The 57671-nt window shown below is 68.4% G+C and carries 48 protein-coding genes and 2 pseudogenes; 20 read left to right on the forward strand and 30 right to left on the reverse strand.

Annotation, left to right across the window (positions count from 1 at the left end; all coding sequences use genetic code 11):
• Positions 1-112: 112 nt before the first annotated feature.
• Complete coding sequence (locus tag BIV24_RS27285) at positions 113-499, reverse strand: helix-turn-helix transcriptional regulator (RefSeq protein ID WP_425442597.1); 387 nt, start codon at positions 497-499, stop codon at positions 113-115.
• A gap of 560 nt (positions 500-1059) precedes the next feature.
• Between BIV24_RS27285 and BIV24_RS27290 the strand changes: the two genes are divergently transcribed.
• Positions 1060-6159: an ATP-binding protein gene (locus BIV24_RS27290; RefSeq protein ID WP_218149341.1), complete on the forward strand. Its 5100-nt coding sequence runs from the start codon at positions 1060-1062 to the stop codon at positions 6157-6159.
• Positions 6160-6391: 232 nt separating this feature from the next.
• Here BIV24_RS27290 and BIV24_RS27295 read toward each other — a convergent pair whose 3' ends face one another.
• The 3 genes and pseudogenes from BIV24_RS27295 to BIV24_RS32590 form a co-directional block, all read right to left on the reverse strand.
• Positions 6392-6892, reverse strand: coding sequence for an NUDIX domain-containing protein (locus BIV24_RS27295; protein ID WP_071369132.1), 501 nt, complete (start codon positions 6890-6892; stop codon positions 6392-6394).
• Between the two features lie 210 nt (positions 6893-7102).
• Positions 7103-7240 (reverse strand): hypothetical protein, encoded by a 138-nt coding sequence (locus tag BIV24_RS33645; RefSeq protein WP_107459746.1) that lies wholly within the window; start codon positions 7238-7240, stop codon positions 7103-7105.
• 1 nt (position 7241) lies between these two features.
• Positions 7242-7631 (reverse strand): annotated as a pseudogene (locus BIV24_RS32590) (transposase); the annotation flags it as partial.
• A gap of 288 nt (positions 7632-7919) precedes the next feature.
• Between BIV24_RS32590 and BIV24_RS27300 the strand changes: the two are divergent.
• The gene (locus tag BIV24_RS27300) at positions 7920-9107 is read left to right on the forward strand and encodes a hypothetical protein (protein ID WP_071369133.1); all 1188 of its coding nucleotides are present in this window, start codon (positions 7920-7922) and stop codon (positions 9105-9107) included.
• Here BIV24_RS27300 and BIV24_RS27305 read toward each other — a convergent pair whose 3' ends face one another.
• On the reverse strand, positions 9108-10463 hold the full coding sequence (locus BIV24_RS27305; protein ID WP_071369134.1) for an NsdA family TPR-like regulatory protein: 1356 nt from the start codon (positions 10461-10463) through the stop codon (positions 9108-9110).
• Positions 10464-10688: 225 nt separating this feature from the next.
• Between BIV24_RS27305 and BIV24_RS27310 the strand changes: the two genes are divergently transcribed.
• The 4 genes from BIV24_RS27310 (at position 10689) to BIV24_RS27325 (ending at position 13701) form a co-directional block, all read left to right on the forward strand.
• Complete coding sequence (locus tag BIV24_RS27310) at positions 10689-11441, forward strand: hypothetical protein (protein ID WP_071369135.1); 753 nt, start codon at positions 10689-10691, stop codon at positions 11439-11441.
• 77 nt (positions 11442-11518) lie between these two features.
• Positions 11519-12430, forward strand: coding sequence for a phosphotransferase family protein (locus BIV24_RS27315; RefSeq protein WP_071369136.1), 912 nt, complete (start codon positions 11519-11521; stop codon positions 12428-12430).
• A gap of 1 nt (position 12431) precedes the next feature.
• Complete coding sequence (locus BIV24_RS27320) at positions 12432-13124, forward strand: class I SAM-dependent methyltransferase (RefSeq protein WP_071369137.1); 693 nt, start codon at positions 12432-12434, stop codon at positions 13122-13124.
• A 31-nt stretch (positions 13125-13155) separates the two neighbouring features.
• Positions 13156-13701 (forward strand): HAD domain-containing protein, encoded by a 546-nt coding sequence (locus BIV24_RS27325; protein ID WP_071369138.1) that lies wholly within the window; start codon positions 13156-13158, stop codon positions 13699-13701.
• Between the two features lie 362 nt (positions 13702-14063).
• Here the strand turns inward: BIV24_RS27325 and BIV24_RS27330 are convergent, their stop codons facing one another.
• The 5 genes from BIV24_RS27330 to BIV24_RS27350 form a co-directional block, all read right to left on the reverse strand.
• The gene (locus BIV24_RS27330; RefSeq protein ID WP_071369139.1) at positions 14064-15650 is read right to left on the reverse strand and encodes an endonuclease NucS domain-containing protein; all 1587 of its coding nucleotides are present in this window, start codon (positions 15648-15650) and stop codon (positions 14064-14066) included.
• A gap of 342 nt (positions 15651-15992) precedes the next feature.
• Positions 15993-17687 (reverse strand): relaxase/mobilization nuclease domain-containing protein, encoded by a 1695-nt coding sequence (locus BIV24_RS27335; protein ID WP_071369140.1) that lies wholly within the window; start codon positions 17685-17687, stop codon positions 15993-15995.
• Positions 17677-18282 carry a hypothetical protein gene (locus tag BIV24_RS27340; protein WP_071369141.1) on the reverse strand — a complete coding sequence of 202 codons (606 nt, stop codon included), beginning with the start codon at positions 18280-18282 and terminating at the stop codon, positions 17677-17679. Before BIV24_RS27340 ends, BIV24_RS27335 begins: the two co-directional genes overlap by 11 nt.
• 318 nt (positions 18283-18600) lie before the next feature.
• Entirely contained in the window at positions 18601-19773 is a 1173-nt protein-coding gene (locus tag BIV24_RS27345; RefSeq protein ID WP_107459750.1) for a DUF3631 domain-containing protein, read from the reverse strand.
• Between the two features lie 586 nt (positions 19774-20359).
• On the reverse strand, positions 20360-20554 hold the full coding sequence (locus BIV24_RS27350; RefSeq protein WP_019889361.1) for a helix-turn-helix transcriptional regulator: 195 nt from the start codon (positions 20552-20554) through the stop codon (positions 20360-20362).
• A 120-nt stretch (positions 20555-20674) separates the two neighbouring features.
• Between BIV24_RS27350 and BIV24_RS27355 the strand changes: the two genes are divergently transcribed.
• On the forward strand, positions 20675-21178 hold the full coding sequence (locus BIV24_RS27355) for a helix-turn-helix domain-containing protein (protein WP_071369142.1): 504 nt from the start codon (positions 20675-20677) through the stop codon (positions 21176-21178).
• A 21-nt stretch (positions 21179-21199) separates the two neighbouring features.
• Positions 21200-22354 carry a tyrosine-type recombinase/integrase gene (locus BIV24_RS27360; RefSeq protein ID WP_071369143.1) on the forward strand — a complete coding sequence of 385 codons (1155 nt, stop codon included), beginning with the start codon at positions 21200-21202 and terminating at the stop codon, positions 22352-22354.
• Between the two features lie 7 nt (positions 22355-22361).
• Here BIV24_RS27360 and sodN read toward each other — a convergent pair whose 3' ends face one another.
• The gene (gene sodN / locus BIV24_RS27365) at positions 22362-22757 is read right to left on the reverse strand and encodes a superoxide dismutase, Ni (protein WP_071369172.1); all 396 of its coding nucleotides are present in this window, start codon (positions 22755-22757) and stop codon (positions 22362-22364) included.
• Positions 22758-22903: 146 nt separating this feature from the next.
• On the opposite strand from sodN, the gene sodX reads away from it, so the two are divergent.
• Positions 22904-23338: a nickel-type superoxide dismutase maturation protease gene (gene sodX / locus BIV24_RS27370; protein WP_071369144.1), complete on the forward strand. Its 435-nt coding sequence runs from the start codon at positions 22904-22906 to the stop codon at positions 23336-23338.
• On the opposite strand, the gene BIV24_RS27375 is transcribed toward sodX, so the two are convergent.
• A complete protein-coding gene (locus BIV24_RS27375) occupies positions 23242-23871 on the reverse strand; it encodes a CGNR zinc finger domain-containing protein (RefSeq protein ID WP_071369145.1) in 630 nt (209 codons plus the stop codon). The two genes, sodX and BIV24_RS27375, sit on opposite strands and share 97 nt — an antisense overlap.
• A gap of 101 nt (positions 23872-23972) precedes the next feature.
• Between BIV24_RS27375 and BIV24_RS27380 the strand changes: the two genes are divergently transcribed.
• Positions 23973-24740, forward strand: a complete 768-nt coding sequence (locus BIV24_RS27380; RefSeq protein ID WP_071369146.1) for a class I SAM-dependent methyltransferase — start codon at positions 23973-23975, stop codon at positions 24738-24740.
• A gap of 149 nt (positions 24741-24889) precedes the next feature.
• Here BIV24_RS27380 and BIV24_RS27385 read toward each other — a convergent pair whose 3' ends face one another.
• From BIV24_RS27385 to BIV24_RS27395, 3 genes are read right to left on the reverse strand one after another with little or no spacing between them, the layout of a single operon-like run.
• Positions 24890-25642 carry an amino acid ABC transporter ATP-binding protein gene (locus BIV24_RS27385; protein WP_071369173.1) on the reverse strand — a complete coding sequence of 251 codons (753 nt, stop codon included), beginning with the start codon at positions 25640-25642 and terminating at the stop codon, positions 24890-24892.
• Between the two features lie 38 nt (positions 25643-25680).
• Positions 25681-26613 carry an amino acid ABC transporter permease gene (locus tag BIV24_RS27390; RefSeq protein WP_071369147.1) on the reverse strand — a complete coding sequence of 311 codons (933 nt, stop codon included), beginning with the start codon at positions 26611-26613 and terminating at the stop codon, positions 25681-25683.
• Between the two features lie 33 nt (positions 26614-26646).
• Entirely contained in the window at positions 26647-27591 is a 945-nt protein-coding gene (locus BIV24_RS27395) for an ABC transporter substrate-binding protein (protein ID WP_071369148.1), read from the reverse strand.
• Between the two features lie 534 nt (positions 27592-28125).
• Here BIV24_RS27395 and BIV24_RS27400 point away from each other — a divergent pair.
• The 5 genes from BIV24_RS27400 (at position 28126) to BIV24_RS27420 (ending at position 32089) form a co-directional block, all read left to right on the forward strand.
• A complete protein-coding gene (locus BIV24_RS27400) occupies positions 28126-29349 on the forward strand; it encodes an NAD(P)-dependent malic enzyme (RefSeq protein ID WP_071369149.1) in 1224 nt (407 codons plus the stop codon).
• Positions 29350-29557: 208 nt separating this feature from the next.
• On the forward strand, positions 29558-30523 hold the full coding sequence (locus tag BIV24_RS27405; protein WP_071369174.1) for a zinc-binding dehydrogenase: 966 nt from the start codon (positions 29558-29560) through the stop codon (positions 30521-30523).
• A gap of 119 nt (positions 30524-30642) precedes the next feature.
• On the forward strand, positions 30643-30852 hold the full coding sequence (locus tag BIV24_RS27410; RefSeq protein ID WP_040248424.1) for a helix-turn-helix domain-containing protein: 210 nt from the start codon (positions 30643-30645) through the stop codon (positions 30850-30852).
• A complete protein-coding gene (locus BIV24_RS27415) occupies positions 30852-31418 on the forward strand; it encodes a Clp protease N-terminal domain-containing protein (protein WP_071369150.1) in 567 nt (188 codons plus the stop codon). The genes BIV24_RS27410 and BIV24_RS27415 overlap by 1 nt, the downstream gene beginning before the upstream one ends.
• A gap of 80 nt (positions 31419-31498) precedes the next feature.
• Positions 31499-32089 (forward strand): YwqG family protein, encoded by a 591-nt coding sequence (locus BIV24_RS27420; protein WP_071369151.1) that lies wholly within the window; start codon positions 31499-31501, stop codon positions 32087-32089.
• An 85-nt stretch (positions 32090-32174) separates the two neighbouring features.
• Here BIV24_RS27420 and BIV24_RS27425 read toward each other — a convergent pair whose 3' ends face one another.
• From BIV24_RS27425 to BIV24_RS32595, 9 genes are all read right to left on the reverse strand, one after another.
• Entirely contained in the window at positions 32175-33227 is a 1053-nt protein-coding gene (locus BIV24_RS27425; protein WP_071369152.1) for a PadR family transcriptional regulator, read from the reverse strand.
• A gap of 1 nt (position 33228) precedes the next feature.
• The gene (locus tag BIV24_RS27430) at positions 33229-34227 is read right to left on the reverse strand and encodes a DUF4097 family beta strand repeat-containing protein (RefSeq protein ID WP_071369153.1); all 999 of its coding nucleotides are present in this window, start codon (positions 34225-34227) and stop codon (positions 33229-33231) included.
• Between the two features lie 599 nt (positions 34228-34826).
• Entirely contained in the window at positions 34827-35006 is a 180-nt protein-coding gene (locus tag BIV24_RS27435) for a DUF6104 family protein (RefSeq protein ID WP_003992906.1), read from the reverse strand.
• Between the two features lie 45 nt (positions 35007-35051).
• Positions 35052-35762 carry a hypothetical protein gene (locus tag BIV24_RS27440; protein ID WP_143064674.1) on the reverse strand — a complete coding sequence of 237 codons (711 nt, stop codon included), beginning with the start codon at positions 35760-35762 and terminating at the stop codon, positions 35052-35054.
• Positions 35728-36621: a hypothetical protein gene (locus BIV24_RS27445; protein ID WP_071369155.1), complete on the reverse strand. Its 894-nt coding sequence runs from the start codon at positions 36619-36621 to the stop codon at positions 35728-35730. Before BIV24_RS27445 ends, BIV24_RS27440 begins: the two co-directional genes overlap by 35 nt.
• A gap of 67 nt (positions 36622-36688) precedes the next feature.
• Positions 36689-38224, reverse strand: coding sequence for a hypothetical protein (locus tag BIV24_RS35740; protein WP_071369156.1), 1536 nt, complete (start codon positions 38222-38224; stop codon positions 36689-36691).
• Complete coding sequence (locus BIV24_RS27455; protein WP_071369157.1) at positions 38221-38556, reverse strand: helix-turn-helix domain-containing protein; 336 nt, start codon at positions 38554-38556, stop codon at positions 38221-38223. Before BIV24_RS27455 ends, BIV24_RS35740 begins: the two co-directional genes overlap by 4 nt.
• Positions 38553-38768, reverse strand: a complete 216-nt coding sequence (locus tag BIV24_RS35745; RefSeq protein WP_071369158.1) for a tyrosine-type recombinase/integrase — start codon at positions 38766-38768, stop codon at positions 38553-38555. Before BIV24_RS35745 ends, BIV24_RS27455 begins: the two co-directional genes overlap by 4 nt.
• Complete coding sequence (locus BIV24_RS32595; protein WP_245766955.1) at positions 38765-39187, reverse strand: hypothetical protein; 423 nt, start codon at positions 39185-39187, stop codon at positions 38765-38767. The genes BIV24_RS35745 and BIV24_RS32595 overlap by 4 nt, the downstream gene beginning before the upstream one ends.
• 367 nt (positions 39188-39554) lie before the next feature.
• On the opposite strand from BIV24_RS32595, the pseudogene BIV24_RS27470 reads away from it, so the two are divergent.
• A pseudogene (locus tag BIV24_RS27470) lies at positions 39555-42682 on the forward strand (Tn3 family transposase).
• Between the two features lie 153 nt (positions 42683-42835).
• Here the strand turns inward: BIV24_RS27470 and BIV24_RS27475 are convergent.
• Positions 42836-43714, reverse strand: a complete 879-nt coding sequence (locus BIV24_RS27475) for an alpha/beta fold hydrolase (RefSeq protein ID WP_071369160.1) — start codon at positions 43712-43714, stop codon at positions 42836-42838.
• 112 nt (positions 43715-43826) lie between these two features.
• On the opposite strand from BIV24_RS27475, the gene BIV24_RS27480 reads away from it, so the two are divergent.
• Together BIV24_RS27480 and BIV24_RS32600 are read left to right on the forward strand one after the other, a co-directional pair.
• Complete coding sequence (locus BIV24_RS27480; RefSeq protein WP_071369161.1) at positions 43827-45764, forward strand: AfsR/SARP family transcriptional regulator; 1938 nt, start codon at positions 43827-43829, stop codon at positions 45762-45764.
• Between the two features lie 404 nt (positions 45765-46168).
• Positions 46169-47320, forward strand: a complete 1152-nt coding sequence (locus BIV24_RS32600) for a recombinase family protein (protein WP_079168568.1) — start codon at positions 46169-46171, stop codon at positions 47318-47320.
• Here the strand turns inward: BIV24_RS32600 and BIV24_RS35750 are convergent.
• Positions 47304-48749, reverse strand: a complete 1446-nt coding sequence (locus BIV24_RS35750; RefSeq protein WP_342745288.1) for an NACHT domain-containing protein — start codon at positions 48747-48749, stop codon at positions 47304-47306. The genes BIV24_RS32600 and BIV24_RS35750 overlap by 17 nt on opposite strands.
• Positions 48750-49476: 727 nt before the next feature.
• On the opposite strand from BIV24_RS35750, the gene BIV24_RS27495 reads away from it, so the two are divergent.
• Positions 49477-49731 (forward strand): hypothetical protein, encoded by a 255-nt coding sequence (locus BIV24_RS27495; protein ID WP_071369163.1) that lies wholly within the window; start codon positions 49477-49479, stop codon positions 49729-49731.
• Positions 49732-49830: 99 nt separating this feature from the next.
• On the opposite strand, the gene BIV24_RS27500 is transcribed toward BIV24_RS27495, so the two are convergent.
• The 4 genes from BIV24_RS27500 to BIV24_RS27515 all read right to left on the reverse strand — a co-directional run bounded on the left by BIV24_RS27500 (position 49831) and on the right by BIV24_RS27515 (position 56539).
• Entirely contained in the window at positions 49831-53616 is a 3786-nt protein-coding gene (locus tag BIV24_RS27500; protein ID WP_071369164.1) for a multifunctional oxoglutarate decarboxylase/oxoglutarate dehydrogenase thiamine pyrophosphate-binding subunit/dihydrolipoyllysine-residue succinyltransferase subunit, read from the reverse strand.
• 283 nt (positions 53617-53899) lie between these two features.
• A complete protein-coding gene (locus BIV24_RS27505) occupies positions 53900-55006 on the reverse strand; it encodes a sensor histidine kinase (RefSeq protein WP_071369165.1) in 1107 nt (368 codons plus the stop codon).
• Complete coding sequence (locus BIV24_RS27510) at positions 55003-55740, reverse strand: response regulator transcription factor (protein WP_071369166.1); 738 nt, start codon at positions 55738-55740, stop codon at positions 55003-55005. Before BIV24_RS27510 ends, BIV24_RS27505 begins: the two co-directional genes overlap by 4 nt.
• A 112-nt stretch (positions 55741-55852) precedes the next feature.
• On the reverse strand, positions 55853-56539 hold the full coding sequence (locus BIV24_RS27515; RefSeq protein WP_071369167.1) for a spermidine synthase family protein: 687 nt from the start codon (positions 56537-56539) through the stop codon (positions 55853-55855).
• A gap of 284 nt (positions 56540-56823) precedes the next feature.
• On the opposite strand from BIV24_RS27515, the gene BIV24_RS27520 reads away from it, so the two are divergent.
• Complete coding sequence (locus BIV24_RS27520; protein ID WP_071369168.1) at positions 56824-57585, forward strand: rhomboid-like protein; 762 nt, start codon at positions 56824-56826, stop codon at positions 57583-57585.
• Positions 57586-57671 lie beyond the last annotated feature (86 nt).

The raw sequence follows: 57671 nt of genomic DNA on the forward strand, positions 1-57671 counted from the left end.
AGGGCTTCCGGCCGGCACGCCGAGAGCACGCTCCCCCACTCTCGGCTTCGCTCGAGCGGGAGGTGCCCCCACGACGCCGCTCCTCAACGGGCAAACGTTGCCTGCCGCGGCACTAGAGCTGCGTCCGAGGGTCCGTCTGTGTGGCGCCCGGCCGGTCCCGGCGGGGGCGCGTCAGTCCCTTCGCCACGCACGGCGGTATCGCCGCCCCCTGCTCGTGCGACCGGGCCCGGTACGCGCTCGGCGTCTCGCCCACCAGCTCCGTGAAGCGCGAGCTGAACGACCCCAGCGAGGTGCACCCCACGGCCAGGCAGACTTCGGTCACGGTCAGGTCACCGCGCCGCAGCAGAGCCTTGGCCCGCTCGATGCGGCGGGTCATGAGATAGCCGTACGGCGTCTCCCCGTACGCCGCACGGAAGCTGCGCTGGAAGTGCCCCGGTGACATCAGCGCCGTCCGCGCGAGCGCCGGCACGTCCAGCGGCTGCGCGTACTCACGGTCCATCCGGTCGCGGGCTCGCCGCAGCCGGACCAGGTCTTCCAGATCCACGCCGACAGCATCGCACGGCGCACTGACAACCGGGCCTCGTCCTGAGGCGTTTACGCCCCGGGCAAAGCCACGGCCTCGGCATGGGATCACCAGGAACGACCGGCCTTCGCGGACGAGGGGTTGGCGAGCGCAGCGGCCTGCCGGCGGAGGGCCGGGGAGGTGACGGGAACGCCGAAGGGGCCCGGCCGGTGACACGGCCGGGCCCCTTCGTGGGAGCCGCCGACCTGCGAGGGTGCACCGCTCGCTGGTCATGGCGGACAAGAGGAAGCCGGTGGATCAGGCCTTCTTGGTCTCCTAGTAACGGGCCGGGTCGGTGACCTGCGGGGATCTTTCCTGTGGGGCGCTGACCTGGCCTTTTGGTGATGGGTGGCGATGGGGGGCGGCGGTCCTGATCGGGTGTTCTGCGGACTGTGTGCGGACTGGGCCGGGACGGATGCGATATCACTGCACGGTTCTGGACGCTCCGCTACGGTGAGCCGTACGGCCGCTGATAGCACGATGCCACCGAGGAACATATGGACGAGTCTGTTGCACCGGATGCTGCTCGGCCCCGGGGTGAGACGGCATCTGGACCCGCTGCTGCTCCCAAGGTTGCGACCGCCGGAGGCGACATCGCTGCAGCCGGTGAAACTGAGCGAGGATCGAGCACCTATGCGACCGGCGGTGGTGGTGTTTCGTTCGCGCACCGCGTCGCGGCTGTCTATCTCGCTGGCATGTTGACTGGCGCACGACGGGCGGAGGTATCTGAGCTGCCGGTCCGGAGGGTGTCGTTCCAAACCGGTCCGGCGCACCCGGTGGACGATCTTCTGATCGAATGCGGCGATGCGGCAGCCGAGGTCATCCTTGCCGTGGCATGTCGAGCAACGCCGAACTTCGTCCAGAGCCATGGCGACACGGTGAAGCTCGTCGGGTCCATGCTCGCCGAGGTCGAGAGGTTCGACGCCGACACTCACCAGGTCGCCGTAGCGACCGCCGGTCGGTCCGATCAGTGGGACCAGCTCGCAACGCTCTGCGGCATCGCGCGTGCTCATGCCGACCCGGAGTCGTTCCAAGCGTCCATGGACGTCGATCGCCGCTGGTCCAAGCCGGTGCGTAAGCGGCATGAGTATTTTCTGGAGATGGTCGAGAAGGTCGTCGAAGACGACACAACGCAGGAAGAGATCCTGCGGCTGGAGTGGCGGCTGCTTGGCCGGCTGCACATCCTCGGTTTTGCGGTTCAGAGCCCTGACGAAGGCGACCGCACAGCGGTCGCGACGTCGCTGGACAGCGTGGCCTCGGCTGCCGCCGACGGGGTGGTGGTCCGGGACCGTCTCGAGGTCGAGGCAACCCGCTACGACGCGACTGGCGCTGTGGTGGACCTCAAGGTGCTCCGCCGTGACATTCACGTGGTCTTGGACTCGGCTGCGACTCGAAGTCGGCATGCGTGGTCGGTGCTTGCTGAGCAACGCAAGTTGGCCGTTGCCGGTGTGCGGGCCACTATCGGTGACGAGTCGTCCGGAGGGCCGGTCGAGATCTCGTTCGCCGACCGCCGCGAACGACTCGCTGATGCCCTGCGCGAGGCCGGTACCCGTGCTTCGGCTTTGTTGGTATCTGGCGAGTCGGGCATCGGTAAGAGCGCGCTGACTCTGTCGGCCGTTGCAGAGTTGGAAGCCGCAGACCCCGCCGGGTTCCAGGCGGTGGTGGTGAACTTCCGTGGCATGCCGCAGTCGAGTTTGGAGCTGCGAGCTGCGCTCGGGGTTTCGCTGGAGGACGTGCTCGCGGAGATATCGGCACCTTCTCGAGTACTGGTCATCGACGCGGCTGATGCTGCTCTGGAGCGGTCTGCTGGCCTGTTGAGTGACCTGGTGCTGGCAGCGGCTGCGGCGGGTGTTGGGCTCGTTGCGGTGACATCTGACGTGGCACTGGGTTTCGTGCGGGAGCAGGTGGAGCTGGGGTTCCCGAAGTCCATTTCGTCTTTTGAGATGCGGCCGTTGGGCGATGAGGACATATCCGTCGTCTCAGACCACTTTCCGCTTTTGCGTACGGTCCTGCGAGACCTGCCCGTGAACTCGCTGCTGAGAAGGCCCATTGTACTGGATCTTCTGGCTCGAACCGGGGCGGAGCCAGATAGCTCACTGGGTGAGTGGGAATGCCTTGATCTGGTGTGGAGCAGGATTGTACGGGGCGATGGGCGGCCCGGTGTCGGCTCGGCGGAGGCACGCGAACAGACACTGCTCGCGGTAGCCGCAGAGACCATGAAGCTGCCCCAGGACCGTCGACCTGGCGCAGGCGTTGATGCCGCAGCGGTCGACGCGCTGCGTCGGGATCATCTGCTCGCGCCACCGAGCCGGTATCGGAACCAGCCGGACTTTGCACATGACGAAGTCCGACGGTACGCGACCGCCATCCTTCTCGTCCGTGGTCAGAGCCCCGCCGAGTTGCTGCAGGCAGCGGGAGCGCCCCGGTGGGCGCTGTCGGCCACCACTCTTGCGTGCGAGGGACTACTGAAAGCACCGGACGCTCGGCCCGTCCGGAAGTTCGTCGAACTGCGCTCGCAGTTTGAGGTGTTCGCGGCAGCACGCGGACCCCGGTGGAGTGATGTTCCGGTGGAGGCGGTTCTGGCGACTCCATACGCGTACGAATGCCTGAAGTCAGCGTGCACGGATCAGGCGGTCGGCCTGGTGCTCGGCGACGTGGTTCGAGTTGTTCAGCAGCGGCATAAGGTGAACGGGCTGGTCGACCGTCTGGTCACGAACCCGGTTGTGCAACTTCTCCTCGATGACAAAAAGCCGTGGGACGTGTCGAAGGAGTCGTTCGAACTGCTCGCGGACTGGCTGCAAGCCCTGTCCCTAGCGGACGTTACGGCTGGAAACGAACTACGAGTCCGGCTTCGGGACCGTCTCCTTGCCTACTGGAACTCGTTCCCTCTACGCAAAATCAGCGGGGACATACCGTCTGGGTGGAGGTCGCAGCGTCGGCGACGCCGACGCGAGCTGGATTACCACCTGACGAAGGAAGAGTTCGTCGAAACGTTGGCCCTGCTCGGCCCGGACATCGATGATGCCGCCGAAGCATGCCTTCGGGCCATCGCGGACGATGCGCCAGCGTTCCTGGCTCCGGCTGTGGACTCGCCGTTGAGCGCCCGAGCCTTGGCGCAGAAAGACCCAGAGCTATTGGCGACGTTGATGGCGGCCTACTACATCGACGATCAGCCCAGCTGGCACCGAGATGAGGGTGTCCGAGGGCATCAGGGCCGATGGACCGGTTTCGGAGCACCCTTCTTCCAGTACTACTTCGGTGGGTTCTGGCAGCTGTTCCAGACAGCGCCGTTGCCGACATCGGTGCGGGTGTTGAACGACGTCCTGAACAGCGGTGCTCGGGCGCGCGTAGCGACGCTGTCGCGGCTTAGTTCACCTGACGCGTTTGCTGGGCCCGTCCGGGCCCGGGACGAAAGCGCCGATGGCGAGACAGATAGCGCAGAGGGTGAAGACCGCGGTGCGGTTCTGAACCTTGACGGCACCGCCCGCCTGTACGTCGGCGACAGCCACGTGTGGAGCTGGTACCGGGGCACGTCAGTTGGCCCATACTCGGCTATGAGCGCGCTCCAGGCGATGGAACGTCTTGCTGACACATGGTTGAGTCAGGGGGCATCACCGAGGGTGGTTGTCGAGGCCCTCTTGAACGGCTGCGAAAACCTGGCGATTCCGGGGATGCTATTCGGTCTGCTAGTGCGCCACATTGAGAAAGTCGGCACCGAGCTCGACCTTTTCCTCGCCGAACCTGTGGTATGGGAGCTGGAGTTTGGCCGCAGGACGAGTGAGTACGTAGGGCTGCGTGCAGCAACTGAAGGACTCGCAAACCTTGAACGTCGCCAGTGGACGCCGCGTGAGGTAGCCATGTGGCTGATGGTGCACGGCGGGAAGGAGCGTGCCCAGGCTTTGAAGAAGGTCGCCGACAAGCTTGTCGAGAACGGCGACCGGCTGAGCATTAGCCAGGAGCGTACGAAGAACTGGGCCGCTACCCTGGACCCGGAGCAATATCGGGTTAAGCAGCATGGTGATGAGGTCTACATCGAGGTCGAACCACCGCTTGAGCTGCAAGCAGCGCAAGAAGCGCACGCGGCTCACCAGGAGGTCGTGCAGACCAGCCTGCGCCTGCAGAATCGGTACTGGGGCTCGACCAAGCACGACGCCGAGTACGTGCCGCCCTCGTCGGAGGAGATCGCTGCGGACCTGGCGGCAGGACGTGCCTTGGTCGAAGCCGATGAAGACCTGATGCCGAGTCGGCCTGTGGACGCCGTTGCCCATGTCGTTCGAGCTGCGGTCGAACGAGCCGCCGCTGGTGATATGGAGGCGCTGGGCAACGAAGAGCAGTTCGTAACTGAGTTCGTCATCGGAATCGCATTGTTGTTCCGGGAGGCCGAGGACCAACGTCACGAAGGCCAGTTCTTCGATCTTGGTGCCGACCGAGCTGTGGCTCAAGCCTTGCCGGCGTTTCTCACACCCGCACTGGCAGGGCCGCTGGAAGCGGCCAGCGGCTCGATCGAAGATGTTGCCGAGGCTGGCCATCTGATGGCAGGCAAGGCGTCCTTGGAGACTCGGCTGTACCTGGCGCGTGGATGCGATGTCGTCTGGAGGTCCCCATGCCACTACGACTCTTGCATCCACCGGACCGCGTTGAACTGGCTGCTTGAGACCGCCCGTGGCGCAGAAATCGGTCCGTGGGACCAGGACGGTCAGCGACGGCCGAATGTCCAGATTTCTGGCGACGTTACCGAACGGCTCCAGGAACTATCGGGTGACTGCGTTGATATCGCGGTTCTGGACGCGGCCATTCGCGGGCTCGGGGCAGCTGCGTCGGCGGACCACTGTTGCACCGACGACGCAGCTATGCTCCTCGCCGCGTTTCTCGACGTTGAGCGACGTGCCATGGTTGTGCACGAGAAGGAGGGCTGGACCGCGGACGACCGCGGGACGCACACCCTTGTCGCCGCACGGGCCCTGCTTGAATGCTTCGCGAAGGACGGTGACGTCGGACCGGTGCTCGAACACCTCGACGTCCTTCGCGCAGATGCAGGGCTGATGTCGAATTTTCTCCACGGTCTTGCCGCGGCAGGTGCAGAGAACGAACGCTTGGCTGAAGCTGCGCGAGGTGTCTGGCCGTCGTTGCTGCGCCATGCTATTGGCTACCTAAATGATGACTCGAGCCCCTACCGTGACCATCATTGGGGCGATTGGGCTGCCGCTGCCCTGCTGCCGGACCCTCTTCCGTGGACCCAGGGCCTGTACAACGAGGTCGTCGGCGAACCCGTCGACTGGGTCCGCGCTGAGGACCTAGTTGAATCGATCGACGATTGGCTGCCGACTGCTCGCGGGGAGGCCCAGTCCGTCGACGCGCTCATCGGCATCCTGCGGAAGCTCCCGGAGGAAGTGCAGGCTACCCGTGGCGTGTATTGGGTTTCTGACCTCTGCATTCAAGATGGACGTGTCACGGTCAAGCGTTCGTGGCTCTCGAACAACTGGCTCAAGGAAATTCGCAGGACGGCCGAAGAAATCGGTGAATTGGACGAGTGGCAAATGCTCGTCGATTCCTTGGTCGTCGCCGGAAATGAGGGATTGGCGCCGTATAGCAGGTGATGGTTCAGGGTCTGCCCGATCTCTTGTGAGACTTCCGGGCTGCGGGAATGGCCGATCATGCGGGTACGTCGCGCCGGCAAGGGGCGGCAAATTGCGAGGGTTTGCATTCGGCGACTGGAACGCGCGATGGCATTGAGCAGGGAGGAAACGCCCTTGGTGCCTTGATTACGCGCGAACGACCTTGGCTGGCGTACGCCTATTGCGCACGGATGCCCTTAAAATAGTCGGGCTGCTATTGCCAGCCGTCAAGGGAGACCGCTGAGCCTCCCCCTAGGTAATGGTGGAGGGCACTTGACGTGGTGTCCACGAAGTTTTCGGGGATGGCGTCGGCGTCGACCCAGCGGACCTGGGCGTGCTTGCGAGGTTCGCGGTTTTCGGGTTCGCCGACCCATTCGTGGGCGGCGAAGACGACCGTGAGGAATCCGTTTGGGGCTTCGACGCCCCAGGCGCCGTGGATGATGTGGGCGACCTTCAGGGCCTCCGGCTTCACGGTCAGGCCGGTCTCTTCGTACAGCTCGCGTACGGCGGTTTCGGTGATGGGCTCGCCTGGTTCGCTCTTACCGACGGGGAGGTCCCACATGCCCTGGGCGAACTTGGCGTTCTGGCTGCGCTGGAGGAGGACGACGCGGTTGGTTGCCTTGTCGTGGACGATGACGGCGGCGACTAGCAGGGTCATGGATTCGAGGGCGGGCGGCAGAGCTTTGGGCTGCTCGTCGGTGGTCCGCTTAGCCACGGCTTGTGTCCCTTCGTCGGCCGGATGGGGGCAGCTTAGCCTCGACCGTTCATGAGTCTCCGTCAGCTTACTGACGGGGCTTTGTGCCTGTGTGGTGGGGCCTTTTCGAGGCTGAGGAAGGCTGGAGGCTCGGCTTTCGTGTCGGGTGGGAGCCGGGTTCCACTTCGTCGGTGGGGTGGTGAGGGTTGTCGGGACGTTCGAAATTACTGGTCAGCCGGGGTTTGGCAGGGTGTGGTGCCTGTCGGTCGCGTGGGTGATGAGGTCGTTCCAGGGCCATCGGGTGGGGAAGCGGAGCCAGCGGCGGCAGCCGGTGGTGACGAGCTGGGCGGCGGCGGAGAACAGCCGCAAGCGGAGCTTCTTGACCTCTCAACGGCGAGCCTCGCGCGGCGCGGATCGCGGTGAGCGCCTTCGGCCCGGACGCGTCGAGCGGGTCGACGAGACGGGAGACCGTCGGGTCGGAGTCCACCGGACCGAACACCGCCGGCTCGGCCCGCAGCATGCCGACGTCGGACAGATAATCGCCGCCGAGCGCGACGGCCAGGGCCACATCCAGCGGGATCTTTCCCGGATCGTGTACAGCCCGTCGCTTGCGCCATGGCGCAAGCGACGCCGATATCGCGCTGTCCAGGCCGGACTTGCGGACCGTCTCGACGCGCAGCACCGAACCGGCCCGGGCAACCACCCCGCGACCGCCACTTCCGACACGGACACGCGGGTAGGACCCGCTAGCTTTCTTCACCTGGGAAGTGCCTCTTTCGCTACCACGTACAGGACCTTCAGCAAGTCCTATCGTTGCAGCTCAGGGACACTTTCTTCTTTCCCGACCACCTGCCGGACGGCACCTCTCATGAAAGCCCGAGGTTGGCCACAGAAAGCGAAACGGTCCACCGACTCCGTCGGCGGACCGTGATGCAAGATCGAGGCTAAAGAGCGGCTGCCTGCCTTCGTAAAACGCCTGGCTGGACGTTCACCACGAGTCCTATGATTTGGGGGCGGTATGCGGCAATGGGCATGGAGTGAGGGACATATGAGGGTCTGCTTCCTTGTGGATGAGAGCTGGAGTGACGGTGGCGCGTGGGGGTGGCCGGTCATTCGCGAATCCGTACTACGCGCATACGTGGCCTCCACGCCTAGGCATAGGCGACACGCCCGTATCAGCCTCGGAACGCTTCTCCTGTGGGACCTCGGGGGAGAGAAGAGGACCAAAATTTCCGACGCGGTGGAGAGTATTCTTGGCGAGCGCTGGGCGGTGTGGAGCACGTTTTCCGTCCCAGAATTGACCGAGAAGGCAGGGAGTACCAGGATTGCAGGTATCGCGATTGACTCCCTGACTCCGGCTGATGCGCGCGCGATGCACGTACGGCTGAGAGGGGCTGACTGGTACCTGGGGGCGGTTGAAGTCATTCCGTCTGTGCCCTCGCACATGGTCGTTTTCCTGAATTCGATGCCTACCCGATTCCGAATCTTTGAAGACTCCCTCTATGTGTTCCATCGCAAATGGGAGACGGAAGCCGAGGACAACCGGGATCACGGTGAATTTAAGGAATGGAAGGCTTCCGGAATCTTCGCAGATGTCCAATGGGAGGACTCTGGGGTGCGGGAGACAATCTTTGACCCTTTTCAGGAGATGGAGGATTTTCGCAGGCTGGGGGAGCTAGACGAACTGATCTTGGGTCAGTTCTCATCTGCGCTCGGTGAGACGCTGATCAGGTGCGCAGATGCTGACCCAAACCTGATGGAGCGGCTTCACGGGGCCTTGAAGGCTTTCGAGAATCACGAGTCTTCCGAGGGGTTGGCGCACGTCTCCCTTTCTTGTAGGAGGTTCACAGAAAAGCTGGCTGACTGCCTCTATCCGCCGCGCGATGGAAAGGTCAATGGCCGGAAGGTCGGAAGGCCGGAGTACCGAAATCGACTGTGGGCGTACATTGCTGAAAATGTAACCTCCGAAACGACGCGGCAGCTCCTCATGGCGAATATTGAGGATCTTGGAAACAGGATTGATCGGCTGGATAACCTGAGCAACAAGGGGCTCCACTCTGAGGTGTCCACGTCCGACGTAAACCGCCTTCTGTTGTCACTGCTCGTCGTGGCCCACGATCTACTCACGCTGAGCCCTCCCGGCGGCACCTTCCGGTATGACCCGTACGAGAAGCGCATTCGCCAGATCGTAGAGGGTGACCTACTACGGTCTAACCGAGAAGAGGAACAGGACTAATTAGGCCAGCGCTTCGCGTGCGCGGCGGGCGAGCTCAGCGGCTCCGGGCACTTTTCGGCGCTGGTAGATGGAGAGGGTGGAGCGGAGAGAGGTGATCGCCTTGCGGGTGCGGTCGGACGTCATGCCCTCCATCAACATCAGGGCCCGTGACCAGGCAGCTACGGCTTCGTCGGCGCGGGCCTGGGCGGCCAGGCTGTCACCGAGGTCGGCGTAGGTGAGGGCGTGGACGCGCTTGTACTTCTCCGGGTCCCAGCGCACCAGGGCATCGCGATGTTGTTGCTCGGTGCCGACGTGGTCGGCGAGGTCGGTCAGGGTGCGGGCGGTGTGGCTGGCGACGGTGCCGGCGGCCGGGCCACTGACGCGGGAGTAGCTGGGCTGGGGGCCGTCGTCGCGTAGGAGGGCGTCTTCGGCGGCGAGCAGAGAGCGGGCCGCCGCGGGCTTCGCGCCGACCGCGGCGTAGGCGCGGGCGTGGGTGATGTGTAGTAGCGCCTCGGTCTGGCCGTCGACGTGGCCCAGGCCGCGGGTGAGGGCGCCTTCGACGAGGTCGACGCAGTGGTGGGGCTGCTTGAGACTGAGGGCTTGATGGGCGAGGGCGCGCATCATCCAGGCGGCGTGACCGCGGGGGTCGGCTTCGCAGGCGAGTTGGTAGCCGACCTGGTAGTAGCGCTGGGCGGCGCCTTCTTGGCCGAGGTCGTGGTGCTTCCACCCGGCGAGGTAGGCGAGTTCGGCAACGGCTCCGAAGGCGGCCTGCCGTAGGGCTTCGTTCGGGAAGCGTCCGCGGAGCATGGGCGCGGCGGTGTCGGCCAGGTAGGCGGTGACGGTGGTCAGGCCGTGGCCGCCGCCGAGGCGTTCGTCGGCCGCGCTGAAGGCCGCGGTGATCTGCCGTACGACATCTACGTCCTCAATTCCGACCAGCGAGCTGCCGGTTCGGGCCCGCAGCATGCGGGCGGTGGCCTCGTGGTCGTAGAGGAGCGGCATGGCCACGCCAGCCGTGGTGAAGGCGGCGACGGCGAGGAAGCGGCGGCGTTCGACGTCGGCTCGGCCCAGATCGGTGGCGGCCAGAACCGGATCGGGCTCCTCCGACACCGCAATTTCGGGTGCGCGAAGACCGATCTCGACGAGGGTGATGGTGCGGCCTGCTCGGCGGGACAGCGCCTCAGCGAGGTATTGGCCGGTCCGTCCGGTCGGCTGGCGTGCGCCGCTCACCCAGTGCGAGACGGCCGACTTGTTGGTTTGAAGGGTCTCGCCGTTCTCGGCCGCGATGCGCCGGATGTCCTTCGCCAGAGCCTCGTAGGTGCAGCCGATCGCCTCGATGACGTCACGCAAGCGGGAGTTGGACCCTTTCGGCGCTGCCACGATCGCCTCCGCTCCGGAGCTGTAAACCGCGTATACCGCTTCAACTGCCTCTCACCGTACCCACTGTGCGTGACGGAGGGTTCACTAATCATCAGCCGCCCGGCCCCAGTCCAACACCGTGACCAGGCTTCCCCCTTCGGCCGGGCGGCCCTCGAAGTTCCGTACGCCTACACCGGGCTCGGGCATTCCTGTGCCCGAGCCCGGCCGATCAGAGACGGAGACACGGTGACCACCATCGACACCAAGGCCGCCATCACGGTCGTACTGCCTGAGGCGTTCGACGAGCGCTGGAGCCGGTTGCCCGGCATCCAGGTCGACGGCCGGCGCATCACCATCGACCCGGCCGAGTACTTCTTCCGCTTCGAGTCCGACACCTGGCTCGTCGCCGATTGGGAGCTGGTCAAGTCCCAGCTCCTGGACGTGGAGGAGACGACCGAGAGTGCGGTCGAGCAGCTCGCGTTGGACTTCATCAAGGCCCACGCCGCCTCTACCTCAGACGCCGCCCGAGTCCTGTCCACCGCCTACGAGGTGTACGCCTACCTGTTCCGCGACGAGCACCTCGCCAACCTCGGCCTGCCGCAGATCACCGCCGAGCACCTGCGAATGCTGCGCGAGGCGGCCACACTGATGGCGCTGAACAAGGTGGAGCTGGACGGGCACATCTCCAACGTCGGCCCGTGCTGGTTCTTCCCCGCCGCCACCTCCGTCGTCTTCGACCTGGACGACGAGATGGGCGGGACGCTCGACGAGGTCTACCACGGCGGCTGGTTCAACGAGCACCGCCGCATCGAGTCTATCAAGGCCCACGCCGCCCTCGGCGGCCGCCTCGTGCACGGCTGCCAGTCCGTGCCGGACCAGTCCGGCGGCGTCGTCGCGCCCTACGGTGCGTCGATGACCGCCTTCCGCGACGACCTCGCGGCCTTCAAGTCCGGCTGGATCGAGCAGGTCTACGCCCATCGCGTGAGCCCTGCCGCGTAACACCGCACACCAGGCTCCGGGGCGGGCTGGCATCTCTCGCCCGCCCCGGATGCCCCCAACCTCCATGGAGCCCCCACGTGACCGCGAACCCCAGCGTCGAACTCCTCGACAACCTGCTCACCATGGCCGGACGGACCACCGCCGCGCGCGAGGAGGTGCGCGTGTGGTCCATGTCCGGTGTCGAGCGCCTGACCTTCCCCGACACCAGCACCGCGATCTTCAAGTACGCGAAGCGGCCCTTCGACAGCGAGGATCAGTCCCTCCGTCTGGCAAATACGCTCGGCGTCCCCGTCCCGCAGGTCCACGCCTCCGCCGTCCTGGACGGCTGGCTCGGCATGCTCATGGAAGACCTCGGCCCCGCCGTCCGCGACGCCGACGACCTCGACGGCACCGCCGCCGCCGTGGTCCTGCACGGCACCCGTACGGCTGCCGCTTTGCCCGTCCTCGACCAGGTCCGCCTCCGCTCACTGCCGAACCGGGCCCTGGAACACCTCGCCCACCTCCGCAAGGCCGAGCGCTGGCAAGACACGGACGACATCGAGGACGCGCTCGACCGGATCGCTCAGGCCGCCAAGGCCCGGTCGGCCGGTACGACGGTGGCGCCGTTCGGCTGGGTGCACTCCGAGTTCCACCCCACCAGCCTCCACATTGGCCAACACGGCTGGCGGCTGCTGGACTTTGCCCGCGCCTTCACCGGCCCGGGCCTGCTCGACCTGGCCAGTTGGCACGGCACCCTCGACGCCCCTGACCCCGTACGCCTGCGGGTCTTCCTGGAGCAGTACGTCACCGCTGGCGGCACCCCGGACGCTCTCACCCAGCGCGGCGGACTCACCGCCGAGAACTGGGCGCTGGGCTGGCACCGCATGTGGGCCGTCGAGTGGTTCATGGAACAGTCCATCCGCTGGATCAACGACCCAGCCACCGACCCCGGCTACATCAAGGCGGTACGCCGCCACCTCACCGACGTCCTCCACCTCCTGGAGGTCTGACGTGCTCGCCCAGACTTCCCCGTGGTACGTCCACGCCCTCCAGCGCACTACGGCCAGCCCCGCCGAGCCGCTGTCGGTACCCGCCCGGATGGAATGGACAACGCGGCCGGGCAGCGGGCCCGGAGCTGAGATTCTCGGCTCAGACCTGCGCCGCAAGCGGCTGCTGGAACTTGGCTGCGGCCCCGGCCACAACGCCGCCCACCTTGCCACGCGCTACGGCGCCCACGTCACAGGCGTCGACCTGGTTGGCCTGCAAGTCCGCCGAGCCCGTTCCCACTACGGTCGGCTCAACAACCTGACCTTCGTCGCCGGTCACGCCCTGCACTACCTGCAAGCCTCCGACGAACACTTCGACGCCATCTACTCCGTCTTCGGAGCCATCGGTCTGGTAGCCCCCGAGCTTCTGCTCCCGGACATTGCCCAGCGCCTCAAACCCGGGCGCACCCTCGCCTTCTCCGTCCCCCACCCTCGGCGCGCCGGCTTGCGACCCACCGTCGACGACCGGCCCCGCCGGGACTACGTCACCCTCCCCGACCGCACCCGACTGCCCATCGCCCGCTGGGACTTCGACGCCGACCGCTGGGCGAGGCACCTCAGCCAGGCCGGCTTCTGGCTCATCTCGGCGCAGGAGTTCCACGACCCCCGCATAGGCCACTGGCCCACCACCCTGCTGATCCGCGCCCGCAAGCTTTGACCCTCGCTTACACCTGGCTTCTGGAGGACCGATGCGCCTGCCCTATCTGCTCCTCGACGTCGATGGCGTCCTCATACCCTTCCCCGCTGCCGACGGGACCACCCCGCCCACACACGCGCGCTACGACGTGGTTCCCACAGGCCGCAGCGCCGACAAGCCGGTCACTGTCTGGCTCCACCCCGACCACGGCCGACTGCTCTTGAACGTGATCCGTACCGGCCTGGTCACCCCCGTCTGGTGCACCAGCTGGCAGCAGGACGCCACCACACTGATCGGACCGCTCCTCGGCCTCCCGTCTCTGCCGCACGTCGACCTCCCGCGCCCCCAGATCGCCACCAGCCACCCCAACGGCTACCTCTGGAAGCGCGACCACGTCGACTCTTGGCTGGCGGATGCCCCCGCGGTCTGGATCGACGACGATTTCACCGACCTCGACCACGGCTGGGCGGCGGAGCGCGTCGCCAAGGGAACGGCGACCCTTCTTGTTCAGCCCGACCCGCGCCTCGGGCTGCAACCGGAGCACCTGACCGAGGTCGCGATGTGGGTCTCGCAGCTGCCCGCAGCCCGTGCCGCCTGACGACTGATGCCCTCGCTGCCACAGGCAGCGAGGGCATCAGGGTGCACTGCAGGCGCTGCCTGCGCCTGGGCGTCGTACGGTTTATTGAGCGAGATGGCAGTGTGACAGGGATTCCCATAGGCGCCGGTGACGGCGGAGGCGGCTGGAATGCCGATTGCATCCAGGATGGCCGACGGCATGGCCGCGTCCGGCAAAGCGGTGGCGCCGGATTCGGCTTTCTATAGTAGGGACTTGCGCCATTGAGATTGCTCTCGACGGGCAATTTTCGTTGTCATATATCAACTGTCCAGGAGCTTGGCCCGATGGCCTCCAAATTATGGTGGATCACATGAGGTGACCCGCTGGCTGATCACTTTGGAACATCAGGGCCCGAAATGAAATCCTGATCGGTATGTCGAAATCATTGCGTCGATCTGATCGCTGTACTTTTCCAGGAATGTATCGAGCGAGTAAGCGCCGTTCCAGCCAGCGTCGCGCAGCTGCGACCCCTCACAGGGGATCGGAAGTGTGCAGAGGTCCGCGTCCTGTACGAAGTGGAGTCGGAGTTCGTGTGCCTCGGAAATGTTCAATGGATTTCCCCCAATCTGCTCGATTAGTACGTAACGAAGACCGAGAAGGTTAAGGAGATCGAGATCGGTGACCCAGGCTGCATCCATGAGTCGGTGGGTTTGCCAGTGCGTAGCACCGCGATACACCAACCTCACCCGGTCAGCCACATTGGTGTGCGGAATGCCGTCCCAATAGAGCGAGCCATGGATCGTGCGGTTGACGCCGTCCTGGGTAAGCGCCGTGCCAAAGACCATAGGAACAAGGTCTGAGAGCTTGTCAGGCCACCCGTGTATCAGAGATCGAATCAGGTCGCAGGGGTTGTACACGTGGAGCATGACATCGCGCTCCACGTCATCAGTCGAGATGTCGTCCAACCACCGTGCCACGAGCCGCTCCCAATCGGGGTTCCCTGCAAAACACATCCGACTTTCCTCCCGGAAGGCCGGCCACCTTCCACGATCTGTGGTGCGTGCGGAGCCTGTGTAGAGGACTTCGCCGATTCCCCCTTCGTCACCGTTCAGGTCGCGGAAAAGATCTCGCTCGTCCAGTGAAGTGCGCTTCTTGAATTCGCCTGCCGCCCGATAACCCTCAATCTCCCAGTGCGGGTTCTCCGCCAGGTGTCTGAGCATGCCGGGGCGGGCTGTGTCATAGCCAGCTGCGAAGACATGCCTGGTGATGTGGCAAAGGGTCGAGTATTCTAGGGGATATCCCCCAGTTTCCTCGTATGAATCCGTCTCATTGTCATCGAGCCATGCTGGCGCTTCATCGGGGTCCAGACGCCCGATTGCAAAATAGAGGCCGTACGGTGCGACCACAAGGTCTTTCTGTGAGATGCGTCGAAAGTCTGCTGCGAGGAGATCATGCGCTCCCGCCTCGGCGGATGTGGACAGAATCTCGTTCCAGCCAGCCGCTCGCTCCTCTGGGGAGTTGTAGAAGTAGATGAAATGATGTGGGCTTACCTGTGGCGGTACCGCCGCTTCGAGGAATTCCACTCGGTCTGCACGAACAGGAACGCCGTTGTCGTCCAATGTGAGTTGGTACCCGCGGAGATCGTGGGACCAGTCTCTCGCCATGTTGCTCACCGGAACACGCAGTTCGTGCCAAGTGGTGGAGACGATCATCGCGCGGATGCGGTCCTTGCGGAGCCCCAACTCTTGCTGCAACAGCTCGGCGTACTTCGTGACCTCATGAAGAGCACGGGCCGAGGTCGAGTCGGATCGCTTCAATTCGATCACCACCCACGACCCGTGCCCGTCCCGGGCGAGGATGTCTACACGCCCGCGTGTTCCATGAGCATTGGGCAGCGGGTACTCCGTGCCAATCAACCGAAGACTCGGCTCGATGAGCGGCAGGAGGCCGGCCAGCATGTCGCGCAGTCGTGCCTCGTACGGAACATCCATGTCGCACACCTCATGCAAGTCATCGGGCCAGCAAGTCAGTTGAGAACTAATTAGGTCCTGACAGTAGATGATCGCTCTGACAGTCCTGACTCGTTCTCGACCTCGGCCCAACGAAGCCCGGGCCGTAAACGTCTGTCAGAAGGTCCGCCCCGCGGGTGAGCTCTCATGCAGCCCGAGCAGTGGAGATCACGACAGTGGGGGCCGCCGGGTGGCTACGGCCGCGGCGATCATCGTGCGGGCCGCACAGGAGTTTCCCGACTTCGACAGCACCATCATGAAGCTATGCCGTTGAACTCGACCTGGTGCCCCGCCACGATGCGTGGCGGGGGTATCTGGCCGGGGTCAGCGGTGTCGATTGGGCTCTTCGGGCTTCGTGCGCACTGATGTGGCTGGTGGGATTGATGTGGCGGATATGGACGACGTGCCGCTGACCGTACTTCGCCTTCGAGCCCCTTGCATCCGCCGGTTCGGCTGAGCGCTGATGCGCCAGTTGAGGACCTCGGCGGGGCGTTCGGCGGTGTCGAGTTCTCGCTGGGCGGCGACTTCGGCCAAGAGGCGCCGGGGGTTGTGGCCGGCGGTCTCTGCGCGGGCGAGGGTTGTGGTCAGGGCTGGCCAGGCGGGATCGACGAGGATGCGGTCGGCTTGGTCGGGGAGGGCTGCGCGTAGATCCTGCTCGAAGCGGCTGATGGTGGTGGCGCGTGGCGCGCGTCGGGTGAGATCTGCCAGGACCGGCGCGGCGGCGTCCTGGTAACCGGCCTGCAGGTGACGGAAGGCTTGCTCAGCTGCGGTGGCCTGCTGCTCGTGGCCGCGTTGTTCATGCCACTTGGCGGCTGCCCGCGCCAACTGGAGTGCGGCAAAGATCAGGGCGATGGTGAGTCCGCCCGGATCGTGTCTGGCGTAGACGAGTTCCTTGGCGGCTTCCCGTAGGGCGGTGGCGGCTTGATGGTCGGCTCGGATCGCCGAACGGCGGGCGCGGTTGAACACCTGTGCTGCTGCTTGTAGTTCGGCCCGGTGAGAGCCGTGACTGACGAGAGCCAGGTTGTGGAGGGTGTCGCCGAAGGCATCCAGGTGGCCCTGGGCCACGGCGTCGCCGCCCGAGTCGAGGACGGCGTGGGCGCGGCGGATGGCGGTTTCGGTGCGGTGCCACGGCTCGGCCGGGTCCACCACCGGTTGAGGGCGTTCGGCCAGGACCTGGGTCGGGAGGCGTTCGCGCAGACGGTTGTAGGACAGGTCGGGGGCGAGCTTTGAGCCGCCGTACCAGACCGGCTCGCCGTTGGCCGTGTCGCCGGGTGCGGCCAGGCTGTAGCCGGTCACCTCGCCGGTCTCGGGGCCGATGCGCGGCCTGACCTGGATGCCGAGGGACCGCAGCACGGTGAAGTACTCGTCGATGCTGCGTACGGCGGCGGCGACCGCGTACGCCTGCTCGCGCAGCCACTCCCGCGCGGTCTCCTCCCGGCCCTGGCGTTCCGCCTTCGCCCGTTCGGCGCCGGTCGGGGTACGCGGGGCGGTGAGGTCACCGGACTTCAGGCGGCGCAGCCCGAACTCGGCCTCGATCTTGCGGCATTCCAGCTGTGCCCGCCAGCCGTCCCGGTTCGTACGAGGGCGGCGGCCGTCGGCTCGGACGGTGGTTGCCATGAGGTGGATGTGGTCGTCGGCGTGCCGGACCGCGATCCAGCGGCACGCCTTGTCGTCTCCCTCGGGGGCGATGCCCGTGGCGGCTACGACGCGGCGGGCAACCTCGGCCCACTCAGCGTCCGTGAGGTAGCGGTCGCCGGGCGCGGTGCGCACCGGGCAGTGCCACACATGCTGCGGTGGCTGCTTTCCGCCGAGTTCCCGGGTGCGGAGGTCAACGTGGTGGTCCAGGCGCCGGGCGAGCTGGGTGTAGGTGGCGGTGGGGTCGCGGCCGGGGTCGGGGGCGCCGGCCATGTCCCAGGCAGCCACGATGTGGGGGTCCGTGTGCTCGTCGCGCCGCCCCTTGCCGAAAAGGTAGTTGATCAGGCCGAGCGTGCTGGAGCCGGTGGAGACGTCAGGCACCATGACTGGCTCCTTCCGCCAGGAGCTGGTCCATCAGTGCGTAACTGGCCTGGGCGGCCTGCTCAATGCGGTCGAGGACGGCCTCGGCGCGCTCGGGTATCGCGCCGGAGTGGATGTCTGCCGTGACCTGGTTCAGGTTGGTGCCGATCCGGTTCAACGCCTTGGTGTGCGCTTCGATGGCCTCCACGAGAGGGCGGACGGGGTCGTCCTCTGGGCTGCCGACCATGCCCGCCTTGCCGAGCGCGACGGCGAGGGCGGCGTCGCCGACAAAGCCTGCGAACTTCTGGTGGCGCCGCTTGGCCTCGGCGTCGATGAGACGGACTGCGGTCGGCGTGAAGCGGATCTTCTTCTCTTGGTCGCGCTTCTCGATGGTGCGCTTGCGGTTCATCCGCGCGGGCAGCGCGGGGGCGTCAGGCTCACGCCACGAGGGCTGCTCAACGGCGGCGGGCGGTTGACGGGCAGACGGCTCGGCGTGTGGGGTGATGGAGTCGGGGACGGGCTGCTCGGCGCTGTCGGCGGTAGACGCGGCGCGGGGCTCGTTCACCTCCTCCTCAGGCTCGGGCGCCCGCTGTCGCCCGGCCCCCTCTCCCTCCGCCACCCCAGGGGCGGGGGCAAGCGCGGACGAAGCCTCTTTAGGGGCTCGTTCGCTCCAGCTTGCTGCTGTTCGTCGGTCCCGGTTGAACCAACCCCAGCGGCGGGAAGAAGAGGGGTTCATGTCGTTTGCAGTGTCCATGGTGGTGCTCCGGTGCAGCGGGGGATGGGGCTGTGTCACGTCCGTCGCATCCGTCGCATGCCTGGTCAGCACAGGTACGGAAACCTGGGCAGGTACGGAGAATTCCGTCCCGGCGAGTGAGTCCGTCCCCGCGCTGACCTGCGCGGGGACGGACGCGACGAAGTGATACGGACCCCGGTGGGATCAGAGAGCGCGCTTCGGCCCGGCGGGGCCACCGGGCGGGCCGACAGGCAGCGTCCCCGCCGGGGCGGCGGGCGGCCTGCCTTGCGGCATGCGGGTGAGGGCGGCGCCGTGTTCGGGCTCGGGCGCCGCCTCGACGAGGTCCGGGCAGTTGCGGGCCCAGGCGTCCAGGAACCGGTTGCGCATGTACGCCTTGGCCTGCCTGCCCTTGTCGAACCGGTAGTTGGCCGGGCTGATGTTGAAGTCCCGCAGCAGGTTGCTCAGGTGGTACGCGTTCAGCCCTTTGGTGCCGTACTCCGCCCACGGGGCCTCAGCGTCCTGGAGCAGCGAGGCGACCAGATCCTGAGTGGCCAGGGCCTCGGGGTTGTCCGCTTGCCTGAAGATGCGGTGGATGTCACGCAGCAGCCGCGTCTTCAGGCTGGACTGCTCGTCCTGGACGGCCTCGTGGCGGGTCATGGCCAGGCAGGTGGCACGGGCCTGGGCGGGCCAGTGGCCACCGGCCAGGTCGGCGATGATGACCAGCGGCTCCCAGGTGTCCGCCGCCCGGTCCTCCACCGGCATGTACGGCACCATGCGGGCAGCCTGCCCGCGCAGCGGGCCCAGCCAGGCGGCCAGCTGATCACGCAGCGCGTTGAGTTCGGGCACCGAATACCGGGAGCGGAAGGGGGTGACCTTCTCGCCCGGCTTGCGCTTCTGCATCCGCAGCACCACCGCCCGGTCCATGACCGTGTCCGGCAGGTCGCCGATGCCCGCGATGGCGGCCATGGCGAAGGTGGGGAACGGAGTCGGCTTGTGCTCCGGACCGGAGATCCGCCAGGCGGGCCGGTTGCGCTGGTGCCCAGCATTCAACAGGCCGCGCAGGGTCTCACTGTCACCGCTCGCCTTGGGGCCGAAGATGGTGTCCGCCTCGTCCACTAGCAGGGTGGGCGGGTTCTTACCGATGACGCGGAAGATGACCGCCGGGGAGGTGTTCACCGTCATCATCGGCTGGTGCACAGTCTCGTGGAGTACGTCGAGAACCCGGGACTTGCCACAGCCCTTCGTCGGGCTCACCACCGCCAGACGCGGTGCGTGCTGCAGAGCCGTCTGGATGTGCGTGGCCACCACCCACAGGGTGACCGCGGTCAGCGCCTCCTCGCCGGGCAGCACCACGTACTTGCCGATGACTGCCCGCAACTCGTCCAGCAGCGCGGCCCCGCCAGGGGCTACCTGAGCGCCGGCGCCTTCATGGCCTCCAGCGCGTGTCCAGCCACCGGTGGCCGCGATCTCATGTTGCTCGGCCCGCTCCACGGGGACATCGGTCCCCGGCGACAGGTGAGGGCCGTTGTCCCGGTCGCCAGTGCGGTCCCCTGGTGCAACTCCGGGGTCTTGGGGACCGGTCCCCGTTGGCACGCCGATGTCGCTGACCTGCGTGTCTCCAACGGATGTGGGTATGGGGACCGTGGCTTGTGCCGACAGGGGACCGTACGCATCGCGGGGACGCTCCCATGACACTGCATCAGCGGAATGCTCGCCCCCGCTGCGCCCGGGGACGCCTTGGCCGGGGACCGCGACCTCGGGCCAGCTGACCTTGGGGACCGTGTTCGGGTTGGTGGGGGACGTAGAGTCCTCCATAGACGTTCCTCTCAGACGAGGGGCAGGACGGGCAAGGTCCAGCCCCTCGTCGGCTTGTTCGTTCAGGGATGGGCGGTGTGCGGGGGACTCTCCGGCCTTCGGCGTTGGCGCGCCGAGGGCCGTTTCCGTGTCCCGGGCCTCCAGCTGCTCAGGAGGCCAGACCCCACTCGTCTCGGCCCTCGATCAGCGCCCGCTCGTAGCGCAGCAGCTCGGCCTCGGGGTACAGCACCCGCTTGCCGATCTTGATGCCGCGCGGGCCCTTCTCGATCTGGCGCCAGTAGCGGACGGTGCTCTCCGCTGTGCGGTAGCGCTCGGCGACCTCGGCGGTGGTCAGATATCGCATGCATTCCCAATCGACTAGGTGGCAATCCGATCTGCATAGGTTGTACTCGACGATCGCCGGTTAACCAAATCGGCAAATGTATGTTTCAATTGGGAAAGTGATGGTCGTGATGGAGGTCTGATGACAGGCGACAAGGCCGACGGCGGTGAGGTGCCGCTGCTCTACAGCGAGGGCAACATCGCCGCGCGGGTGGCGCTGGAGCGCGAGGTCAGGGGATGGAGCACGATCGAGCTGGCGGACCGGGTGTCGAAGGCCGGCGTCAAGATGAACCAGACCGCCGTCTGGCGCATCGAGAACGGCACCCCACGCCGCCGTATCAACGTCGACGAAGCCCTCGCCTTCGCCCGCGTCTTCGAGCTGCCCCTCGAAGAGCTGATGTCCCCGCCGTTGGAGGGGCTGGATCTCGACAGCAGACGGCTCGTCCAGGAAGCCGTCGAGGCGTACTACGAGACACGCGACGCCGAGGACCGCCTGCACCGCGCCGTCATCGGTATCGCCGACTACATCCAAGCCCACCCCGACAGCTCACGGGCCATCCACGACCAGTGCCTTCGCCTCATGGGCGACGAGCGCGACGCCCGCACCCTCACCGAGCACATCGAGGGCGGCGGCTACCACCGATAACCAACCCAAGGGAGAAGCCACTTGGCGAACATTCAGAAGCGCCCCAATGGCAAATGGCGGGCCCGCTACCGAGACCTCGACGGCAAGGAGCACGCCCGCCACTTCGACCGCAAGATCGACGCTCAGCGCTGGCTGGACGAGGTCACGGCCAGCATTGTCACGGGCCAGTACGTCGACCCGCAGGCCGGACGGATCACGTTCGAGAAGTACGCGAAGAAATGGAAGGAGTCGCTCATCGCCAGCGAGGCGGGCGAGCGGATCACCGACAACGCGCTCCGGCTCCACCTCGTCCCGGCGCTTGGTGCCCGCGCCATGGCGGCGATACGCCGCAACGACCTCCAGGTGCTCTTCAAGGGCCTGTCCGAGCACCTCGGCCCCGGCAGCGTGCGCAACGTCTACGACGTCCTCGTACGCCTCATGACGGCGGCAGTGGAGGACAAGGTCATCGCGTCCAGCCCGTGCCGCCGGATCACCCTCCCGCCCATGCAGGACGAGGAGGTCACCCCGCCCACGATTGCGCAGGTCGAGGCCATGGCGCGCACGATGCCGCCGTACATCCGTGCCGCCATCGTCACGCTTGCCGGATCAGGCTTGCGAATAGGCGAGTTGCTCGGCCTCAAGGTCTCGGACGTCGACTTCAAGGCGGGCGCCATCCGCGTCGAGCGCCAGCGCCTCCAGTCCGGGAAGATCGGCTCGCCGAAGACCGCCAAGTCCCGGCGCACCGTCCCGGTCGGCGAAGTCGTCACCGATGCGCTCCTCACGCACCTCGCCGCACGCCCCTCCAAAGAGTGGCTGTTCACGATGGAGGAGGGCGAGCCGCTCAACTACCGTCGCTGGAAGACGGAGTGGAACTGCGCCCGCAGGACGCTTCAAGCGGCGGAGAACGAGGCGGCCGAGCACGAGGGCCGCAAGCCCGTCGAGTTGCCGCACATGGTGACCCATGATCTGCGCCACTTCTACGCCTCCGCCCTCATCGCCGGCGGAGCGAGCGTCAAGCAGGTCCAGCTCGTCCTCGGCCACGCGTCCGCCGTCATCACGCTGCGGATCTACGCGCACCTCTGGCCGGGCGAAGAAGACCGCACCCGGACCGTCATGGACGCCGTTCTCGGCGGCCTGCGGACCGGGTGCGGACAGGTAGGCGATGCGACCCGCGAAACCGCAGGTCAAACGGCCTAGCCATAGATCAAGCCTTCTTGGTCTCCCAGAAGATCTTGTCGATCTGGGCGATGTAGTCCAGAGCCTTCTGGCCCGTCGCCGGGTCCTTCGACGCCTTGGCGGCCGAGAGGGCCTTCAGGGTGTCGTTGACCAGCTGGTGCAGCTCCGGGTACTTCTCGAAGTGCGGGGCCTTGAAGTAGTCGCTCCACAGCACCGAGACGTGGTGCTTGGCCAGCTCGGCGCGCTGTTCCTTGATGATGGTGGCGCGAGCCTGGAAGTGCGGGTCGTCGTTTGCGGCCATCTTCTCCTGCACGGCCTTCACCGACTCCGCCTCGATGCGGGCCTGGGCCGGGTCGTAAACGCCGCAGGGCAGGTCGCAGTGGGCGCTGACCTTGACCTTGGGGGCAAACAGGCGGGAGAGCATGAAGCTGTCCTTCCTCGTGATCGTCTTCTCTGGGGGGGACATTACTCCGTAGGTGACGGGTTTTCGCGAGTGCCCCTGTGGGCTTACGTCAAAAGTCCAGGGTGAGACTGGGACTGGTGGAGGATTGGACCGGGGAGGTGCCAGTGATGCCGGAGCTGTCACAGGAGACCGAGCGTACGAAGGCCTTGCTGCCGTTCGGGGCGGCGGAGGTGACGGGGCCGTCCATGGTGCCCACGCTGCAGCACGGGGACCGGCTTCTCGTCCAGTACGGGGCACGTGTCCGGGCGGGGGACGTGATCGTGCTGCGGCACCCGTTCCAGCAGGACCTGCTGGTGGTCAAGCGTGCCGTGGAACTGCGCGAGGGCGGCTGGTGGGTGCTCGGCGACAATCCGTACGCGGGCGGGGACAGCACCGACTACGGCACCGTTCCCGAGGAACTGGTCCTCGGGAAGGTGTGGTTGCGTTACCGGCCGTTCAAGGACGGTCAGCGCTCGTTCTTCGCGCGGGTGCGCTGGGCGCTGTCCACCGTTTGGCCCGTGCTCTGCGACCGGTCGGCCTCCAAGCGCTTGCGGGCGCGGTAGGCGGCCACGTTCGCGCGCGTGGCGCAGCGGTCCGAGCAGTAGCGCCGGGAGCGGTTCGTCGAGGTGTCGAGGTAGGCGTTGCGGCAGGGGGCCGCCTCGCACAGGCCCAGGCGGTCCACGCCGTATTCCGTGAGGTGGAACGCGAGCCCCATGGCGGCTATCGCCGCGTAGCCCGCGGTCGCGTTCGACGGGTGGTCCGCGAGGTGCATGTGCCACAGCGGGCGGCCGTCGTCGTCCCGGTGGTCGTGCCCCGAGATCTGCGGGCTCACCGGGAACTCCAGGAGCAGGGAGTTCAGCAGGTCCACCGCGAGCGTCTCGTCACCCTCGTCCGCCGCCTCGAACACCGAGCGCAGCCGGGCCCGGACCGAGCGGAACCGGGTCACGTCGGCGTCGGTGGCGCGACGGGCCGCCGACTGGTTGACCCCGAAGAGGCCGCGGACGGCCTCCACGGAGGTGAGAGCGTCCTTGCCCCGGGCCGGTTCCTCGCTGTTCACGAGGCGCACGGCGTAGTCCGAGTAATAGGCCAGTTCCACTTGTAGTCCTTACGCAGGCACTCTATGGTCGTGGTGCGGTCGGGTAACAGACGGTCGCGCGTCCAGGGTATTACGTGGCGCGATCCTACGGAGGGGCACCGATGGCGGACACGAGCACCACGGCGACGACCGACTGGCAGACCTGGCAGAAGAGCTGGGACCGCCAGCAGGAGTGGTACATGCCCGACCGCGAGGACCGCTTCCGGATCATGCTCGACATGGTGGAGGCCTGTGTCGGCACCGAACCCCGCGTCCTCGACCTCGCCTGCGGTACGGGCAGCATCACGGCCCGGTTGCTCGACCGTTTCCCCAAGGCCACCAGCACCGGCGTCGACCTGGACCCCGCGCTGCTCACCATCGCCCGCGGCACGTTCGCCGGCGATGACCGGGTCACGTTGGTCGAGGCGGACCTCAAGGACCCCGACTGGCCCGCCCGCCTGCCGCACGGCGTGTACGACGCGGTCCTCACTGCCACGGCCCTCCACTGGCTGCGCAACGAACCCCTTGAGGCCCTCTACGGACAGGTCGCGGGACTCCTCCGCCACGGCGGCGTCTTCATGAACGCCGATTCCATGATCGACGACACGACGCCGCGCATCAACGCGGCCGAGAGCGCCCTGCGGCACGCCCGCAGGAACCAGGTCCAGCACAACGGCGCGCTCGACTGGGCCGAGTGGTGGCAGCTGGCCGCCCAAGACCCGGCGCTCGCTGCGCCGACCGCCCGCCGCTTCGAGATCTACGGTGTCCACGCCGACGGCGAGATGCCCTCTGCCGCGTGGCACGCGCGCGTGCTGCGCGAGAAGGGCTTCGCCGAGGCCCGCCCGGTGTGGTGCTCGCCCTCGGACACGCTGCTGCTCGCGCTCAAGTGACGCGGGACGACACCCGCCGGCGGAAGCACGTTTGCGTCGATGACGGGATCAGGCGTGTGAACGGGCGCTGACCCCGGAGCCGTTGTCCTGGTGCGCGGGCACAGGGAAGGGGCGGTACGAGGATCCCGTACCGCCCCTCGCCCGTGTGACTACAGCACCTTGGACAGGAACGACTGCGTCCGCTCGTGCTGCGGGTTCGTCAGTACGTCCCGCGGGTGGCCGGACTCGACCACCACGCCGCCGTCCATGAAGACGAGCGAGTCGCCCACCTCGCGGGCGAAGCCCATCTCATGGGTGACGACGACCATCGTCATGCCGGACTCGGCGAGGTCGCGCATGACGTCGAGGACGTCTCCGACCAGCTCCGGGTCGAGCGCCGAGGTCGGCTCGTCGAACAGCATCAGCTTCGGGTCCATGGCGAGGGCCCGGGCGATGGCGACGCGCTGCTGCTGGCCGCCGGAGAGCTGGGAAGGATAGTTGCCCGCCTTGTCGGCCAGGCCCACACGCTCCAGGAGCTGCATGGCCCGTTCCCGGGCCTGGCCCTTGGACACGCCCTTGACCTGGACCGGCGCCTCGATGACGTTCTCTACGGCGGTCATGTGCGGGAACAGGTTGAAGCGCTGGAAGACCATGCCGATGTCCCGGCGCTTCATCGCGACCTCGCGGTCGCGCAGCTCGTACAGCTTGTCGCCCTGCTGCCGGTAGCCGACCAGCTCGCCGTCCACGTACAGCCGCCCGGCGTTGATCTTCTCCAGGTGGTTGATGCACCGCAGGAAGGTCGACTTGCCGGAGCCGGAGGGGCCGATCAGGCAGAACACCTCGCCGGGCTTCACCTCCAGGTCGATGCCCTTGAGGACCTGGACCGCGCCGAAGGACTTGTGGACGTCCTCCGCCTTCACCATGGGCACACCGGCCCCGTTCGCCTTGACGGTCTTCTCGGTCATGCCATGACCTTCCTGCTCGAGAAGGACGTCAGATTGGCCTTCACCTTCTGCCACGGGGTCGGCGGCAGCTGACGGCTGGATCCGCGTGCGTAGTAGCGCTCGATGTAGAACTGGCCGACGCTGAGGACCGAGGTCATGATCAGGTACCAAGCGGCGGCGCAGAAGTACATCTCCACCGGGGCGCCTGAGGTCTGGCCGATGTCCTGGGCGTAGCGGAAGAGTTCCTGGAACTGGACGGCCGCCACGAGCGAGGTCGTCTTCAGCATGTTGATCACTTCGTTGCCCGTCGGCGGCACGATGACGCGCATCGCCTGCGGGATGACGATCCGGCGGAGCGTCTTGCCGTGGCTCATGCCCAGCGCGTGGGCCGCCTCGGTCTGGCCCTCGTCGACGGCGAGCAGGCCGGCCCGGCAGATCTCCGCCATGTACGCGGCCTCGTTCAGCCCGAGTCCGAGCAGCGCCGTCAGCAGCGGCGTCATGAAGGAGGACCAGTAGTCCTTGTAGATCGGGCCGAGGTCGATATACGTGAAGACCAGGCCCAGGTTGAACCACACGAAGAGCTGGACCAGCACCGGCGTGCCGCGGAAGAACCAGATGTAGAACCAGGCGATGGACGAGGTCACCGGGTTCTTCGACAGCCGCATCACGGCGAGGACGATGCCGCCGACGATGCCGATCAGCATGGACAGGACCGTCAGCATGAGGGTCTTGCCCACACCGGTCAGGATGCGGTTGTCGAAGAAGTAGTCCGGAACGGCCTGCCAGTTGATCCTGCCCTGGCCGAACGCGTAGATGATCGCGACGAGCACCGCGATCGCGATGACGGCGGCGACGTACCGCCCGTAGTGCCGGACCGGGATGGCCCTGACGGCCCGGGGCCCGGCCGGGGGAGTGTCCCGGCCCGACGTCTTGTCGATGTCAACAGTCACGGGTCATACCTTTCAGTGGCCGCTGCGGCGCGGTCACTTGCCGCCGTTGATGACGGACTCCTTCAGAGCGCCGTCCGCGGCGCCCCACTTCTGGAGGATCTTCTGGTACTCGCCGTTCTTGATGATCTCGTTCATCGCCGCCTGCAGGGCATCGCGCAGCTGGGTGTTCCCCTTGGCGACCGCGACGCCGTACGGGGCGGCCTCGACCTGCTCGCCGACGATCTGGAAGTCCTTGCCGCCGCCCGACGTCTTCACCGCGTACGCGGCGACCGGGAAGTCTGAGGACACCGCGTCGGCGCCACCGGAGCGCAGCCGGGTCTGGGCCAGCTGGTCGTCGTCGAAGGGCTCGATGGTGAGCTTCTTGCCGCTCGGACACTTCTTGGCCTCGGTCTTGGCCAGGTCCTCCGAGACCGTGCCGCGCTCCACCGCGACCTTCTTGCCGCACAGGTCCGACCAGCCCGTAATGCCGCCGGTGTCGCCCTTGCGCGTGTAGATGGACACGCCTGCGGACAGGTAGTCGACGAAGTCGACGCCCTCGCCGACCTTCTTGCGGGTCTGGGGGTCGACGCCCTCCTGGCGGCTCTTGTTGTCGGTCATCGCCGACATGGCGATGTCGTAGCGCTTCGAGCGGATGCCCGTGAGGAGCGCGTCGAACGTGCCGTTGTCGAACTGGAACTCCACGCCGAGCTGCTTGCCCATGGCGTCGGCCAGGTCGGGGTCGATACCTGTCGTCTTGCCTGACTTGTCCTTGAATTCGACCGGCGCGTACGCGATGTCCGAACCGACCTTGATGACGCCGGCCTGGCGGATCTCGGCCGGGAGCTTGTCGGCCAGCGGCGCGCTGTTCGAGCCCTTGTCCTTGCTCTTCGTCTGGTCGCCGCAGCCGGTGAGCAGCAGGGTGCCCGCGACCGCGATGGCGCCGACCGCAGCTATCCGGGAGCGCGTGGCGGTCATACGGCGGGTAGAGCTTGCGGTCATGGTGGTTCCTCCGGCGGGATGGGATAGCCGATGGGTCGACGAGAGCACACACCATTGGGTGTCGCGACCTCGCGTGGTTGAGGCATCTTGCCATTCGGACTTGCGCATTCAGGTGGCCTGCTATGTCAAAATCGGATAACGGGTGGCCACCGGGCCGCCAGGGATGGCCGATTGCGGCCGGGTCTTGTGCGGAATTCCCCCCTTCCGACCGGAAGATCTTCGGCACATCTCACGATGTGGTCATTCGCGTGCCGTACGTGTGATCGTGTGGGGGCATGTCGCCGCCTTGTCCACATTTCCGGGCATGACTCATCTCACCGGCGTGACCTTAGTGTTATGGACTCGTCCCGGACAGCATCCGTCCGGTAAGAAGGTTCCTTACACCCCGAATCCGGGGCTCAGGGCGCGTGTGCGGCGCGCCCGTCGCGTATGCACCCGTGCGTATCACCTCATCTGGGCCATGCGCGGTGCCCGCCCACCCCTCAACCAGGAGTGGACACCCTCAAACCATGAACATCTAAGGGGTACAAGACAGTGGCAGCGGAGATCGTCAATCCTCGCAGCGACAGCAGTACGGATCAGGACGGCGGGGCCGAGCCCCACAATTCCTTCGATCCGGCGTTCGCGCTGCACCGCGGTGGCAAGATGGCCGTGCAGGCCACCGTGCCGGTCCGCGACAAGGACGACCTGTCCCTCGCGTACACGCCCGGCGTCGCCCGGGTGTGCACAGCCATCGCGGAGCAGCCGGAGCTGGTCCACGACTACACATGGAAGTCTTCCGTGGTCGCCGTTGTGACCGACGGCACCGCGGTGCTCGGGCTCGGTGACATCGGCCCTGAGGCCTCCCTTCCCGTGATGGAGGGGAAGGCGATCCTGTTCAAGCAGTTCGGCGGGGTGGACGCGGTCCCGATCGCCCTCGACTGCACGGACGCGGACGAGATCGTCGAGACCGTGGTCCGGCTCGCGCCCTCCTTCGGGGGCGTGAACCTGGAGGACATCTCGGCGCCGCGGTGCTTCGAGATCGAGCGCCGGCTCCAGGAGCGGCTGGACATCCCGGTCTTCCATGACGACCAGCACGGCACGGCCGTGGTGACGCTGGCGGCCCTGCGCAACGCCGCGCGGCTGACCGGGAGGGGGCTCGGCGATCTGCGGGCCGTCATCTCGGGCGCGGGCGCGGCCGGGGTCGCCATCGCGAGGATGCTGGTCGAGGCGGGTATCGGCGATGTGGCGGTCGCCGACCGCAAGGGCGTCGTGTCGCTGGACCGGGACGATCTGACGCCGGTCAAGCGGGAGCTCGCGGAGTTCACGAACAAGGCGGGGCTGACCGGGTCGCTGGAGCGCGCCCTGGAGGGCGCCGACGTCTTCATCGGCGTCTCCGGTGGCACCGTCCCCGAGGGGGCCGTGGCCTCGATGGCCGAGGGCGCCTTCGTCTTCGCGATGGCCAACCCGAACCCCGAGGTGCACCCGGACGTCGCGCACAAGTACGCGGCCGTGGTGGCGACCGGGCGGTCCGACTTCCCCAACCAGATCAACAACGTGCTGGCCTTCCCCGGGATCTTCGCTGGCGCGCTGCAGGTGCGGGCGTCCCGGATCACGAAGGGGATGAAGCTCGCGGCGGCCGAGGCGCTTGCGGCGGTCGTCGGGGACGACCTGGCGGCCGACTACGTGATCCCGTCGCCCTTCGACGAGCGGGTGGCGCCGGCGGTGACGGCCGCGGTGGCCGCCGCCGCGCGGGCCGACGGAGTTGCGCGGCGCTAGCCGGCGCTCCGCGGTGGTGGGCGGGGATGTGCACCCCGCCCACCACCCACCCGCACGGGGGCTCCGGCCGGGGCGCGGTCCGCGCCCGGCCGGGGGGACGGCGGCGCGAGATCTACGAGAAGACCGCCGGTCGCGCCCGTCCCGGCGGGACGTGTGTCACAACCGGCCCTGGTTCCCTCGCCCCCCGGCGGCGCCTATGGTCAAGGTCATGTTCGCTGCCTACGCCGCCCGCATCGACCGTGACCATCCCCTCGCCGGCCTTGAGCTGGGAGAGCGCCCGGCCCCTGAGCGAAGGCCCGGATGGACGACCGTGAACGTCAAGGCCGCTTCCCTCAACCACCATGACCTCTGGTCCCTCCGGGGCGTCGGTCTCTCCGAGGACAAGCTCCCCATGATCCTCGGCTGTGACGCGGCTGGCGTCGACGAGGACGGCAACGAGGTCGTCCTCCACTCCGTCATCGGCCAGAGCGGCCATGGCGTCGGCCCCGACGAGCCCCGCTCGATCCTCACCGAGCGCTACCAGGGCACCTTCGCCGAGCAGGTCTCCGTACCTACGTGGAACGTCCTTCCCAAGCCCAGGGAACTCTCCTTCGAGGAGGCCGCCTGTCTCCCGACCGCGTGGCTGACCGCATACCGGATGCTCTTCACCAACGCGGGCGTGCGCCCCGGTGACTCCGTCCTCGTCCAGGGTGCGGGCGGCGGTGTCGCTACGGCCGCGATCGTTCTGGGCAAGGCGGCCGGTCTGCGGGTCTTCGCCACCAGCCGTGACGAGGCCAAGCGCAAGCGGGCGCTGGAACTGGGCGCTGTGGAGGCCCTGGAGTCCGGGGCGCGGCTGCCGCAGCGGGTGGACGCCGTCATCGAGACCGTCGGAGCCGCCACCTGGTCCCACTCCGTCAAGTCCCTGCGCCCCGGCGGCACGATCGTCATCTCGGGTGCCACCAGCGGCGACCGCCCCTCCCACGCGGAACTCACCCGTATCTTCTTCCTGGAGCTGAAGATCGTCGGCTCCACCATGGGGTCCAAGGACGAACTGGAGGATCTGCTCTCCTTCTGTGCCGCCGCCGGCGTGCGACCCGTCATCGACCAGGTCCTTCCGCTCGACCGCGCTCTCGAGGGCTTCGAACGACTGGAGACGGGCGACCAGTTCGGCAAGATCGTACTGACCACGAACTGACCACTCCTGGACATCCGCCCACGGCGGGCCCGGAACCTCCGGGCCCGCCGTTCGCGTTTCCGTGCCCTCGCGTGTCAATCATGGTTGACATTTTCCGGGCGTCAACCTACATTGACAGCATGACCGAAGCAACGGATCTCGCCGAGCGCGCGGGCGACCGCGATCCGCGGATCGGGCTGCGGGCCGTCGCCGCGCTGCGGCGGCTGCTGGAGCAGCTGGAGGCGGTGCAGGTGCGCAGCGCGCGCAACCAGGGCTGGTCGTGGCAGGAGATCGCCGCGGAACTCGGAGTCAGCAGGCAAGCCGTGCACAAGAAGTATGGGAGGCAGTGATGTTCGAGCGGTTCACGAAGGACGCCCGCGCGGTGGTCGTCGGCGCGGTCGGGCACTGCGAACGCAGTGGTGGGGAGTGGGTGGAGGAGGCGCATCTGCTGCTGGCCCTCCTTGACCGGGAGGGCGGCCGCGCCGCGTTCGCCCTGGCCTCGCTCGGACTCGAGGGGCGACGCGACGCGGTGGAACGGAGCCTCGCCGAGGCCCGTCGGTGCGGCGGGCTCACCCGTGCCGATGCGGACGCCCTCGCCGGGCTCGGTATCGATCTCACCGAGATCGTCTCCCGGGTCGAGGAGGCGCACGGTGAGGGTGCGTTGACGCCGGGACGGACAGCGGGAGGCGTACGGCGGCCGGGGCGCCGCCTGTTCACCCGTGGCGCCAAGGACCTTCTCAGCCAGTCCCTGCGCCTCGCCCTCGCCCACGGTGACCGGCACATCGGTGACGAGCACCTCCTCCTCGCCCTGACCGCTCGCCCCGGTGTCCCCTCCGAGGTTCTCGCCGACCATGGGGTCACTTATGCGGCCGTGGAGCGGCTGCTGTGGGGCCAGGCGGGGACGAAGGCCGGGTGAACCCCGTGGCGGTGGGGCTCGGTCGGTGGTGGGGAACTCTAGGGTGGATACCCCGGTCGTTCCGATCCTTTGGAGAACCCGTGTCCGAGAGCTCGCCGCCCGCCTCCGAGCCCCTGCCCGTGGAGTTCGCCCCCGCGGCGGCGCCTGTCCGGGAGGCGGTGACCAAGCTCGGTGGACAGCCCGTGTGGCTGGAGGGGCCGCAGTGGCCGCTGTCGCGCCGGACCGGTGAACCCATGCAGTTCCTCGGGCAGTTCACCCTTGAGGGGGGTGCGCTGGGCTATCTGTTCATGACGGGGGACGGCACCGACGGGACGTACGACCCGGAGGGCGGTGAGAACGCCCTCCTCGTCCAGCCCGGTGGCAGCATCCCGGGCTTCGTCTCCGTACGGGCCCAGGCGGAGGGGCCGACAGTCGGCGCCGACCATCTGCCGCGCCCGGCCGGGAAGGGTGGCACCGATCCGGACGGACATGCCTGGCAGTTCCTCGGCGGACCCGGGATCGAACCACGCTGGCTCCAGGGAGAGGAGCCCCCGGGTGACGACTGGCGCCTCCTGGTCCAGCTCGACTCCGGCCGCCTGCCGTTCCCCGTCAACTTCGGTGACTCCGGCGTCGGCTACGCCTTCACCTCCCCCGACGCCAAGGAGGGGCGCTTCCTGTGGCAGTGCATGTGAGCCGCGCCGACTGCCAGGCCCGGTGACGTCGGACCCCTAGGCCAAGGGCGCGACAGCCGACGTCACCGCCGTCAGGTCCGCGGTCTCACTCCCTCGGTGATCGCAGCGTCGCTCCGATGTGCGCAGCCGCGGTCGACAGGTGGCGGCGGGCTTCTCGGAGTTGCTCCTCGGTCACACCGTGGTCGCGGGCCGCGTCGCGGATGTCGTCACGGAAGCGGTCCAGCAGACGGTCGAGCGCGCGCGCCGGGTCGCCCGAGAAGTCCTCGTGTGCCCAGGAGGGTTCGTACGTTCCCGGGAAGTCCTCGGGGGTCGTCGAGAACTCCGGTTCCATGTCCGCCTTCGACGTGCCCGACGTCTCCTTGCGTCCGATACCGAAGTCCTTTCCGAACTCCTTGCCGAAGTCCTTCCCGAACTCGCCGAATTCCTTGGCCAGTTCGGTCAGTCCCTCCCGCACGCCCGTCGGCCAGTCGCCGCGTGCGAAGTGGTCCTGGACCTGCTCCTGAACCCTCCGCGCGACACGCTGCAGCTCCTCCTGCGCCTGAGCGCGAACCCGCTCCTGGGCTTCCTTGGCCTGGTGGCGTGCCCGCTGGGCCTCTTCACGGGCCCGCCGGCTCTCGTCCTTGGCGCGGCGAGTCTGTTCCTTCCACTCGTGCTTGACGCGACGCATCTCCTCCTTGGCGGCACGCCATGACTCCTTCTCGGGCTGGTTGCCGCGCTCTTCGTACCCGCCTCCGTGCTCCTTGGTACCCCGCCGGGCCTCGGTGGCCGCGGCCCGCATCTCGCGGCGCAGATCGCCCGCCGCGCCCCGGACGTCCGCCCGGATCTCGGCGGCCAGCTCCGCGACCGACTCGCGGATCTCCAGCTCCAGGTCGGCCAGCTCGCCGCTGCGGTCGGCCAGTTCGGCGCGGCCCGCGTCCGTGATCGCGTACACCTTGCGGCCGCCCTCGGTGGTGTGCGTGACCAGACCCTCGGCCTCCAGCTTGGCCAGCCGCGGGTAGACCGTGCCCGCGGACGGTGCGTACAGCCCCTGGAAGCGCTCCTCCAACAGCCGTATCACCTCGTATCCGTGGCGTGGCGCCTCGTCGAGCAGCTTCAGCAGGTAGAGCCGCAGTCGTCCATGGGCGAAGACGGGAGGCATGTCAGAGCTCCTTCCGCTCGGTCGGGCCGCCGGTCGTGCCGTCGGGGGAACGGCCGGATGTGTCGGCGGTGCCGCTGCTGGTGCCCGGGGACGCGTGTGCGGGCGGGGTGTCTCGGGGCCGGAATGTGTCCGCCGGCCCGTGGGGCTCGGGGGTGTCGCGTGGCTCGGGTATCGCGTCCCATGGCTCGTCCTCCGTGGGCGGGCGACGGAGGAGGGCGATGGAGCCGGAGACCGTGGTCGCCTGCAGTCGGCCGTTGCCCCCGCCCAGGCGGCCCGTGATCCTCTTTGCGCCCCACTGGCCGCTCATGCGCAGATCCTCGAAGGCGTTCGACACGGCGCCGCTCGCTGTGTTCGCCTCGACCTCGGCGTCCACCGGGTGGGGGAGCCGGATGGCGATCTCGCCCGAGACGTTCGTCAGGCGGGCGTCGGTGGGGCCGCTCGTGGGGTCCAGGTCCAGGATGATCGAGCCGCTCACCGAGTCCGCCTTCACGAGCGGGCAAGCGCCTTCGATGACGGTCAGATCGCCGGAGACGGAGTTGAGCCGCAGTTCGCCGGCGACGCCCTGGGCCTCCACGCTGCCCGACACCGTCGTGGCACGGATCGGGCCGGACAGGCCGACCAGGGTGGTCTCTCCCGTGACGCCCTTCACTTCGGCGCTTCCGTCGATCCCGGAGACCATGGCGTTGGCCCCGATCACGCCGACCTCCACGCGGGTGGACGCCGGGACAGCCAGGGAGACCACCGCGCTGCGGCGCCAGCCCCTGCGGTCGAGCCACTTCAGGAAGCCCTTCCAGGGGAGGTCGTCGTACGCCACGGTCAGGGTGCCGTCCTGCTGCGTCACCGTGAGCGGCGGGCCCTCCACCTCCGAGACCTCCAGGCGGGTGGAACCCTCGTCGGTGCCCACCACGTTGACCGTTCCGTTGACGATGCGCACGTGGAGTGCCGTCACGGGGGCATCGAAGGTGAGCTTCCTCGGCTCTGCGACGGACCACTCGGACATTGCTGACCTCCTCCTTGGCCGTGCGAACGCGGCGCACACAACGCGCCATATCGCGTCTTTCCTTAATCACGATATATCGCGGCTGCCGGAAGTCAAGGCACTCTTTTCGGGGAATGAATGGGAAGGAAAGTGACGAAACTGCCTGATCCGGGACAGCCTCCGGCCCGGCCTTGGCCCGAGCGGCCTTCCACTCACGGCCGGGCGCTGTGTCACCGCGGAGGCCGCTGGAGCTCTGAGGGTGTGTGTTCCTGCCGGCACACGAAGTGCCGGGCCTCGCGTACGACCGCTCGGGGCCGCGCGGCTGACGGATGTCCGTGCGACGGAGTGAGAACCGTGCGACGGAATCAGGGCTGACGCGGCTGACGGCCGACCCCGCGAGTGCGTGAGGACCGAAGGCGCGCCCGGCAGACAGCGGTGCACCGGGCTGAGCGGCCGAGAGGCGACAGCGCGGCAGAAGGCGGCCGGCTACGGCGGACAGTCAACCGCGCGATGGACAGTCGACCAGTGCGACCGACGGCCAACCACCGAGGCCCGCGCGCCGCACTCCCTGCGGCCCGCCGACCCCCGTGAGCCCCGGCCGGTCGTACCCCCGTGGGGGCCTACTCGTCGTCCTCGTCGTCCAGCCGTGCCAGCCAGGTCGCGAGCCGTTCCACCGGAACCTCGAAGTCCGGGTTGAGATCGACGAACGTACGAAGCTGCTCGGCGAGCCACTCGAAGGTGACCTCCTCCTCGCCGCGCCGCTTCTCCAGTTCCTCGATGCCGCGGTCGGTGAAGTACATGGGCTGCTCTCCTGCGTGGTACGGGCTGATGGTGCCGCCACCAGCCTACGTACTGACCGAGGGCGTCATGGGGGCGTACCGCTCGCCCTCCTCGAGCCAGGCCAGGAGCTGGCGCAGGCGCAGGCGGCGAGGGGCATGGAGGGTCTTGTCGTCGAGAAGTGCCATGACGCAGGCGGCCGCCTCCGCGGTGGCGCCGGCCGCCTCGATGTCCTCGAGTACATCGAGGTCGATGCCCGGTCCGGTGTGCGGCTGGCTCAGGATCTGCCGCCACAGCGTGATGGCGTCTTCGAGTCTGCCGAAGGCCACGCATTCGCTCGCTATCTCACGGATGTCCTTCCACGACAGCCAGGACCAGGACCGCCGAAGGGCCGAGTCGACCGCCAGGGGCACCGCATCGGCGCCCTCGATGTCGAAGAGGAACCGGAGCCCCGACATGGCAGATGTGCTGTCCGCCGTGGGCAGTGCGACGAGCGCCCGGCCCAGTTCGCGGGCGACCGGAAGGAGGCGCTCCCAGTGTTCCTGGCACGTGGGCAGTGCGGCGATCACGCCACGCAGCCACCTGCCGTCCTGGGCCAGCAGGGGTGTCGACCGCCAGATCTCCAGAAGCTGCTCGACGCCGGTGATGCCCTGGTTCTTGATGAAGATGCGCGCGGTGTTCTCATACCCCCGCTGGTAGCCGTTCGGAGTACGCAGCGCGAGTTCGGCGACTTCGTCGGCTTCGTCACGGGCTCCGGCGTCGGAGAGGGCCTCGGCCACGTCCGGCCGGTCCTCTGCCACCACGTTCCGGCCGCGCGTGGTCTGCCGCATCACGGCGGCGACCGCCGACGGACCTTCGGCCGCCAGCCAGACGGCGACGGGGTGCTCGGCGTAGTTGACGGACCAGGGTGAGCTGCCGAGGAGCTCGCGGGCCCATGAGGCCGCCTCGTCGCGTGCCCCGAGCCCGGCCAGGGCGATGTGCAGCTGGGCTGGGACTCCGAGGTACTGGCCCGTGTCGGGGGGAACTGGCGTGCAGCGCGCCCGAGATCTCGGCAACGGCCTGCTGCCCGTACACCTTGACCAGGATCGAGGCCGCCCACTTCACCGTTTCAGGGTTTACCGGGCCGGGAACGAGCAGGCGCCGGGCGACGGGGACCGCGGCCTCGTTCTCACCGAACTTCTCCAGTACCTCCCCGGCCGCCATGTGGCTCTGGCCGTCGCCGACGGGGCGTTCGAGGATCAGGGCCGCGACCGACTCTGCCACGTGCCGCCGGTTCTCCGATGCGGTGACGGTGAGCCAGGATTCCGTGATCTGCCGGACAGCGCCGGAGGGAACGGCGTGGTTGCTCAGCGCCGGGCCGGCGAGACGGTCGACGTCCTCCGTCAGGCCCAGGCGGGCCAGGGCCTTCAGCACGATTCCGGTGATCGATGGAGCGGTACTCAGGTCGTCCGTGAGTTCCAGGGCGCGGGCGCGCACCGACTTCTTCGCCTGAGGCCCGAGGGTTGAGGCGATCTCGGCCGCCTTGCCCAGCCAGCCGTAGACGGCGCCCATGACGTCGTTCAGCAGTTCCTCGGCGACCTCGGCCGTTCCGGACCGGCCGAGCCCGCGTATCGCCAGCATGCGTGGCTCGACCGGCATGCGTACCGACCGGGCTATGACCTCCAGCCGGTCGGTGACCGGGTGTGATACTGGTGAGCTCGCGTATTCAACTGTCACCAGTTCGCCGAGGGGTCCAGCCTGGCGGTGACCGCCAGTGGTCCCCAGAGACGTATCGGCTCCAGCTGCCTCCGGCCTCGGAGGCCAACTTGGCCGTGGTGACCTGGTGGTAGCTCAGAGCCTCCGCGACGACCGGGGCGGGCATCTCCAGCACGTGCTGCCGGATCGCGGCGGTGCGACCGGCGGTGGTGGGGATGCCGATGTCGTTGAGGAGCGCCGCAAGGACGTCGGGGTGGATCGGTTGCCCGGCTCGGCGGCCCGGGAACAGCCACCGGCAGGCGTGGTTGGTCGCGGTGTTCATGTTGTCCCGGCTCTCAATCCAGCGGAACAGGAGTTCCGCGAGCGGTTCGGGAACAGGGGATGGCGGCTCGCCGAGCCGGAGAAGGGTCTGCTGCTGGGTGCGGGTGATGTCTTCCAGCGTGAGGCGGACGACGCGGCTGAGCGGCTGGGCGTAAAGCAGGACGATGCACCCCGCGACCCGGACTCGCAGAGGCAGGTTCGGGTCGGTGAGAAGGCGTCCGATCAGCTCCAGGCGCTCGGTCTGCGGCATCGGTGCGGCCCGGCTGATGTGCACTGGAGGAAGCCGGAAGGGCCGGGTGAGCTTGCTGGTCGAGCACCACAGCAGGAAGTTCCGGATGGTGTTGCGGGCGTGCTGGTTGTGTTCGGCGTGCCAGGCGTCGATGCCGGTCTGGCCGCAGGTGGCGAGAGTGTGGTCCCGGTCGGCGAGCCAGTCTAGGAACGCGGTGGCCTGCTTGACCTGGTCCGCGACGCGTCTGCGGGCGGCTGGTGTGACTGGCTTCTTCTCGGCGCGGGTCCGTAGCCGTGGCAGCACTTCCCAGGTGGCGTATCGGCGGATGATCTGAGCGTGGTCGGGGTCGGGGATGCTGGCGAGGTGCTCGATGAGCCATCGTTCGAACGAGCAGATTCGTTTGTCGATGGCGGGCAAGGTGCAGCAGGTCATGAGGAGTTCCCGCAGGTGGGCGGCGGCCCGCCATGGCTGGAGATGATGGAAGGCCTCGTGGGTCAGCTCGATGTCGCCTTGAGCGAGCCGCCGTAGGAGGTCAGCGGTGGAGCCGGGCTTGCCGTTACTCCTGTTCAGCCAGGCAAGGCCGGACAGTGGGCTGTCCATGGCCAAGAGCGAGTCGGCCAGCGGGAGAAGTTCGGGGCGGATGCGGCCGGTTCCGTCGTTCAGCAGTTCGTCGAGTCGGTCGGCGATGGTGCATCGAGTGCAGAGCCGTGCGCGGTGGAGCTTGTCCTCCGTTCCGCAGCGAGAGCATCGGTAGGACATCATGAAGCCCGCGCAGTCGGAGCAGATCCGTCTGCCGTCGCCGGGCCGCAGGCCGGGAAGCGCGCGCTCGTCGCCGCAACCGGGGCAGGTGCCGCGGACTAGGACGGCCTTGTCGTGGCAGGTGCGGCATACGTGGCCATCGGGCCAGCGGGCGGCGAACCAGCCGTGCCGCTGGCAGCGGGCGCAGGTCCTCTTGTGCCAGCGCTCGCACTCTTCCGGAGTGTAGGTCGGGCTCACGCGTCAGGCAGAATCCGGGCCGGCCGGGGGCGCAGTTTCGCGACTGCCGACGGCGGGGCCGGAACGTCGCCCGTCGCGGTCTTGCGGACTCCGGCGTTCTCGGCAGTTGTCGTGACCAGGTCGGCCGGTGTGCAGGCGAAGATGTCGCAGAACGCGGCCAGTACTTGGAGGGAAAGCCGTTCGGGGGTGCCGGAGACCAGTCGGTGGATCTGAGATGCGGACAGCTCGATGCCTCGGTCGCGCAGCATCGGCACCAGTTCGGCGGTGGTGAAGATGCCGTGCGCGGCCATCACCTCACGCAGCTTCCACGTGTAGCCGACCCTGCGTTTCACGACTGCCTCCGGTTCTGGCTCTCCAGAGCGGCGGCGACGGTGCCGTCCAGGTGTCGTCGCAGGGTGCGGGTGCGGAAGTCTGAGCTGACGCAGGTGTAGATCGAGGTTGTGCTCGCGTGGTCGTGGCCGACCTGCTCCTGGACGAACCGCGGGTCCCAGCCGTCCTCGATCAGATGCGTGACGTAGGACCTGCGGAAGGAGTGGAAGTTCACCGACGTCCGGCCGCTGCCCACTCATGCACGACCTGGACCGGGTGGGAGCCGAACCGCTCTTCGCAGGTGGTGGCCCACTCGTAGAGAGGATCGGTGGCGAAGTGGCAGAAGGCGCGGACGGCTTCGGAGTACGAGCGGATCGTCGAGCGCTTCAGGTCACGCAATGAGCGCAGGTCACCAAGCCACTCGTCGACCATCGCCGGCGTCCACTGCCACGGGAATGCATTCACGTAGGCGGCGAACGCCTTCACCGTGTTCTCCCGGCCCTCGACCGTAGAGCGGGCCAGGTTCCGCGCGAGCTGCTGGTTGGCAAAGCCGCCCAGCATTGCCGTGAACACCTGCTCTTCCGGCCTCAGTAGTGCGACCCCGTCCGCCAGGTGCAGCGTCGCCGCCCCCGGCACCGTCCCTCTGAACCTCACCGGCCACCACTCTCCGTCACTCGCATCTGATGCGAGGAAACCGCATCAGATGCGAGCCGGAGCTGAAACCGCAGACCATCCACCCCCACGAGTGACAAGGGCTCGCCACTACCCCTTGCCAAGAGCTACGGTCACACTCCACTCAGACGCCCGACGCCGCTGGTCAGCCGCATAGCCGTGCATCGCCTCGGACGCGATGCGCATACCGTCGCCAGTTCGCATCCGATGCAATTGGCGGCGCTTGTAGTTGAGGTACAGGAAATCCCGGTGAGAATGATCATGGTCGTCTAGCACACGCGATCGGCCTGGTGCGGGGGTTCGGAGGAAGATCCTCGATCGCTGCCGGGGCATCGCTACCGTCCGCCGCATGCCGGTGGAATTTTTAACTGATGAGCAGGCCGAGGCGTACGGGACGTTCACCGAGGTGCCCACCCGCCCGGAACTGGAGCGGTTCTTCTTCCTCGACGATGACGACCGCGACCTGATCGCCCTGCGGCGTATGGACGCACATCGCCTGGGCATGGCCTTGCAGATCTGCACGGTCCGCTACATCGGCCGGTTCCTGGGTGAGGACCCACTCGCGGTGCCGTGGGAGGCCGTGGAGTACCTGGCCGGACAGCTCGGCATCGCTGATGCCTCGTGCGTCAAGCGGTACCCGGAGCGCCGGTCGACGGTGTACGAGCACGCGGCGGAGATCCAGAAGCGGTTCAAGTACCGGGACTTCGCGGATCGGAAGTGGGGGCGGGAGTTCCGCGGCTTCCTGTACGGGCGGGCGTGGACACATGCCGAGGGGCCGGTGGCGCTGTTCAACCACGCTGTGACGTGGCTGCGGAAGAACCGGGTGCTGCTGCCCGGCGTTTCGGTGTTGGCACGGCAGGTGTCGGAGGCCCGGAAGGTTGCCGAGCGGCGCTTGTACGAGGCGGTGGCCCGCGCCGCGTCCCAGGCTGATCCGTCGCTCGCGCGGGCGCTGGCTGAGCTGCTGGTGGTGCCGGAGGGCAAGCGGGTCTCTGAGCTGGAGCGGCTGCGTACTCCGCCGACCAAGTCGACGGGTACGGCGATGGTGCGGGCCATGGAGCGGGTGGAGGAGATCTCGGCGTTCGCGCTGGGGCGGGTGAACCTGTCCCGGGTGCCGGTGAACCGGCTGTCCACGCTGGCCCGGTACGGGCAGTTGAGCAAGGCGCAGACGATCGAGCGGGCGCCGGAGCCGCGGCGGACCGCGCTGTTGACGGCGGTGGTGCGTCAGTTGGAGGCGCAGGCGGTCGATGACGCGCTGGACCTGTTCGCGGTGCTGATGGCGAACCGGCTGATCAGCCCGGCCCGTCGGGCGTCGGACCGGGATCGTCTCGCGATGCTGCCGCAGCTGGAGAAGGCGGCCCGCATCCTGGCGAAGGCGTCGAAGATCCTGACCGAGGAGCTGGACCTGGTCGCCGAGGCCGGGACGGACCTGGACGTCGGCGCGTTGTGGGCGGCGGTTGAGGAGGCCATGCCGCGTACGGCGGTCGCGGGGGCGGTCGCGACCGTGGAGTCCCTGGTACCGGAGGACGACGGGTCGGCCGAGGCGGCCATGCGGGAGAAGCTGGCCCTGCGCTACAACACCGTCCGGCCGTTCCTGTCTCTGCTGGGTGAGTCGGACGCGCTCGGCGCGGCCCCGGCCGGGCGGCGGGTGCGCACCGCGGTGCGCCGGCTGCCCGCGCTATCGCGGCGGCGAAGGACCGGCCGCTGCTGCCCCGCGAGGTCGACGCCGAACTCGTGCCGGCGATGTGGAAGCGGGCGGTGTTCTCCAACTCGAAGCTGCCGCAGGGCGCGGTCGACCGTGACGCGTACGTGGTGTGCGTGCTGGAGCAGCTGCATCGCGCGCTGAACCGGCGGGACGTGTTCGCCTCGCCGTCGAACTGGTGGGCGGACCCGCGCGCGAGGCTGTTGGACGGGCCGCGGTGGGAGGCGATGAAGGCGGACGTGCTGGCGGGCCTGTCCCTGCCCGAAGATGCCGCCGAGCACCTGGACCAGCTGGTCCGGGGGCTGGATGCCGCGTGGCGGCAGATGGCCGACCGGCTTCAGGAGGCCGGTGACGACGCGAAGGTGGAGGTCGTCGTCCCCGAGGGCGGCGGCAGGGCCAAGTTGTCGGTGGACAAGCTGGGTGCGGTAGGTGAGCCGGAGTCGCTGACCTGGCTGAAGAACACCACGGAGGCGATGCTCCCCCGGATCGAGCTGCCAGACCTGCTGTTCGAGGTCCATTCCTGGACCGGGTTCCTCGATGCCTTCGGCCACGTCTCCGAGCGGCGCACCCGCATGGAGGGCCTGCTCATCTCCCTGGTCGCGTTGCTGGTCTCCCAGAGCTGCAGCATCGGCCTGACCCCGGTCATCGACACGGAGAACAAGGCGCTGACCCGCTCGCGACTGTCCCACGTCGACCAGAACTACGTGCGCGCCGACACCATCGCCGCGGCGAACGCCGCGCTCATCACTGCCCAGTCCCGTATCGAGCTGGCCCAGATGTGGGGCGGCGGGCTGCTCGCCTCCGTCGACGGGCTGCGCTTCGTCGTCCCGGTCAAGAGCATCAACACGGGTCCCTCGCCCAGGTATTACGGCTACAAACGGGGCGTGACCTGGCTCAATGCAGTAAACGACCAGGTGGCGGGGATCGGCGCGATGGTGGTGCGCGGCACGCCGCGCGACAGCCTGTACACGCTGGACACCCTGCTGAACCTCGACGGCGGGGTGAAGCCGGAGATGGTCGCGACCGACAACGCCTCGTACTCGGACATGGCGTTCGGCCTGTACAAGATACTCGGCTTCCGCTTCGCTCCGCGCTTCCGGGACCTGGAAGACCAGCGGTTCTGGCGGGCCGACCTGCCCGACGACGGCGGTGAGCCGGCCGGGTACGGGCCGCTGGACGACGTGGCCTGCCACAAGGTCAACCTGAAGAAGATCGCCACGCACTGGCCGGACATGCTCCGCGTGGCCGGGTCGCTCATCACCAACCAGGTCCGCGCCTACGACCGGCTGCGGATGTTTGGCCGCGAGGGCCACCCGACCCCGCTGGGGGCCGCGTTCGCCGAGTACGGGCGGATCGACAAGACCATGCACCTGCTCGCCCTGGTCGACCCGGTGGACGACACCTACCGGCGGCTGATGAACCGCCAGCTCACCGTCCAGGAGTCACGCCACCGGCTCGCCCGCGCGATCTGTCACGGCGGCCGCGGCCAGATCCGCCAGGCGTACCGCGAGGGCCAGGAGGACAAGCTGGCCGCCCTGGGCCTGGTCCTCAATGCCGTGGTGCTGTGGAACACCCGCTACCTGGATGCCGCCGTGGCCCGGCTCCGCGCCGAGGGCCACGACATCAAGGACGAGGACGCAGCTCGCCTCTCCCCGCTCAGGGACCGGCACATCAACTTCCTGGGCCGCTACCTGTTCAACATCACGGCCAGCGGCCCCGGCCAGGGCCTGCGCCCCTTCCGCGACCCCGCGGCCGAGGACGACGAGGAAGAGAACTGACCGCCGGCGCACCCAAGACGTTAGGCCGTTCGTGGTACCCCGTGCAGGCCGGGCGGCACCGCCTGGGTACCCAGCGCAAAAGTATGCTGATCGCCGAAAACCTGGCGCTCGCCGACCGACCGCGGCCCAGCCGACGAGTCGAGAGCAGGAGGCTCAGCGGGCCAGCAGGCCCCGGATCACGGCTGCGATCTCGTCGGGTGCCTCTTCGGCCATGAAGTGCCCGGCGCGGGTCAGCCGGTGGTCCAGGTCCGGCGCCCACGCCTTCCACACCCCGGCAGCGTCGTAGCCGAGCTGCGCGCCCCAGTCCTGCTGGACGACCGTCACGGGCATGGCCAGCTGCGACCCGGCGTCCAGGTCCGCTTGGTCGTGCATGACGTCGATGTCCGCCGAGGCCCGGTAGTCCGCGACGATCGACGCCACTGCCGCGGCGCTCGCGCGCAGGTATTCGGCACGTACATCCTCGGGCATGGTGGTCGGGTCGTTGGCCCAGGCGTCGAGGAAGGAGCCGAAGAACGCGTCCGCGCTGCCTGCGATCATCGTCTCCGGCAGGCCCGGCGGCTGCGCCATGAGGAAGAGGTGGTAGCCGACCGCCGCCGAGGTGCCGTGCAGGACGTTCCACATGTCGAGCGTCGGCACGATGTCGAGGATGCCCAGGTGCGTGATGGTCTCAGGGTGGTCCAGCCCCGCCCGGAAGGCGACCAGGGCGCCTCGGTCGTGGCCGACGAGGGCAAAGCGCTCGTGGCCGAGCGCCGCCGCCAGGGTCACGACGTCGGCGGCCATGGTGCGCTTGGCGTACACATCGGGGTCGGAGGCTGCCGGCTTGTCGCTGGCGCCGTAGCCCCGCAGGTCAGGACAGATCACCGTGTGCTCGTCGGCGAGCCGCTCGGCGACGTGTCGCCACATCAGGTGGGTCTGGGGAAAACCGTGCAACAGCACGACCGGGCTTCCGCTGCCGCCGACAGCTGCAGCCAGCTCCACACCGTCCGCACCGGGCAGGCGGACGTGATCGAAGCCGGGAATGGTGAGCGTCATGAGGGACCACCCTTTCGGGTCGAGGACTTGACCGGATCAGCTTGGGCGACGGCGATCAGCAGCCGATCAGTACGGTTGGGCGCAGTCGGCCCCTGGCACGGAGGATGGGGGCATGCGAATCGACGTGCTCGGTGTGGTGCGTGCCCTCCGCGACGACGGCAGCCCGGTTGACCTGGGCGGACCCCGCCATCGTGAGGTACTCGCCCGGCTCGTCGCCGCCGAGGGACGGATGGTCACCACCGACACCCTCGTCGATGACCTGTGGACCGTTCCGCCTGCCCGCGCCGTGGGTGCTTTGCGTACCTTCGTCGCCGCGCTGCGCCGTGCCCTCGAACCCGACCGGCCGCCCCGCAATCCGCCGCGCGTCATCGTCACCGAAGGTCCCGGCTACGCGCTGCGCCTGCCGCGCGAGGACGTGGACGTCCATCGGTTCCAGGACACCCTGGCCCGAGCCCGCCGCAACCCCGCCGCGGTGACCGACCTCGGCGCGGCACTCGCGGCCTGGCGAGGACCCGCCTACGCCGATGTGACCGGCTCCGCATGGGCGCAGCGCGAGCGGAACCGGCTGGAGGAATTGAGGTTGGAGGGGGTGGAACTGCGCGCCCGGATCCTTCTCGACTCCGGAGAAGGGGCCGATCTCGTTGCCGAACTGGGTGCCCATGTCGCCGAACACCCGTGGCGCGAGCCGGCCTGGGAGCTGCTTGCCCGCGCGCTGTACCGCACGGGCCGCCAGGCCGACGCGCTTGCCACCCTCCGCCGTGCCCGCGCGATGCTCGTCGACCAACTCGGACTCGACCCCGGTGGCGACCTTCAGCGCTTGGAGACGGACATCCTCAACGGGTCCGCGCCCCCCGAAGGAGCACGTACGGCGTGGACCGGCCCTGGTGTCCGGCTCGGCCCGCGCACCACCGTGGATCTGGCCCGCACCCTCGCACTGGCGGGTGGCGACGCCCTCGTCCGCTCGCGGCGCGACCGCCTCGCCGCCATCCAGGCGGCGGAACGCACGGGAAACCTCTCCCTGACCGCCCGGATCATCGGCGCCTACGACGTGCCCGCCCTCTGGAGCCGGGCCGACGACCCCGAGCAGTCCCGCGCCGTCGTCGCGGCTGCCGAGCGCACGCTCACCGGGCTCGGCCCAGACGGCCCTGCCGACCTGCGCGCCCGCCTCCTGTCCACGGTCGCCGTCGAGAGCCGCAGCGCCGATCTGTCCGGGACCGAGCTGAAGCACGCGCAGCAGGCGGCGCGTCAGGCCGAGGAGCTGGCACGGGACCTGGCCGATCCCGCCCTGCTGGCCTTCGCCCTCAACGGAGTGTTCCTTCAGTCCTTCACCCGCCCCGGGCTCGCGGCGGCACGGAACCGGATCGGCGCCGAGATCCTCGACCTGGCCACCCTGCACGACCTGCCGAACTTCGCCGTACTCGGCCGACTCGTCCGCCTGCAATCCGCCTCGGCCCTCGGCGACCTCGACGCCGCGACCTCGCACGCCAACGCGGCCGACCAGCTCGCCGCCATCACCGAGGCGCCCCTCGTCCCCGTCCTCACCGGGTGGTTCAGGGCCCGGGCCACGGCCGCCCGCAGCACCGAACCCGGCGGACCGACCGCCGCCACGGCAGCAGCGCACTACCGCGCTGCCGAGGACGCCCTCCGGACGGCCGGAATGCCGGGACTGCACCGCGGCCTGTTCCCGCTCGCCCTACTGGGACTGCGCCTGCTGCACGACCGGCCCGCGCCCACCGACCCGCACCTCGACTGGGGCCCGTACAGGCCCTGGACTCGCCCACTCGTGCTGCTCGCCCAGGACCGGGTCGAGCAGGCCCGTACCGCCCTCGCTGCGGTGCCCGAACCACCGCGTGACCACATGCAGGAGGCTATGTGGTGCCTGACCGCCCGCGCCGCCGTACGCCTCGACGAGCGCGGAATCGCCGCGCACGCTGAAGCTGCCCTGCGTGATGCCTGTGCAGAACACGCCGGCGCCGCTAGCGGAATGCTGACCCTGGGCCCGGTGGCGCGGTACCTGGCAGAGGCGGAGGCATGCGCCGGAGCAGGGTAAGCGACCGCAATCCGCGAACGCCGAGCCTGTCCGCGCTCACCCCACGGCCCCGGCGGAATCAGGTCGCCATGACGTTCAGGGGCATCCGTCGCCGACGCCAGGCAGTCGGCGACGGTCTCGACGCCAAGCGTGGTGATCCACTGCCCGTAGGCGTTCACGCAGGGCGCTGTGGCAATCTAGGCGACAGCCCTGGTGGTGGTCGCTGCTGTCAACCGCATCGTGGGGGCCAGCGGGCCGTCTGTAACGGCTTGGTGACAAGCGTGACGCTCGGCGATTCGCATAAATGACCAGTTGCGAGAGTTCTGAGAACGACCCGGGGTCGATCACGTTTCCCCAGGTCGGCGTTCGCAGAAGTCCTCTCAAAACCCGCACGTTGTGCGAGACTGTTCTGACAGACTGCCCGGGTGGATCTGACGCCCGATCAAGCTGCAAGCGCGGTAGAACGAAACGACTGTCCGAAGTGTGAGGCCCCGGCCGGAAGCCCGTGCCGCACCCGCGGCGGGAAAGCCGCCACGAAATACCACACCGCCCGCTTCATCCTCATCCCCGCACTGCGGGAGGAACTCGACGTCCTCGTCCCCGAGGACCGCGGACCCGGGCGGCCGTGGAAGCCAGGGCCGCCCGTCGAGCAGGCGCCGGCGGCACCGGTCGCGAAGCCGATCCGGATCGGGTACGCGCGCTGCTCGACCGCACAGCAGGAACTCGCCAGCCAGCTCGCCGCCCTCGAACCCGTCTGCAAGCGCATCTTCTCCGAGAAGATCTCGACCCGCGTCAAGGTCCGTCCCGAACTGGAGAAGGCGCTCAAGCTTGCGTACGACATCAAGGAGGCCGCCCCCGACCAGGAGGTCATCCTCACCGTCCACGAGCTCAAGCGACTCGCTCGCAACGCCGCGGAGCTGATGACGCTGTCCGCCCAGCTCCAGACTGCCGGCGTCCAGCTCGAACTCCTCACCGGCCCGCTCACCGGCATCTACGACCCCAACGGCATGGGTGCGATGTTCTTCGCCGTCTTGGCCGTCGCCGCCCAGCTCGACCGCAACTACATCCGGGAGAAGACCCTGGAGGGCCAGATGACCGCCGCGGCGAAGGGCAACCACGGCGGACGGCCGAAGGTTATCGACGACGACATGCTCACCTTCGCCATCGCGTTGAAGAACAAGGGCGTCCCCGTCCCGCAGATCGCGAAGAAGCTCACGATCAAGACCGGCAAGAACGCGGGCAAGCCCCCGTCCGTCGCCTCGCTGTACCGGGCGCTCGCCGAGGCCGAAGACGCCGCCGGGTCCGACGATGCACAAGTCATCGGCCCCCGCCGTCCGGTCCATGCCTGCATCACCGGGCCCGGCAGCGGCACCGACCCGGCGCTGATGGAACGGCTCACCGCGCAGGTCCTCAACGGCGACACCGTGCTGGACGACCTGGCCTGCCGGGCCGAAGGCGGCTCCGACGACCTGGGGGCCCAGCTGCTCGCGCAGGCCCGGAACGGCGACCGGTGGGGGAAGCACAGCAAGATCAATCTCACCGGGATTTCCTGTACCTCGACTACTCACACCCGGTGACCGTCGGGATGTGCCCGAGGCCGCCCAGGGTGTCGAACGCCTCGTCCTGGTCGTCCCGGTCCCCGGTACAGCAGCCGATGCGCTCCAGACGCTCGATCACCTGACGGCAGTGCGACTCGCCGAACCGGACGCCCTCGGCCAGGAGCAGCCCGGCCAGCAGAGAGCGCGAGTGGCCGCCCGCCGTCCCCGAGGACAGACGCTCCGCGAGCAGGTCGGGGGCACAATCGGGCCGACTCGCCCACAGGCACATCACGAACAGCGGAAGTGTGTGGTCGTCGCTCTGGAACACCCGCCAGAACCACGACTCCGCATTCGGGAAGTCGGCCCGGATCTCGTCGGCGTACACCTCGGCGGCGAAGTACTCGGCGAAGGAGTGGTGCAGGAACCGGAATCCGTCCTCCGCGTTGACGAGCAGCCCTGTGCCGACGAGGACATCGGGAAGACCCTCTTCCCAGTCGGGCAGTTCGTGCAGGCACGCCGGGCCCGTCACCCGTACCCAGTCCGCGGCGGCTTCGAGGAGGGGCCCTTCGTGCTCCAGCCGATGGCGGCCCAGCGCCCGGAGCAGGGCGCGCTTGTTTCGTTCGAGCCACAGATACAGCTCCAGGCGGTCCGGATCGTCCTGGAGACGGCGGCGCAGCGCGCTCTGTCTGCCGCCCGACGTTCCGGGGGAGAGCAGGCGAGCGAAGAAACGCTCGTAGAGGCTGACGCGGTGGGTGGGCAGCGGGCGGCCGGGGCTCACCGTCGCGTTCACCGCGGCGATCGTGGCCAGCAGCGGATTGCGCACGAGCTCGTGCAGGCGACTGTCCTCGGTCTCGTCGAGGAACCGGTCCGCGGCGGCCCGTGCCTGCTCGTCGGCATCGAACTGCGCGGCGAACCACCTGTCGGCGAACTCTCGCAGTTCCTCGGGACCGAACGGCTCCAGTGTGTGCTCGCCGAGCACTGCGGTGCGCAGCGGCGACAGCTCGGCGTCCGGGAGCGGTCGGCTGGTGATGACGAAGCGGTAGTCACTGTCGGCGCGCGCGTGCTGTGCGATCGCCTTGACGACGGTCCGACGTGCGTCGGCGTCGGTGATCTCGTCCAGGCCGTCCAGGAGGACCAGCCACCGGGCGCCCTGCACCCTGGACCGGAACAGCCAGGAAGCGGGGTCCGCGACCATGCTCAGCCGCATGGTGCGACGTACGGCCTGCTCCAGCGCCGCGCTCCAGGAGTCGGACTCGCTGACGAGTGCGTGCGCCGCGATCCGTACCGGCAGCACCGGTTCGGCGAGCGGTGCCGACAGGCTGGCCTCCTGACGCAGCCATATGCGTGCCAGAGTCCATGCCAGATGGCTCGTCAGCGTTGACTTTCCGGCGCCGGGTTCGCCGGTGATCAGCAGGTGCTCGTGGCGGGCGAGCGCGTCCTGGACCGGCAGCCTGGCATCGGCGCGCAGTGGTCCGGTGCCCTGAGCCGGCTCGTTGCGCGCCTCGTCGCCTCGTCGCCTCGTCGCCTCGTCGCCTCGTCGCCTCGTCGCCTCGTCGCCTCGTCGCCTCGTCGCCCCGGCGCGCCGGCGGCTCCGCCGTGGCTTCGCTCTGCACCCGCACCCGCTGCCGTACGTAGACGGCCGAAAGCGGCGGCTCCGCCACGCCCAGCATGTCGTACGGCAGTCGTTCCACCGCTCGCGCCTGTGCCTCCAGGAGGGTCTTCAACGACAGGCTTGGCTGCGGGAGTTCGGACCATGAGGTCAGCTGAGGTGCGCGCGCCTCGCGGGCGGCGTCGGCGGCCAGGTCCATGGCCTCCTTGGCACGTACCCAGACCGGTTCGACCTCCGCGGGCTCGCGGCCCAGCGCGACCGCGTACGACTTGACCTGCCGCAACGGGAAGAGCCGAGCAGCGGTGCTGATGCCGTACACCACGTTCTTGTAGGCGAGTTCGGCCCGCACGACCGCGTTGTGGGTCGGGTACCCCGCCTCCTCGATCGCCTGGTCGAACCAGTCCGCCAGCTCCTCCAGCTCCGAATGGCGTTGCCGGTCGTCCTTCGGTGGTCGTCCCCCGGCCATGACTCCCCCTTGCCGACGATCTGAGTTTCCCGGAGTTTCCACAGCGTAGAGGGAAACTCCCGTCGTCTCCCAGAGTTGGAGGCATCCTCAACACCGCCCGGATCGCTGGGAGTTGACCCCATGCCGTCGATCATCACCGCCGACCCCGTCCTCGCGCTCGTCCTCGTGTCGGTGAGTGCCTTCGCCACCCTCGCCCGCGCCTGGATCGCCCACCGCACCGCCGTACGCAGGGAGCAGGAGCACACCGAGCGGACCCGGATCGCAGTCGGTGGCTCGGCGAGCGAGCACCGTGCCGCGGTGGTACGTGCCTGCGCCGAACTCGAAGCGGCGGCACAGCCACGGCCGGTGGGACGGCGCAAGCCCCGCAGCCCGTAAGGACCGGGGGCCCGTCCGCCGGGCCCCGCGGATGCCGAAGGGCCCGGTCCCGGGAAGAATCCCCGGGACCGGGCCCTGTCGTCAGGTGGGCTCAGAGGCTCACGCCTCGAACACCTCTCGCACCAGCTGCTCCTGCTCCGCCTGGTGCCGCTTCGCGGAACCGACGGCCGGGGAGGAGCCGTGCGGGCGGGAGATGCGGCGCAGGCGCTCGCCCGGCGGGATGTCCGCGCCGACCGCCAGGTCCAGGTGGTCGATGAGGTTCAGGGCGATGAACGGCCATGCGCCCTGGTTCGCCGGCTCCTCCTGGGCCCACAGGTACTTCTCGGCGTTCGGGTACTTCTTGATCTCCTCCTGGAGCTCGGCACCCGGCAGCGGGTACAGGCGCTCGAGGCGGATGATCGCCGTGTCCGTCACGCCGCGCTTGCGGCGCTCCGCGTCGAGGTCGTAGTAGACCTTGCCGGCCGTGAAGACGACCTTGCGGACCGCGGCCGGGTCCACCGAGGCGTCGCCGATGACCGGGCGGAACTGGCCCGTCGTGAACTCCTCCGCCTTGGACGCGGCGGCCTTGAGGCGCAGCATCGACTTCGGCGTGAAGACCACCAGCGGCTTGTGGTGCGGGTTGTGCGACTGCCACCGCAGGAGGTGGAAGTAGTTTGACGGCGAGGTGGGCATGGCCACCGTCATGTTGTTCTGGGCGCACAGCTGCAGGAACCGCTCCGGGCGGGCCGAGGAGTGGTCCGGGCCCTGGCCCTCGTAGCCGTGCGGGAGCAGGAGCGTGACGCCGGACGTCTGGCCCCACTTCTGCTCCGCCGACGAGATGAACTCGTCCACGACGGTCTGCGCGCCGTTGACGAAGTCGCCGAACTGGGCCTCCCACATCACCAGCGCGTTCGGGCGGGCCAGCGAGTAGCCGTACTCGAAGCCCATCGCCGCGTACTCGGACAGCATGGAGTCGTAGACGTTGTAACGCGCCTGGTCCTCGGACAGGTACTGCAGCGGCGTGAAGTCCTCGCCCGTCTTGCGGTCGATGAGGACCGCGTGACGCTGGCCGAACGTGCCGCGGCGCGAGTCCTGGCCCGACAGGCGGACCGGGACGCCCTCGAGCAGCAGCGAACCGATCGCGAGGGTCTCGCCCATGCCCCAGTCGATCGTGCCGTCCTCGACCATCGCCGCCCGGCGCTGCAGCTGGGGCAGCAGACGCGGGTGGACGGTGATCTGGTCGGGGATGTTGACCTGGGACTCGGCGATCCGCTTGACGACCTCGGCGGAGACGGCCGTGTCGACCGCCACCGGGAAGCCGTCCTGCGGGTACTGCGCGGCGGCCTCGGCCGGCTGCGACGTGGCCTCGCGGACCTCGGTGAAGACCTTCTCCAGCTGGCCCTGGTAGTCCTGCAGGGCCTGCTCGGCCTCCTCCAGGGTGATGTCGCCCCGGCCGATCAGCGACTCGGTGTACAACTTGCGCACCGAGCGCTTCTTGTCGATCAGGTCGTACATCAGCGGCTGGGTGAAGGCCGGGTTGTCCGACTCGTTGTGACCGCGGCGGCGGTAGCAGATGAGGTCGATCACCACGTCCTTGTTGAACGCCTGGCGGAACTCGAAGGCCAGATGCGCGACGCGCACGACCGCCTCCGGGTCGTCGCCGTTCACGTGGAAGATCGGGGCCTCGATCATGCGGGCCACGTCCGTGGCGTACATCGAGGAGCGGGACGCCTCCGGGGCAGCGGTGAAGCCGACCTGGTTGTTGATGACGATGTGGACCGTGCCGCCGGTGCGGTAGCCGCGCAGCTGCGACATGTTCAGGGTCTCGGCCACCACGCCCTGGCCCGCGAAGGCCGCGTCGCCGTGGATCGCGACCGGCATGACCGTGAAGTCCGTGCCGCCCTTGTTGATGACGTCCTGCTTGGCGCGGGAGACACCCTCGAGGACCGGGTCCACCGCCTCCAGGTGCGACGGGTTCGCGACCAGGGAGACCTTGATCTGCTCGCCGTCCAGGCCGGTGAAGGTGCCGTCGGCGCCCAGGTGGTACTTCACGTCGCCGGAGCCGTGCATCGACTTCGGGTCGAGGTTGCCCTCGAACTCACGGAAGATCTGCGCGTACGACTTGCCGACGATGTTCGCGAGCACGTTCAGGCGGCCGCGGTGGGCCATGCCGACGACGACCTCGTCCAGGCGCGACTCGGCAGCGCTGTCGATCACCGCGTCGAGCAGCGGGATGACCGACTCGCCGCCCTCCAGGGAGAAGCGCTTCTGGCCGACGTACTTCGTCTGCAGGAAGGTCTCGAAGGCCTCCGCCGCGTTCAGGCGGCGCAGGATGCGCAGCTGCTCCTCGCGCTCCGGCTTGGAGTGCGGGCGCTCCACACGGTCCTGGATCCACTTGCGCTGCTTGGGGTCCTGGATGTGCATGTACTCGATGCCGGTGGTGCGGCAGTACGAGTCGCGCAGCACGCCGAGGATGTCGCGCAGCTTCATCATCGACTTGCCGGCGAAGCCGCCGACCGCGAACTCGCGCTCCAGGTCCCACAGGGTGAGGCCGTGCTCGACGATGTCCAGGTCGGGGTGCTTGCGCTGGCGGTACTCCAGCGGGTCGGTGTCGGCCATGACGTGGCCGCGGACCCGGTAGGAGTGGATCAGCTCGAAGACGCGGGCCGCCTTGGTGACGTCGTCGTCGTGCGAGGTGTCGATGTCCCTGAGCCAGCGGACGGGCTCGTACGGGATGCGCAGGGCCTTGAAGATCTCGTCGTAGAAGCCCTTCTCGCCGAGGAGGAGGTTCGCGACGACGCGCAGGAACTCGCCGGAGGCGGCGCCCTGGATCACCCGGTGGTCGTAGGTCGACGTGAGCGTCATGACCTTCGAGACGCCGAGCTTGTTCAGGGTGTCCTGGGAGGTGCCCTGGAATTCCGCCGGGTAGTCCATCGAGCCGACGCCCATGATCACCGACTGGCCGGGCATCAGACGCGGCACGGAGTGGACCGTGCCGAGGCCGCCGGGGTTGGTGAGGGAGACCGTCACACCGGTGAAGTCGTCCATCGTCAGCTTGCCGTCGCGGGCGCGGCGGACGATGTCCTCGTAGGCCTGCCAGAACTCGAAGAAGTTCAGGGACTCGGCCTTCTTGATCGCCGCGACGACGAGCTGGCGGTCACCGTTCGGCTTCACCAGGTCGATGGCGAGGCCGAGGTTGATGTGCTCGGGCTTGACGAGAGTGGGCTTGCCGTCCTTCTGCGCGAACGACCAGTTCATCGACGGCATGGCCTTGATGGCCTGGACCATCGCGTAGCCGATCAGGTGCGTGAAGGAGATCTTCCCGCCCCGGGCGCGCTTGAGGTGGTTGTTGATGACGATGCGGTTGTCGAAGAGCAGCTTCACCGGGACCGCGCGCACGGACGTGGCCGTGGGCAGCTCCAGGGAGGCGTTCATGTTCTTCGCGACGGCGGCGGCGGGGCCGCGCAGCGTCACCAGTTCGGGGCCAGCGGGGGCCTCGGCCACAGGTTCGTCCTTCTTCGGCTTGGCGGGTGCCGCGGCGGGCTTCGCTGCGGCGGGAGCGGCAGGCTTGGCCGGGGCGGGCGCGGTGGGCTGCGGAGCCGGTGCGGCCGGGGCCTGCGGTACTGCGGGAGCCGCAGGAGCGGCGGCCGGGGCGGCGGGCGTCGTCGTGGTGGACCCCGCGGCCCCCGCGGCCGCAGTACCCGCCGCAGCCGAGGGCGCAGCTGCCCCCGGCTTGTAGTCGGCGAAGAAGTCCCACCAGGCGCGGTCTACCGAATTCGGGTCCTGGAGGTACTGCTGATAGATCTCGTCGACGAGCCACTCGTTCGCACCGAACGCGGCTGCAGGGTTCTTCCCGGCCTGGTCGTCGGTCGAGACACTCGAGTTACTGGGGGACTGTGGCGACACGGCGGCAACCGCCCTCTTCCGCTTCGCAAGGTGATGGACAGCGGGGATTAAGGCTACGCCTCCCCGGCCGGGAAGGTCAGGTCGGACCGGTTCATCGTCGCGTATGTCACATCGGAAAGCGTGTTTCGGGGGTGGAATCGGCGGGAAACAAGCGTGGTTCCGGTCTGAATCGGGTACGGCGACCCCGGCCCGGCGCGGGAATGCGCGGGGCCCTTGCCTGATCGCATGCGGCTCCGCCTGCGGGGACGCGCATCGATCTTGTTGCTCCGCTTCGAACCCTACGTCAACTCGACACAGATGGCTCCCCCGGAAGAGTGACCTGGATCCGGCAGCCGCGTGGGGATTCGGCCACACCGATCCGGCCACCGTGCAGATCCACCGCCCAGCGGGCGATCGCCAGGCCCAGGCCCGTGCCGCCGTCGCTGCCCGGCCCGTGCGGCCGGCTCACGGCGCCGCGGTTGAAGCGCTCGAAGACCCGGTGCCACTCCGACTGGGGGATACCGGGACCCTCGTCCAGCACCTCCAGCTCCAGGGACTCCTGGGTGGGACCACGCCGGGCCTTCACCGTCACCCGGCCGTGCGGCGGGCTGTGCTTGACCGCGTTGTCGATCAGATTGGCGACGACCTGGTGGAGGCGCTCGGGGTCCGCGCGAGCGGTCAGCTCCGGCGGGGAGACGTCGAGGTGCAGATGGACGTCCGTTCGGCTGTGGCTGCCGGTGTCCGAGGCGATGCCCGCGCGCGCGGAGGACGCCATCTGCGCCTCTTTGAGGACGCCCGAGAGATAGGGCCACACTTCGAAGCGGCGCCGCTTCAGCAGGACGACGCCGTGGTCCAGACGCGAGAGGTCCAGCAGGGTCTCCACCAGGCGCCCCAGGCGCTCCGTCTGTTTCAGGGCCGTGCGCATCGTCTCGGGGTCGGCCTCCGTGACCCCGTCCACAATGTTCTCCAGCACCGCGCGCAGGCCCGCGATGGGTGTACGCAGTTCGTGCGAGACGTTCGCCACCAGTTCCTTGCGCTGGCGGTCCTGGGCCTCCAGCTCGTCGGCCATCAGGTTGATCGTGTGGGCCAGGTCGCCCAGCTCGTCCCGGCGGTGGTCGCGCACCCGGCGCGAGTAGTCACCGTGCGAGATCGAGCGGGCCACGGCGTTCATCTCGTCCAGCGGCGCGGTGAGCGAGTGCGCCACGAACTGCGTGATCAGCAGGGTGGCGATCATCGAGAACACCGTGATGAAGCGGAGCTCCGTCGCCGTGCGCACCGCGATCAGCAGCAGGCCCGTGGTGATCAGCACCGATATGACGACCAGCGCGCCCAGCTTGGTCTTGATGGAGAACGGGCGTACGCCGCCCCAGGGCTCCCCGGGGCTCCTCCGAGCGGGCGGCCCGCCGCTCATGGCGTCGGTGTCTCCAGCGCGTAGCCGACGCCGTGCACGGTCCGGATGCGCTCCGCGCCGATCTTCCGCCGCAGGGCCTTGATGTGACTGTCCACCGTGCGCGTACCGGAGGCGTCCGCCCAGTCCCACACCTCCGCGAGCAGCTGCTCGCGCGAGAGCACGGCGCGCGGTGTGTTGGCCAGGCATACGAGCAGGTCGAACTCGGTGGGCGTCAGATGGACGTCCTCGCTGCGCACCCGGACCCGGCGCTGCGCATGGTCGATCTCCAGCTCGCCCAGCCGCAGCATGCCGCTGCGCGGCGTCGCGGCGGCCAACGCGGCCCGCTCCACGCGGCGCAGCAGGACATGCACCCGCGCCGCCAGCTCCCGCATCGAGAACGGCTTGGTCATGTAGTCGTCGGCGCCGACGCCGAGCCCGACCAGCATGTCCGTCTCGTCGTCGCGCGCGGTGAGCATCAGCACCGGCACCGGACGCTGCGCCTGCACCCGACGGCACACTTCCAGGCCGTCGAAGCCCGGCAGCATGATGTCGAGGATCAGCAGGTCCGGCTGCCAGGCCTCGGCCGTGTCCACGGCCGCCGGGCCGTCGACGGCCGTTTGCACGAGGAATCCCTCGGCGCGCAAGCGGGCGGCGATGGCGTCGATGATCGTCGGGTCGTCCTCGACCACCAGAACCCGTCGCTGGGCGCCCGGGGTTGCCGCCGTGCCGTTGTGCGAGGTGTGTGTCTGCTCCATCGCCCGCCCCTGAGTGTGCTTTCCGGAATCCGTGGGGAGATCCCATGACTGCGCTCGACGCGTGGATGATCCGCGTCAGGGAAGCAGCGTACGGGGAGTTACCGCGAGTCGGCTATCCAGGTCTGACCGCGAGGTGCACGACATCGGGAACGCCCCGGGCAACGGGGACCTCTTCGGTGCGCACCTGCTGGAACCCGGCATTCCGTAGGGTTCCTTCGAAATCCGAAGAGGGCTGTGCGGACCACACCGCGAGTACGCCACCAGGTGTCAACACCCTTGCGCAGCTTGCGAGTCCAGAGGCCGAGTACAGGCTGTCATTGTCCTCCGTGACCGTCCAGTCGGGCCCGTTGTCGATGTCGAGGCACAGCGCGTCGTACGTGTCCGTCGTCTCATGCACGTAACGGACGAGGTCGGCTTCGAGGATGCCGGTGCGTGGGTCGGCGAGCGCTCGGGAGGAGAGGGCGGACAGCGGGCCGTCGAGGTGCCAGTCGATGATGGCGCGCTCGCGTTCGACGACGGTGATACGTCCCCAGCGCGGGTCCTCGGCGGCGTGTGCGAGCGAGAAGCCGACCCCGAGGCCGCCGATCAGCACGCTCGGCCGCGGGCGCCCGGAGAGGGCGTCGCACGCGACGTCGACGAGCAGCTGTTCCGAACGCCCGTCCGAGGTGTCCATCAGGAAACAGCCGTTGGCGATGATCTGCAGGAGCCCGCCGTGGCGCCGCAGCACGACCTCGCCATGCGGGCCCTGGCGACGGTCCAGGATCTGTGGGGTGTCGTAGGTGTCGTACGGATGAGGCATGGGTCTCATTGTGGTGACGCGGGGCCGTCGTGGACGAGGGATTTCCGGCGGTAGGAGCGTCGAACGGGTCGTGAGAGGCGCCGGCACGCACCGTGAACGGGCCGTCCGCGCCCGGGAGGTTATCCCCGAGGGCCCGCAAGCCGAGAACAGCAGTTCACCCATACGCCCCGAAGTTGCATGAAACACTTGGGGAGTTGGTGTGAATCCGCCTCTCGTGTGGCATCCGTCATGGACGGCAACCCGCGGGGCGCCAAAGGCGGGACGTGAGGGAAGGAGCGCCGCACTTGGAACGCACGGTCTCGGCGGCCGACGCCACGCTCACGGCTCCCGAGGCGGGCGTGCCGCTCCTGGACGGCATGCCGCGCCAGCGCACGGCATCGCCTCCCTGCGCACCGTCCCCGGCGCCCAGCTCGGGCCCGCGCCCCTGGCTGCTCCTGCCCACCCCCACGGGCACGCCCTTCACCTTCGGGTACTCCGCGGTCCTCGTCCTGACGTCCCTGTTCGCCGAGTACGCCGATCCGTCGCTGGTGTCCGCCCTGTACCAGGCGTCCAGCACCGACGTCGCGCACCTGATGCAGAGCCCGGCGCTGGTGCTGCTCGCCAGCGCGCTGTGGATCTCGGGCGGGGTGACCTCGTCGTTCGCGCTCGTCTTCCTGCTTGCCCTGACAGCGCTGGAGCGGCGGATAGGCGGCGCGCGCACGGCCGTCGTCTTCCTGCTCGGCCATACACTCGCGACCCTGGCCACCGAGATCCCGGTCGGCGTCCTGGTGCTGGCGGGCGAGCTGCCCCACAGCTCCCTGCACCGCCTCGACTACGGCATCAGCTTCGGCGTCGCGGCGAGCGTCGGCGCGCTGACAGGCCTGCTGCGGCCGTGGCTGCGCTGGATGGTTCTCATCGTGTCCAGCGCAGTGCTGCTCCAGGACCTGATCGAATTCGTGGACCCGATGTCGGACTGGGGCCATCTGCTGTCCCTGGCGATCGGCGTCGGGATGTGGCCGCTGGTGCGGCGCTGGCAGCGGACCGGCCCCCGTCCGTCCTCGGGGTAACGACCTGGGGAGCAAGAGGGAGTGGGTGAAGGAGCGGCGTCCGGTGCGGTCGACCGCAAGGCGCCGGAAGGTCCTCGTAGCGGAGC

This window comes from Streptomyces colonosanans (assembly GCF_001866645.1).
In the GTDB taxonomy this organism is placed as follows: Bacteria; Actinomycetota; Actinomycetes; order Streptomycetales; family Streptomycetaceae; genus Streptomyces; species Streptomyces colonosanans.

Bases quoted from the DNA above. Each gene is read 5' to 3' on its own strand.
- BIV24_RS27285 (WP_425442597.1), bottom strand. From the start codon at position 499: ATGGACCGTGAGTACGCGCAGCCGCTGGACGTGCCGGCGCTCGCGCGG.
- BIV24_RS27290 (WP_218149341.1), top strand. From the start codon at position 1,060: ATGGACGAGTCTGTTGCACCGGATGCTGCTCGGCCCCGGGGTGAGACG.
- BIV24_RS27300 (WP_071369133.1), top strand. From the start codon at position 7,920: ATGAGGGTCTGCTTCCTTGTGGATGAGAGCTGGAGTGACGGTGGCGCG.
- BIV24_RS27325 (WP_071369138.1), top strand. From the start codon at position 13,156: ATGCGCCTGCCCTATCTGCTCCTCGACGTCGATGGCGTCCTCATACCC.
- BIV24_RS27330 (WP_071369139.1), bottom strand. From the start codon at position 15,650: ATGGATGTTCCGTACGAGGCACGACTGCGCGACATGCTGGCCGGCCTC.
- BIV24_RS27335 (WP_071369140.1), bottom strand. From the start codon at position 17,687: ATGGTGCCTGACGTCTCCACCGGCTCCAGCACGCTCGGCCTGATCAAC.
- BIV24_RS27350 (WP_019889361.1), bottom strand. From the start codon at position 20,554: ATGCGATATCTGACCACCGCCGAGGTCGCCGAGCGCTACCGCACAGCG.
- BIV24_RS27355 (WP_071369142.1), top strand. From the start codon at position 20,675: ATGACAGGCGACAAGGCCGACGGCGGTGAGGTGCCGCTGCTCTACAGC.
- sodN (WP_071369172.1), bottom strand. From the start codon at position 22,757: ATGCTCTCCCGCCTGTTTGCCCCCAAGGTCAAGGTCAGCGCCCACTGC.
- sodX (WP_071369144.1), top strand. From the start codon at position 22,904: ATGCCGGAGCTGTCACAGGAGACCGAGCGTACGAAGGCCTTGCTGCCG.
- BIV24_RS27380 (WP_071369146.1), top strand. From the start codon at position 23,973: ATGGCGGACACGAGCACCACGGCGACGACCGACTGGCAGACCTGGCAG.
- BIV24_RS27385 (WP_071369173.1), bottom strand. From the start codon at position 25,642: ATGGTGAAGGCGGAGGACGTCCACAAGTCCTTCGGCGCGGTCCAGGTC.
- BIV24_RS27395 (WP_071369148.1), bottom strand. From the start codon at position 27,591: ATGACCGCAAGCTCTACCCGCCGTATGACCGCCACGCGCTCCCGGATA.
- BIV24_RS27405 (WP_071369174.1), top strand. From the start codon at position 29,558: ATGTTCGCTGCCTACGCCGCCCGCATCGACCGTGACCATCCCCTCGCC.
- BIV24_RS27410 (WP_040248424.1), top strand. From the start codon at position 30,643: ATGACCGAAGCAACGGATCTCGCCGAGCGCGCGGGCGACCGCGATCCG.
- BIV24_RS27415 (WP_071369150.1), top strand. From the start codon at position 30,852: ATGTTCGAGCGGTTCACGAAGGACGCCCGCGCGGTGGTCGTCGGCGCG.
- BIV24_RS27425 (WP_071369152.1), bottom strand. From the start codon at position 33,227: ATGCCTCCCGTCTTCGCCCATGGACGACTGCGGCTCTACCTGCTGAAG.
- BIV24_RS27430 (WP_071369153.1), bottom strand. From the start codon at position 34,227: ATGTCCGAGTGGTCCGTCGCAGAGCCGAGGAAGCTCACCTTCGATGCC.
- BIV24_RS27435 (WP_003992906.1), bottom strand. From the start codon at position 35,006: ATGTACTTCACCGACCGCGGCATCGAGGAACTGGAGAAGCGGCGCGGC.
- BIV24_RS27445 (WP_071369155.1), bottom strand. From the start codon at position 36,621: ATGCCGGTCGAGCCACGCATGCTGGCGATACGCGGGCTCGGCCGGTCC.
- BIV24_RS27475 (WP_071369160.1), bottom strand. From the start codon at position 43,714: ATGACGCTCACCATTCCCGGCTTCGATCACGTCCGCCTGCCCGGTGCG.
- BIV24_RS27480 (WP_071369161.1), top strand. From the start codon at position 43,827: ATGCGAATCGACGTGCTCGGTGTGGTGCGTGCCCTCCGCGACGACGGC.
- BIV24_RS27495 (WP_071369163.1), top strand. From the start codon at position 49,477: ATGCCGTCGATCATCACCGCCGACCCCGTCCTCGCGCTCGTCCTCGTG.
- BIV24_RS27505 (WP_071369165.1), bottom strand. From the start codon at position 55,006: ATGAGCGGCGGGCCGCCCGCTCGGAGGAGCCCCGGGGAGCCCTGGGGC.
- BIV24_RS27510 (WP_071369166.1), bottom strand. From the start codon at position 55,740: ATGGAGCAGACACACACCTCGCACAACGGCACGGCGGCAACCCCGGGC.
- BIV24_RS27515 (WP_071369167.1), bottom strand. From the start codon at position 56,539: ATGCCTCATCCGTACGACACCTACGACACCCCACAGATCCTGGACCGT.